At 73.4% G+C, this 57,671-nt stretch carries 43 protein-coding genes and 1 pseudogene (1 of these 44 running past the window's edge); 16 read left to right on the top strand and 28 right to left on the bottom strand.

Translation table 11 applies throughout. From position 1 onward, the window contains the following. Positions 1 to 802 carry the 5' portion of a 4-hydroxy-tetrahydrodipicolinate synthase gene (dapA, locus tag AB0N63_RS33705; RefSeq protein WP_365535311.1) on the bottom strand. It extends 98 nt beyond the left edge of the window, so the window shows 802 of its 900 coding nt (coding positions 1–802); it begins with the start codon at positions 800 to 802; its stop codon lies beyond the left edge, outside the window. A gap of 214 nt (positions 803 to 1,016) precedes the next feature. Continuing rightward, on the bottom strand, positions 1,017 to 1,757 hold the full coding sequence (thyX, locus tag AB0N63_RS33700) for an FAD-dependent thymidylate synthase (protein ID WP_365535308.1): 741 nt from the start codon (positions 1,755 to 1,757) through the stop codon (positions 1,017 to 1,019). Between the two features lie 212 nt (positions 1,758 to 1,969). Between thyX and AB0N63_RS33695 the strand changes: the two genes are divergently transcribed. After that, positions 1,970 to 2,203, top strand: a complete 234-nt coding sequence (locus tag AB0N63_RS33695; protein ID WP_365535305.1) for a hypothetical protein — start codon at positions 1,970 to 1,972, stop codon at positions 2,201 to 2,203. A gap of 118 nt (positions 2,204 to 2,321) precedes the next feature. Next, a complete protein-coding gene (locus AB0N63_RS33690; RefSeq protein ID WP_365535303.1) occupies positions 2,322 to 2,876 on the top strand; it encodes a hypothetical protein in 555 nt (184 codons plus the stop codon). Positions 2,877 to 3,062: 186 nt separating this feature from the next. Here the strand turns inward: AB0N63_RS33690 and AB0N63_RS33685 are convergent, their stop codons facing one another. From AB0N63_RS33685 to rpsO, 5 genes are all read right to left on the bottom strand, one after another. Next, positions 3,063 to 3,518, bottom strand: coding sequence for a hypothetical protein (locus tag AB0N63_RS33685; protein WP_365535300.1), 456 nt, complete (start codon positions 3,516 to 3,518; stop codon positions 3,063 to 3,065). Between the two features lie 13 nt (positions 3,519 to 3,531). Further along, positions 3,532 to 4,284, bottom strand: a complete 753-nt coding sequence (gene dapB / locus AB0N63_RS33680; RefSeq protein WP_365535297.1) for a 4-hydroxy-tetrahydrodipicolinate reductase — start codon at positions 4,282 to 4,284, stop codon at positions 3,532 to 3,534. A gap of 37 nt (positions 4,285 to 4,321) precedes the next feature. Beyond that, entirely contained in the window at positions 4,322 to 5,701 is a 1,380-nt protein-coding gene (locus tag AB0N63_RS33675; protein ID WP_365535294.1) for a pitrilysin family protein, read from the bottom strand. Next, positions 5,698 to 7,917 carry a polyribonucleotide nucleotidyltransferase gene (locus AB0N63_RS33670; RefSeq protein WP_365535291.1) on the bottom strand — a complete coding sequence of 740 codons (2,220 nt, stop codon included), beginning with the start codon at positions 7,915 to 7,917 and terminating at the stop codon, positions 5,698 to 5,700. Before AB0N63_RS33670 ends, AB0N63_RS33675 begins: the two co-directional genes overlap by 4 nt. A gap of 348 nt (positions 7,918 to 8,265) precedes the next feature. Further along, a complete protein-coding gene (rpsO, locus tag AB0N63_RS33665) occupies positions 8,266 to 8,553 on the bottom strand; it encodes a 30S ribosomal protein S15 (RefSeq protein WP_004982702.1) in 288 nt (95 codons plus the stop codon). Positions 8,554 to 8,849: 296 nt separating this feature from the next. Here rpsO and AB0N63_RS33660 point away from each other — a divergent pair, with 296 nt between their 5' ends. Then, positions 8,850 to 9,143 (top strand): DUF397 domain-containing protein, encoded by a 294-nt coding sequence (locus AB0N63_RS33660; protein ID WP_365535289.1) that lies wholly within the window; start codon positions 8,850 to 8,852, stop codon positions 9,141 to 9,143. A gap of 98 nt (positions 9,144 to 9,241) precedes the next feature. On the opposite strand, the gene eccD is transcribed toward AB0N63_RS33660, so the two are convergent. Next, a complete protein-coding gene (gene eccD / locus AB0N63_RS33655) occupies positions 9,242 to 10,750 on the bottom strand; it encodes a type VII secretion integral membrane protein EccD (protein WP_365535315.1) in 1,509 nt (502 codons plus the stop codon). Between the two features lie 409 nt (positions 10,751 to 11,159). Here eccD and eccCa point away from each other — a divergent pair, with 409 nt between their 5' ends. Further along, positions 11,160 to 15,131: a type VII secretion protein EccCa gene (gene eccCa / locus AB0N63_RS33650; protein WP_365535286.1), complete on the top strand. Its 3,972-nt coding sequence runs from the start codon at positions 11,160 to 11,162 to the stop codon at positions 15,129 to 15,131. Between the two features lie 301 nt (positions 15,132 to 15,432). Here the strand turns inward: eccCa and AB0N63_RS33645 are convergent, their stop codons facing one another. The 7 genes from AB0N63_RS33645 to eccB all read right to left on the bottom strand — a co-directional run bounded on the left by AB0N63_RS33645 (position 15,433) and on the right by eccB (position 23,216). Next, on the bottom strand, positions 15,433 to 15,732 hold the full coding sequence (locus AB0N63_RS33645; protein ID WP_365535283.1) for a WXG100 family type VII secretion target: 300 nt from the start codon (positions 15,730 to 15,732) through the stop codon (positions 15,433 to 15,435). A gap of 79 nt (positions 15,733 to 15,811) precedes the next feature. Continuing rightward, on the bottom strand, positions 15,812 to 16,117 hold the full coding sequence (locus AB0N63_RS33640; protein ID WP_365535280.1) for a WXG100 family type VII secretion target: 306 nt from the start codon (positions 16,115 to 16,117) through the stop codon (positions 15,812 to 15,814). Between the two features lie 187 nt (positions 16,118 to 16,304). After that, a complete protein-coding gene (locus tag AB0N63_RS33635; RefSeq protein WP_365535278.1) occupies positions 16,305 to 17,531 on the bottom strand; it encodes a S8 family serine peptidase in 1,227 nt (408 codons plus the stop codon). A 98-nt stretch (positions 17,532 to 17,629) separates the two neighbouring features. Next, a complete protein-coding gene (locus tag AB0N63_RS33630; RefSeq protein ID WP_365535276.1) occupies positions 17,630 to 19,462 on the bottom strand; it encodes a hypothetical protein in 1,833 nt (610 codons plus the stop codon). Next, the gene (locus tag AB0N63_RS33625; RefSeq protein WP_365535275.1) at positions 19,459 to 19,902 is read right to left on the bottom strand and encodes a hypothetical protein; all 444 of its coding nucleotides are present in this window, start codon (positions 19,900 to 19,902) and stop codon (positions 19,459 to 19,461) included. Before AB0N63_RS33625 ends, AB0N63_RS33630 begins: the two co-directional genes overlap by 4 nt. 459 nt (positions 19,903 to 20,361) lie before the next feature. Beyond that, positions 20,362 to 21,651: a type VII secretion-associated serine protease mycosin gene (mycP, locus tag AB0N63_RS33620; protein WP_365535272.1), complete on the bottom strand. Its 1,290-nt coding sequence runs from the start codon at positions 21,649 to 21,651 to the stop codon at positions 20,362 to 20,364. Positions 21,652 to 21,683: 32 nt separating this feature from the next. After that, positions 21,684 to 23,216, bottom strand: a complete 1,533-nt coding sequence (eccB, locus tag AB0N63_RS33615; protein WP_365535270.1) for a type VII secretion protein EccB — start codon at positions 23,214 to 23,216, stop codon at positions 21,684 to 21,686. A 213-nt stretch (positions 23,217 to 23,429) separates the two neighbouring features. Here eccB and eccE point away from each other — a divergent pair, with 213 nt between their 5' ends. The 8 genes from eccE (at position 23,430) to AB0N63_RS33575 (ending at position 35,855) form a co-directional block, all read left to right on the top strand. Next, positions 23,430 to 24,773, top strand: a complete 1,344-nt coding sequence (gene eccE / locus AB0N63_RS33610; protein WP_365535268.1) for a type VII secretion protein EccE — start codon at positions 23,430 to 23,432, stop codon at positions 24,771 to 24,773. Continuing rightward, entirely contained in the window at positions 24,770 to 25,543 is a 774-nt protein-coding gene (locus AB0N63_RS33605; protein WP_365535265.1) for a hypothetical protein, read from the top strand. The genes eccE and AB0N63_RS33605 overlap by 4 nt, the downstream gene beginning before the upstream one ends. A 504-nt stretch (positions 25,544 to 26,047) precedes the next feature. Continuing rightward, complete coding sequence (locus tag AB0N63_RS33600; RefSeq protein ID WP_365535263.1) at positions 26,048 to 29,530, top strand: SCO5717 family growth-regulating ATPase; 3,483 nt, start codon at positions 26,048 to 26,050, stop codon at positions 29,528 to 29,530. A 385-nt stretch (positions 29,531 to 29,915) separates the two neighbouring features. Further along, the gene (locus AB0N63_RS33595) at positions 29,916 to 31,799 is read left to right on the top strand and encodes an ABC transporter substrate-binding protein (RefSeq protein ID WP_365535262.1); all 1,884 of its coding nucleotides are present in this window, start codon (positions 29,916 to 29,918) and stop codon (positions 31,797 to 31,799) included. A gap of 12 nt (positions 31,800 to 31,811) precedes the next feature. After that, positions 31,812 to 32,888 (top strand): ABC transporter permease, encoded by a 1,077-nt coding sequence (locus tag AB0N63_RS33590; RefSeq protein ID WP_365535260.1) that lies wholly within the window; start codon positions 31,812 to 31,814, stop codon positions 32,886 to 32,888. Further along, the gene (locus AB0N63_RS33585; RefSeq protein WP_365535258.1) at positions 32,885 to 33,838 is read left to right on the top strand and encodes an ABC transporter permease; all 954 of its coding nucleotides are present in this window, start codon (positions 32,885 to 32,887) and stop codon (positions 33,836 to 33,838) included. Before AB0N63_RS33590 ends, AB0N63_RS33585 begins: the two co-directional genes overlap by 4 nt. Then, complete coding sequence (locus tag AB0N63_RS33580; RefSeq protein ID WP_365535255.1) at positions 33,835 to 34,836, top strand: ABC transporter ATP-binding protein; 1,002 nt, start codon at positions 33,835 to 33,837, stop codon at positions 34,834 to 34,836. Before AB0N63_RS33585 ends, AB0N63_RS33580 begins: the two co-directional genes overlap by 4 nt. Then, complete coding sequence (locus AB0N63_RS33575) at positions 34,833 to 35,855, top strand: ABC transporter ATP-binding protein (protein ID WP_365535251.1); 1,023 nt, start codon at positions 34,833 to 34,835, stop codon at positions 35,853 to 35,855. Before AB0N63_RS33580 ends, AB0N63_RS33575 begins: the two co-directional genes overlap by 4 nt. Before the next feature lie 166 nt (positions 35,856 to 36,021). Here the strand turns inward: AB0N63_RS33575 and AB0N63_RS33570 are convergent, their stop codons facing one another. From AB0N63_RS33570 to rimP, 9 genes are all read right to left on the bottom strand, one after another. After that, on the bottom strand, positions 36,022 to 36,978 hold the full coding sequence (locus AB0N63_RS33570) for a bifunctional riboflavin kinase/FAD synthetase (protein WP_365535249.1): 957 nt from the start codon (positions 36,976 to 36,978) through the stop codon (positions 36,022 to 36,024). Between the two features lie 206 nt (positions 36,979 to 37,184). After that, positions 37,185 to 41,444, bottom strand: a complete 4,260-nt coding sequence (locus AB0N63_RS33565) for a trypsin-like peptidase domain-containing protein (RefSeq protein WP_365535248.1) — start codon at positions 41,442 to 41,444, stop codon at positions 37,185 to 37,187. A 303-nt stretch (positions 41,445 to 41,747) separates the two neighbouring features. Beyond that, on the bottom strand, positions 41,748 to 42,653 hold the full coding sequence (gene truB, locus AB0N63_RS33560; RefSeq protein ID WP_365535245.1) for a tRNA pseudouridine(55) synthase TruB: 906 nt from the start codon (positions 42,651 to 42,653) through the stop codon (positions 41,748 to 41,750). After that, a complete protein-coding gene (gene rbfA, locus AB0N63_RS33555; protein WP_169439243.1) occupies positions 42,650 to 43,111 on the bottom strand; it encodes a 30S ribosome-binding factor RbfA in 462 nt (153 codons plus the stop codon). Before rbfA ends, truB begins: the two co-directional genes overlap by 4 nt. Before the next feature lie 90 nt (positions 43,112 to 43,201). Continuing rightward, a complete protein-coding gene (locus AB0N63_RS33550) occupies positions 43,202 to 43,498 on the bottom strand; it encodes a DUF503 domain-containing protein (RefSeq protein WP_009190960.1) in 297 nt (98 codons plus the stop codon). A gap of 632 nt (positions 43,499 to 44,130) precedes the next feature. Continuing rightward, positions 44,131 to 47,187: a translation initiation factor IF-2 gene (infB, locus tag AB0N63_RS33545; RefSeq protein WP_365535242.1), complete on the bottom strand. Its 3,057-nt coding sequence runs from the start codon at positions 47,185 to 47,187 to the stop codon at positions 44,131 to 44,133. A gap of 150 nt (positions 47,188 to 47,337) precedes the next feature. Further along, positions 47,338 to 47,634 (bottom strand): YlxR family protein, encoded by a 297-nt coding sequence (locus AB0N63_RS33540; RefSeq protein ID WP_365535240.1) that lies wholly within the window; start codon positions 47,632 to 47,634, stop codon positions 47,338 to 47,340. Positions 47,635 to 47,736: 102 nt separating this feature from the next. Further along, positions 47,737 to 48,723, bottom strand: a complete 987-nt coding sequence (gene nusA, locus AB0N63_RS33535; RefSeq protein ID WP_365535237.1) for a transcription termination factor NusA — start codon at positions 48,721 to 48,723, stop codon at positions 47,737 to 47,739. Positions 48,724 to 48,725: 2 nt separating this feature from the next. Next, the gene (gene rimP, locus AB0N63_RS33530) at positions 48,726 to 49,235 is read right to left on the bottom strand and encodes a ribosome maturation factor RimP (protein WP_365535234.1); all 510 of its coding nucleotides are present in this window, start codon (positions 49,233 to 49,235) and stop codon (positions 48,726 to 48,728) included. 202 nt (positions 49,236 to 49,437) lie between these two features. Here rimP and AB0N63_RS33525 point away from each other — a divergent pair, with 202 nt between their 5' ends. The 3 genes from AB0N63_RS33525 (at position 49,438) to AB0N63_RS33515 (ending at position 51,707) form a co-directional block, all read left to right on the top strand. Beyond that, positions 49,438 to 50,124, top strand: coding sequence for a hypothetical protein (locus tag AB0N63_RS33525; RefSeq protein ID WP_365535232.1), 687 nt, complete (start codon positions 49,438 to 49,440; stop codon positions 50,122 to 50,124). Then, positions 50,121 to 50,597, top strand: coding sequence for a ferritin-like domain-containing protein (locus AB0N63_RS33520; RefSeq protein ID WP_365535229.1), 477 nt, complete (start codon positions 50,121 to 50,123; stop codon positions 50,595 to 50,597). The genes AB0N63_RS33525 and AB0N63_RS33520 overlap by 4 nt, the downstream gene beginning before the upstream one ends. A gap of 207 nt (positions 50,598 to 50,804) precedes the next feature. Continuing rightward, the gene (locus AB0N63_RS33515) at positions 50,805 to 51,707 is read left to right on the top strand and encodes an aminoglycoside phosphotransferase family protein (RefSeq protein WP_365535226.1); all 903 of its coding nucleotides are present in this window, start codon (positions 50,805 to 50,807) and stop codon (positions 51,705 to 51,707) included. A gap of 186 nt (positions 51,708 to 51,893) precedes the next feature. On the opposite strand, the gene AB0N63_RS33510 is transcribed toward AB0N63_RS33515, so the two are convergent. From AB0N63_RS33510 to AB0N63_RS33500, 3 genes are all read right to left on the bottom strand, one after another. Further along, the gene (locus AB0N63_RS33510; RefSeq protein ID WP_365535224.1) at positions 51,894 to 53,597 is read right to left on the bottom strand and encodes a proline--tRNA ligase; all 1,704 of its coding nucleotides are present in this window, start codon (positions 53,595 to 53,597) and stop codon (positions 51,894 to 51,896) included. A gap of 73 nt (positions 53,598 to 53,670) precedes the next feature. After that, entirely contained in the window at positions 53,671 to 54,255 is a 585-nt protein-coding gene (locus AB0N63_RS33505; protein WP_365535222.1) for a GNAT family N-acetyltransferase, read from the bottom strand. A gap of 196 nt (positions 54,256 to 54,451) precedes the next feature. Continuing rightward, positions 54,452 to 55,300 (bottom strand): GNAT family N-acetyltransferase, encoded by an 849-nt coding sequence (locus AB0N63_RS33500; RefSeq protein WP_365535219.1) that lies wholly within the window; start codon positions 55,298 to 55,300, stop codon positions 54,452 to 54,454. 265 nt (positions 55,301 to 55,565) lie between these two features. Between AB0N63_RS33500 and AB0N63_RS33495 the strand changes: the two genes are divergently transcribed. Beyond that, positions 55,566 to 57,449, top strand: a complete 1,884-nt coding sequence (locus AB0N63_RS33495; RefSeq protein ID WP_365535216.1) for a SpoIIE family protein phosphatase — start codon at positions 55,566 to 55,568, stop codon at positions 57,447 to 57,449. A 71-nt stretch (positions 57,450 to 57,520) separates the two neighbouring features. Here AB0N63_RS33495 and AB0N63_RS33490 read toward each other — a convergent pair. Then, positions 57,521 to 57,671, bottom strand: a pseudogene (locus AB0N63_RS33490) (4-hydroxy-3-methylbut-2-en-1-yl diphosphate synthase); the annotation flags it as partial.

The following is a 57,671-nucleotide window of genomic DNA, read 5'->3' as shown; positions in this document are numbered from 1 at the left end:
GGCCGCGCAGGGCCAGGGCGGCCTTGGTGGTCATGACGCCCTGGGTGCGGAACATGCCGGTGTAGACCGGGAGCAGCTTCTGGTGGATCTCGGTGGCCTTCTGGACGTCGCCCGAGATGTGGGCGTCGATGAGGGCGCGCAGGTCGGGGGTGACGACGTGGCCGACGACGGAGACGAAGCCGACAGCGCCCACGGAGAGCAGCGGCAGGTTCAGCATGTCGTCGCCGGAGTACCAGGCGAGGCCGGAGCGGGCGATGGCCCAGCTGGCGCGGCCGAGGTCGCCCTTGGCGTCCTTGTTGGCGACGATCCGCGGGTGCTCGGCGAGGCGGACGAGGGTCTCCGTGTTGATCGGGACGCCGCTGCGGCCGGGGATGTCGTAGAGCATGACGGGCAGGCCGGTGGCGTCCGCGATGGCCTTGAAGTGCCGGTGGAGGCCCTCCTGCGGGGGCTTGTTGTAGTACGGCGTGACGGTGAGCAGGCCGTGCGCGCCGGCCTGCTCGGCGGCGCGGGCCAGCTCGATGCTGTGGTGGGTGTCGTTGGTGCCGACGCCGGCGATGACGTGGGCGCGGTCTCCGACGGCCTCCAGGACCGCGCGTACCAGCTCGGTTTTCTCCGCATCGCTGGTGGTGGGGGACTCGCCGGTGGTGCCGTTGACGACCAGGCCGTCGTTGCCTGCGTCCACCAGATGGGCGGCGAGCCGCTGCGCGCCGTCGAGGTCGAGTGCGCCGTCCGCCGTGAAGGGCGTGACCATGGCGGTGAGGACCCGCCCGAAGGGGGTCTGCGGAGTGGAGGTCGGAGCCATGGGTAACACGCTACTCGTTGCTCAGGGCGGGGTCTGCCCTCGGGGCGGGCGACAAGTGGTGACAAAGAGGGAGCCCGGCACTGCCTGCTCGGGGGTTCAGGCAGTGCCGGGTCCGTTCGCTCAGGCTAGATGAACTTCCACAAAGGCCGCAATACGGACACTTCGCGAGGCTGATGCGTACATCAGTACCTGCGGGATCGGGCGGCCCGCCGGGTCACGGCGCGACACGGCCGTTGGCGTTGAAGGCTGCGTGGGTGAGCGGCATGAGCCTCGCCCACTCGGCCTCCATCTTCTCGCCCACCATCTCGATCTCCCGCTGCGGGAAGGACGGCACCTTGGCCAGCTCGTGCTGGGTGCGCAGGCCGAGGAAGTGCATCAGCGAGCGGGCGTTGCAGGTGGCGTACATCGAGGAGAACAGGCCGACGGGGAGCACCGCGCGGGCGACCTCGCGGGCGACGCCGGCGGCGAGCATCTCCTGGTACGCCTCGTACGCCTGCCGGTAGGAGTCCTCCATGACCCGGCCGACCAGCTCCTGCTGGGCCTGGGTGCCCTCGACGAAGCGGTACTTGCCGGGGCGGCCCTCCTGCACCAGCTTGCGGGCGGCGTCGGGGACGTAGAAGACGGGCTGGAGCTCGCGGTAGCGGCCGGACTCCTCGTTGTACGACCAGCCCACGCGGTGCCGCATGAACTCCCGGAAGACGAAGATGGGGGCGCTGATGAGGAACGTCATCGAGTTGTGCTCGAAGGGGCTGCCGTGGCGGTCCCGCATCAGGTAGTTGATCAGGCCCTTGGAGCGCTCCGGGTCCTTGTCCAGCTCCTCCAGGGACTGCTCGCCGACGGTCGAGACACGGGCCGCGAACAGGACGTCGGCGTCCGACGCGGTGTGCTTGACCAGCTCGACGGTGACGTCGCTGCGGAAGCTGGGTTTGAGGTCGTCGGCGGGGGTGGCGGTCACGGGTCGGAGGGTCCTTCCGTCATCTCTCTCGGGCGGCGCCCACTCTACGGCCCGGCTCCGGCATCAGGGCGTCCGGTGCCGGGGCGCGACATCTTCGGCGAAGATCGATGAATTCGGGGAAAGCGGGCACCTTTCGGGACACTCGCGCGTCTGTATGGGTGAGACACCCCAGTTCGACCGCAGTTCCTACCCCGAAGGGAGCCGTACCTCCGATGTTCCGTCGGCGCGAGCCCGTCCCGTTCGCCTTCGTCGCGGAGGCGGACAGGTTCCGCAGCAATGTCACTCCCCCGCCCCGGCAGCGGGCGTCCGCCGGTGAGATAGCCGGGCGGTGCCTGCTGGCCCTGACCATCGTCGCGGGTCTGGTGGGGTCGCTGGTCCTGGGGCTGCCCGCGTTGTCGACCAGTCACACGCCGCCGCAGACGCAGCAGGCCTCCACGGACCGCTGAGGACCGACCGTCGCTCAGGGCGCCGCCCACCCCCTTGGACCTCCGCGGGTGGTGGGCGCGGACGCGGACGGATAGCCTCACCGGGCACAGCCCCGCGTGGATCGAGTGAGGACCAGCCGTGCCCCTGCCCTTCCTGACGGCCGACCGTGCCTTCGACACCGTGTACGACGTCGCGCTGCCGTTCGACGACCGTGAGCGCTGGCGGCGGCCCTACCGGCCGGGGCCCTGGCGGGTGGGGATGGCGGCGCTGGTGCTGCTGCTGGCCTCGTTCGTCCTGTTCGCGGCGGTGGTGACCGCGCTCACCGGCGGGTTGTCCTCCGCCGCGGTGTGCTTCGCCATCGCTCTGGCCGTCGTCGCCGGCGCACTGCGGCTGCTGCGGATGGGCGTGTGGGTCGGAGCGCGCGGGCTGCGCCATGTGCGGTTCTTCGTCACCCGTACGACGCCCTGGGCGCAGGTCGTGAGCGTTCGGACCGTGCAGCAGCCGGTGCGGTGGCTGGGGCTGCCGCGCACGGTGCAGGGACAGGCGCTGCTGCTGGACCGCCGGGGGCGGGCCGCGGAGGCCGCGCCGCCGCTGCTGACCACGCATGGCGCGGACTTCCTCGGCCGCCTCGCGGCGTTCGACCGTGCGGCGGACGCGGTGGAGGCGTGGGCGGAGGAGTACCGCCTGCGCTGAGCCCGGCGGCGGGTGCGGCGCACCGCTCGGCGCGGGTCCTCTCTCGTGCGGGATGCCGCACAGTTCCAGTCCTCGTCCCGGTGTCGTCCGCCGTCGGCGGACGCCTGGCCGTGCGCCGCCGGTCGTACGCCCGTGGGGCCGGCCGCGCCGTACGCGGCGGTCGGCCCCACAGGGGCGTGTGCGGTGTCAGGCGGCCGGGAGGGGCTTGCCGTCGTGGAGGGCTATCGCCCGCTGCATGGCCTTGCGGGCGCGGGCCGTGTCGCGGGCGTCGTGGTAGGCGACGGCGAGGCGGAACCAGGTGCGCCAGTCGTCGGGGGCGGCCTCCGTCTCGGCCTTGCGCTTGGCGAAGACCTCGTCGGCCGAGTCGCGGTCGATGCGCCCGCTGGGCGTGCGCTTCAGCTCGTCCACGGGCAGGCCGCCCTCGGCGTCCAGTTCGGCGGCGAGCTGGTTGGCCCGGCGCACGAACTGGGTGTTCTTCCACAGGAACCACAGCCCGATCACCGGCAGGATCAGCACGGCGATCCCGAAGGTCACCGTGACGACCGTGCCGGACTGGATGAGCATGATGCCGCGGCTGCCGACCAGGGCGAAGTAGAAGACCAGGACGGCGGCCGTGACGAGGTAGGTGATCTTGGCGCGCATGAGGGGTTCGGACTCAGTTCAGGTCGAGGAAGTTCTCCAGGCCGAAGGTCAGGCCCGGAGTGGTCACCACGCGGCGCGCGCCGAGCAGGATGCCCGGCATGAAGCTGCTGTGGTGGAGCGAGTCGTGCCGGATCGTGAGCGTCTCGCCCTCGGCTCCCAGCAGGACCTCCTGGTGGGCGAGGAGGCCGCGCAGACGCACCGAATGCACCGGGACGCCGTCCACGTCGGCGCCGCGCGCGCCGTCCAGCGCCGTGGCGGTGGCGTCCGGCGCCGGGGCCGTGCCGGCCTTCGCACGGGCCTCGGCGATGAGCTGGGCCGTGCGGGTGGCCGTGCCGCTGGGGGCGTCGACCTTCCTGGGGTGGTGCAGTTCGACGACCTCGACGGACTCGAAGTACGGCGCGGCGATCTGCGCGAACTTCATGGTGAGCACGGCGCCGATGGAGAAGTTCGGGGCGATGAGCACCCCGGTCCCCGGGGACCGGTCGAGCCACCCCGTCAGCTGCGCGAGCCGCTGCTCGGTCCAGCCGGTGGTGCCGACGACCGCGTGGATGCCGTGGGCCACGCAGTAGTCGAGGTTGGCCATGACCGAGTCGGGCGTGGTCAGCTCGACGGCGACCTGGGCGCCGCTGTCGGCCAGGGCCTCCAGCGAGTCGCCGCGGCCGAGGGCGGCCACCAGCTCCATGTCCTCGGCGGCCTCGACGGCCCGTACCGCCTCGGCACCGATCCGGCCCTTGGCGCCGAGGACCGCCACGCGCAGCTTGCTCATCTCTTTGCTTCCTTACGAACCGAAGGGGACCTTGGGGTCAGGCGACCGCGTCGTCAAGGCGGGCGGCCTGCTTGTCCTTGAGCGGGCCGATGACCGACAGCGACGGGCGCTGTCCCAGGATGTCGCGGGCGACGGCACGGACCTCGTCCGGGGTCACCGCCGCTATCCGGGCCAGCATGTCGTCGACGGAGATCTGCTCGCCCCAGCACAGCTCGCTCTTGCCGATACGGTTCATCAGCGCGCCGGTGTCCTCGAGACCGAGGACGGTGGAGCCTTGGAGCTGGCCGATGGCGCGGGCGATCTCGTCGTCGGGCAGGCCGTTGCCGGCGACCTGGTCCAGTTCGTCGCGGCAGATTCGCAGCACGTCGTGGACCTGGCTCGGGCGGCAGCCCGCGTAGACGCCGAACAGACCGCAGTCGGCGAAGCCGGACGTGTAGGAGTACACGCTGTAGGCGAGGCCGCGCTTCTCCCGGACCTCCTGGAAGAGCCGGGAGGACATGCCGCCGCCGAGGGCGGTGTTGAGCACGCCGAGGGCCCAGCGCCGTTCGTCGGTGCGGGCGAGGCCCGGCATGCCGAGGACGACGTGCGCCTGTTCGGTGCGGCGGCCCTGGAGCTCCACGCGGCCGGCGGTGCGCAGACTGCGGCGGCCGTCGCGCGGTGCGATGGGGACGGCCTCGGCGTTCTGGAGCGCCCCCGCCTTCTCGAAGGCGGCGCGCACCCGGCGTACGACCTTGTGGTGGTCGATGTTGCCGGCGCAGGCGACCACGAGGTGGGTCGGGTCGTAGTGCTTCTTGTAGAAGCGGCGGATGCGGTCGGCGGTGAGGGCGTTGACCGTGTCGACGGTGCCGAGGACGGGGCGGCCGAGGGGGCTGTCGCCGAACATGGTGTGCGCGAACAGGTCGTGCACGCAGTCGCCCGGGTCGTCCTCGGTCATGGCGATCTCTTCGAGGATCGCGCCGCGTTCGACGTCGACGTCCTCCTCGCGGATCAGCGAGCCGGTGAGCATGTCGCAGACCACGTCGATGGCGAGCGGCAGGTCGGTGTCGAGCACGCGTGCGTAGTAGCACGTGTACTCCTTGGCGGTGAACGCGTTCATCTCGCCGCCGACGGCGTCGATGGCGGAGGAGATGTCCAGGGCGGAGCGCTCGGAGGTGCCCTTGAAGAGCAGGTGCTCCAGGTAGTGCGTGGCGCCGCCGAGCGCCGGGGTCTCGTCGCGGGAGCCGACGTGCGCCCAGATGCCGAAGGTGGCGGAGCGGACCGAGGGCAGGGTCTCGGTGACGATGCGCAGTCCGCCCGGGAGGGTGGTCTTGCGGACGGTGCCGATGCCGTTCATGCCCTTGACGAGGGTTTGGGTACGGGCGACGGCCCGCGCCTCCGAGGAGGTGCGGGCCGTCGCCTTGAAGCTACGGGACGTCACTTGGCGGCGTCGTCCTTCTGCTCTTCGTCGCCCTCTTCGCCCTCGACCACGGGGATCAGGGAGAGCTTGCCGCGGGAGTCGATCTCGGCGATCTCGACCTGGACCTTGTGGCCCACGCCGAGGACGTCCTCGACGTTCTCCACGCGCTTGCCGCCGGCGAGCTTGCGGATCTGCGAGATGTGCAGCAGACCGTCCTTGCCGGGCAGCAGGGAGACGAACGCGCCGAACGTGGTGGTCTTGACGACCGTGCCCAGGTAGCGCTCGCCGACCTCGGGCATCGTCGGGTTGGCGATGCTGTTGATCGTGGTGCGGGCGGCCTCGGCGGCGGGGCCGTCGGCGGCGCCGATGTAGATGGTGCCGTCGTCCTCGATGGTGATCTCGGCGCCGGTGTCCTCCTGGATCTGGTTGATCATCTTGCCCTTGGGGCCGATGACCTCGCCGATCTTGTCGACCGGGATCTTCACGGTGATGATCCGGGGCGCGTTGGGGGACATCTCGTCCGGCGTGTCGATCGCTTCCATCATCACGTCGAGGATGTGGAGGCGGGCGTCACGGGCCTGCTTGAGGGCGGCGGCCAGGACGGAGGCGGGGATGCCGTCCAGCTTGGTGTCGAGCTGGAGGGCGGTGACGAACTCCTTGGTGCCGGCGACCTTGAAGTCCATGTCGCCGAAGGCGTCCTCCGCACCGAGGATGTCGGTGAGGGTGACGTAGTGCGTCTCGCCCTCGATCTCCTGGGAGATCAGGCCCATGGCGATGCCGGCGACCGGGGCCTTCAGGGGCACACCGGCGTTCAGCAGGGACATGGTGGAGGCGCAGACGGAGCCCATCGACGTGGAGCCGTTGGAGCCGAGGGCCTCGGAGACCTGGCGGATCGCGTAGGGGAACTCCTCGCGCGTGGGCAGGACCGGCACCAGGGCGCGCTCGGCGAGGGCCCCGTGGCCGATCTCGCGGCGCTTGGGGGAGCCGACGCGGCCGGTCTCGCCGGTGGAGTACGGCGGGAAGTTGTAGTTGTGCATGTAGCGCTTGCGGGTCACCGGGGAGAGGGTGTCCAGCTGCTGCTCCATGCGGAGCATGTTGAGGGTGGTGACGCCCAGGATCTGGGTCTCGCCACGCTCGAACAGCGCCGAGCCGTGCACCCGCGGGATGGCCTCGACCTCGGCGGCCAGCGTACGGATGTCCGTGACGCCGCGGCCGTCGATGCGCTTCTTCTCCTTGATCACGCGCTCGCGGACCAGCTGCTTGGTCAGCGCGCGGTACGCGGCGGAGATCTCCTTCTCGCGGCCCTCGAACTCGGGCAGCAGCTTCTCGGCGGCCAGGCCCTTGACGCGGTCCAGCTCGGCCTCGCGCTCCTGCTTGCCGGCGATGGTGAGGGCCTGGGCCAGCTCGGGGCGGACCGCGGCGGTCAGCGCCTCCAGGACGTCGTCCTGGTAGTCGAGGAAGATCGGGAACTCGCCGGTCGGCTTGGCGGCCTTCGCGGCGAGGTCCGACTGGGCCTTGCAGAGCACCTTGATGAAGGGCTTCGCGGCTTCCAGACCGGCGGCGACGACCTCCTCGGTGGGGGCCTCGGCACCGCCCTTGACCAGCTGGATGGTCTTCTCGGTGGCCTCGGCCTCGACCATCATGATCGCGACGTCGCCGTCCTCCAGGACGCGGCCGGCGACGACCATGTCGAAGACGGCGTCCTCCAGCTCGGTGTGGGTCGGGAAGGCGACCCACTGACCGTTGATCAGCGCGACGCGGACGCCGCCGATCGGGCCGGAGAAGGGCAGGCCGGCCAGCTGGGTGGACGCGGACGCGGCGTTGATCGCGACGACGTCGTACAGGTGGTCGGGGTTGAGGGCCATGACCGTGCAGACGACCTGGATCTCGTTGCGCAGGCCCTTCTTGAAGGACGGGCGCAGCGGGCGGTCGATCAGGCGGCAGGTGAGGATGGCGTCCTCGGAGGGGCGGCCCTCACGGCGGAAGAAGCTGCCGGGGATCTTGCCGGCGGCGTACATCCGCTCCTCGACGTCCACCGTGAGGGGGAAGAAGTCGAGCTGGTCCTTGGGGTTCTTGGAAGCGGTGGTGGCCGACAGCACCATGGTGTCGTCGTCCAGGTACGCCACGGCGGAGCCGGCGGCCTGCTTGGCGAGGCGGCCCGTCTCGAAGCGGATGGTGCGGGTGCCGAAGGAGCCGTTGTCGATGACGGCCTCGGCGTAGTGGGTCTCGTTCTCCACTAGCGTTTTCTCCGTTACTTGTCGTCTTTCGTCCCGCCTCGCCCGTGTGGCGGGGGGACGGTGGCGGAGAAGCGCTCCGTCTGGTGCGGGCCGGTCTTCGATCGAAGCACCCGGGGCCTGTTCGCCCGGGGGCCACTACCGAGGACCGGCGGCGGCGAGGTGCGCTTCTCCTCGTGGTCCGTGCGTGATACGCCCTACCCACTACGGGTGGCCCTTATCACGCTGTGTCATGCGTATTGCGTTCTGCTACCACAGTACAAAGCGGTGGTGACACTCCGCACGTTTGTGCGCGTACGGCAAAGGGAGCGGTCCCCTCTCGCTGGTGGGGCCCGCTCCCTTCACGGCGTCTTACTTGGCGCCCGCCGCACCGCGACGGATGCCGAGGCGGTCGACCAGCGCACGGAAGCGCTGGATGTCCTTCTTCGCCAGGTACTGCAGCAGACGGCGGCGCTGACCGACCAGGATCAGCAGGCCACGACGGCTGTGGTGGTCGTGCTTGTGGGTCTTGAGGTGCTCGGTCAGGTCGGAGATCCGACGGGAGAGCAGAGCGACCTGGACCTCGGGGGAGCCGGTGTCGCCCTCCTTGGTACCGAACTCGGAGATGATCTGCTTCTTCGTAGCGGCGTCGAGCGACACGCGTACTCCTCATGGTCTGAAAGTGGCCACCGAGTGCCCCCGGTCTTCATCTCGGGAGAGCTTCCGTAACTCGGGAGGCGGGGATCCGCTGAGCGCGGCCTCCAGGCCTCGCAGGGCTTGCTGCCAGGGCTCCGGGGGCGCGTACACAAACGGCCGTCACTCAGGGTACCAGGCGGTGGCGGTGGGGTTTCCCCCGGTTTCCCGACCGCCTTCTGCGGGCCGTCCCGGCGGCTAGGGTGAGCGCCGGTGCACAGTGCCGGTACACCGTACGGACGTCTGGAAGGGGTCGCTGCGTCATGGCGGAGACGGAAGAGGAGATCAGGGCCCGCAAGGAGCGGGAGCGGGACGAGCTGTACGCCCTCGACATCTCGGGAGTGGAGTGGCACGGCGCGCCCGGCACCTCGCCGGACGAGGAGCGCGTCGAGATCGCCTACCTCCCGGACGGCGCCGTCGCCATGCGCTCCTCCCTGGACCACGACACGGTGCTGCGCTACACCGAGGCCGAGTGGCGGGCCTTCGTGCTGGGCGCGCGCGACGGCGAGTTCGACCTGGAGCCGACGGAGCGCAACAGCGGTCTCGCCGCGCAGTGAGCGGCGTACGGAACTGACGGAGGGGCGGCACGCGTGCGTGCCGCCCCTCCGCTCCGTTCACGGTCGCCGACGGGCGCCGTGAGTGGCTGGTGGTCGTCTCAGCTGGTCATCGCCCGGACCGTTGTGTACACGTCGAACACGGCCAGGGTGAGCGGGACCAGGGTGAGCAGGACGAAGCTCTCCGCGATCTCCAGGAAGCGGCCCCAGAACGGGGTGACGCCGCGGCGCGGGGTGATCAGGCCGATCGCGGTGACCAGGGCCGCCGCCCCGGCGACCGCCGCGACCAGCCAGACGCTGCGGATGTCGAGGGGCGTGGTGTCGCCCTGGAGCGCCTGGCGGACGTAGTCCCACGGCGGGTTCAGCGCCAGCCCGAGCCCGAGGAAGACCAGCGCCGCCAGGCCGGCGGCCAGGGTGGCGGCGACCTGGGCGGTGTACCGGAACAGGCTCGCGCGCATCAGCATCGCCACGCCGGTCGCGAGCGCGAGCAGCTGCGCCCATACGTCGCTGGAGAAGCCGAGGACGATCGAGGCGCCCACCGAGACGAGCGCGCAGCCGCCGACGAGTCCGACGAGCAGTTCGTGGCCGCGGCGGGCGCGGGCCGCGACGCGTTCGGCGTCGACGGGCTCGTAGGCGTTCGGCTCGCCCTCCGCGTAGCCGCCGCGGTTCGGGTTCGGGGCCTCGAAGCCGATGGGCAGCCGGGCGAAGCGCATCGAGAGACCGGGCAGGAAGGCGAGCGCGCCCACCGACACCGGTGCGCAGACGGCGGCCGTCTCGATCGGCCTGAGGTCGGTCAGGATGCCGATGAAGGTGGTGATCAGGCCGATCGCGGAGGCGCAGACGAACGCCACGAAGGGCCCGTCGCCGCGGGGCGAGACCAGGGTGAGCACCAGGGCGGCGACCAGCACGGCCGCGCAGGCCAGCAGGAACTGGAGCCGGCCGATGCCCTCCCCCGCGTCCAGCGGGAGCAGTCCGGAGCCGGCCACGGCGACGTTGGGCAGGGCGCCCAGGCCGAGGGCGATCGCGGAGCCCGCGTCGTCGTACACCCGTGCGCGCACGCACGCGATGGTGACCAGCAGGACGCCGGCGATGGCGGCGAGGACGCCCTGGAGGCTGTGCATGTCGTGGCGGAGCTGGGAGCTCCAGGCCACGAAGGCCAGCAGGACGGGCAGGATGCCGCCGGCGACGAGTCCGGCGGCGCGGGTCAGGTCACCGCTCCACAGGGCGCGGTCGCGGGTGACGGCGGAGGCGACGGCCTCGGAGACGTCGTCGAAGACGGCGGGCGCCAGCGACTCGGCGAACGGCCGCAGCGTGAGCAGTTCGCCGTCGAGGATGCGCTGCGCCGCGAAGGAGCGGGCGCTGTCGAGGACGGTGCCGTCGCGGCGGACGAGGTGGTAGCCGACGGGGGCGCCCTCGTCCGGGCTCTGCTGGGAGAGCCGCAGGATCTCCGGGTAGAGGTCGGCGACCGGTACGTCGTCGGGCAGGGCCACGTCGATGCGGCTGTCGGGCGCCACGATGGTGACCCGGCAGAAGCCGAGTCCGGTGCCCGCTGCCGGGTGACCCTCGCCGCCGGGTCCGGTGGCGGCGCCGCCCGGCGCGGAGGCCGTCATGCTCACCTGCTGTTCCCCCTCGTCGTCGGTGTGCGGCCGGTCGGCCGCCTCGGTGGTGCGGCCGGTCGGCCGGTCGGCCGGTCGGCCGTCGGCGGTGGTGCGCTCGGCCGGTCCGTCCTCCTGCACACCGGCCGCGAAGATCGTGTGCACGTTCCGCCGGGAGTCCGTGTGGCGTCGCCCCGGCCGCCGGCCGCTCGCGCCGCCCGGCCGGGTGCGGGGGCCGCCCGCTGCGAACGTCGCGAATCGCCTGCTTTCGCCGGACCGATTCGCACCTGCTCACACATCCCACCGGCACCCTACCGCCCACCGGCGCCGCCGGTTGTCAGTAGGATCGCGGTTCGCGATCGGCGTCCGCCTGACACGGGGCGGCGGACAGAACACCTCGGTCGGGCAAGGGAATTGGTGCGTAGTGAGCCATATCGTCGTCAAGCGCCCGCCACGGGCACTGCCGAAGGACGTGCCCACGGACGAGATCGTGCTGCAACCCCCGCCGGAACTGCCCCGCGGGCAGCAGGAGGGCGCGCTGATGCAGCTGCTGCCCATGCTGGGCATGGGCGGCTCGGTGGTGTTCTTCTTCAACCCGAGCGCCCAGCCCTTCATGAAGATCATGGGCATGGTGATGATCGCCTCCACGGTCGCCATGGGCGTCTCCATGCTGGTGCGCTACCGCCGCGGCAACCAGGGGCAGATGGCCGACATCCGCCGCGACTACCTGCGCTATCTCTCGCAGACCCGGCGCACGGCCCTGGACACCGCCAGGGCCCAGCGTGACGCCCAGTACTACCTGCACCCTTCGCCCGAGCAACTGTGGGCGCTGGTCGCCGAGGGCAGCCGGGTGTGGGAACGGCGCACCGGCGACGAGGACTTCGGCCAGGTCCGGGTGGGTCTCGGCCCGCAGGCCCTGGCCACCCCGCTGCTCGCGCCGGAGACGGCTCCGGTGGACCAGCTCGAGCCGCTGACCGCGGGCGCCATGCAGCGCTTCCTCGCCACCCACAGCACGCTCGAGGACCTGCCCATGGCGGTCTCGCTGCGCGCCTTCTACCACGTGACGGTCAGCGGCGATCCGGCGACCGTGCGCGGCACGACCCGCGCCCTCGTCGGCTCGCTGGCCTCCCTGCACTCCCCCGAGGACCTGGTCGTCGCCGTGGCCGCGCACCGGGACAGCACGTCCGAGTGGGAGTGGGCCAAGTGGCTGCCGCACAGCCAGGCCCCGGGCGTCACGGACGGCGCGGGCAGCCGGCGGCTGATCGCGACCGACCCACAGGAGCTGGAGGACCTGCTCGGCGCCCGGCTGCAGGGCCGGCCGCGCTTCCACCCGGGCGGGGCGCCGGTCCCCGAGCAGCCGCACCTGGTGGTCGTCCTCGACGGCGTCTCCCTCTCCCCCGCCTCGCTGCTGGCCTCCCCCGAGGGCCTGCAGGGCGTCACGGTCCTGGAGGTCGTGCCCGGCGAACTCACCGCCGGCCGCGGCGACCTGTCCGTCGTCGTACGCCCCCAGGAGCTGCGTCTGGAGTCAGCCCACGGCATGGTCTACGAGGGGACGCCCGACGTCCTGTCGTACGAGGCCGCCGAGGCGCTGGCCCGCCAGCTCGCCCCCCTCCGGGTCGCCTCCGGCGGTGACGACGACGAACCGCTGCTCGCCAACCTGGAGTTCACCGATCTGCTGAACCTCGGCGACGCCGCCTCCGTCGACCCCAAGCGCACCTGGCGGCCGCGCGCGCAGGCCGAGCGGCTGCGCGTGCCGATCGGCCTCGGCGAGGACGGCCGGCCCGTCATGCTGGACCTCAAGGAGGCGGCCCAGGAGGGCATGGGCCCGCACGGCCTGTGCGTGGGCGCCACCGGTTCCGGCAAGTCGGAGTTGCTGCGCACCCTGGTCCTCGGCCTGGCGGTCACCCACTCCTCCGAGACCCTCAACTTCGTCCTCGCCGATTTCAAGGGCGGCGCCACCTTCGCGGGCATGGCCCAACTGCCGCACGTCGCCGCCGTGATCACCAACCTCGCCGACGACCTCACGCTCGTGGACCGGATGGGCGACTCCATCCGCGGCGAACTCAACCGCCGCCAGGAGATGCTCCGCGACGCGGGCAACTACGCCAACATCCACGACTACGAGAAGGCCCGCGCGGCCGGCGCCCCGCTCCAGCCGATCCCCTCGCTGGTCCTCGTCATCGACGAGTTCAGCGAACTGCTCACCGCCAAGCCCGACTTCATCGACATGTTCGTCCAGATCGGCCGTATCGGCCGCTCGCTCGGCGTGCATCTGCTGCTGGCCTCGCAGCGGCTGGAGGAGGGCCGGCTGCGCGGCCTGGAGACGTACCTGTCCTACCGCGTCGGCCTGCGCACCTTCTCCGCGGCCGAGTCGCGCGCCGCGCTCGGTGTGCCCGACGCCTACGAACTGCCGAACATCCCCGGCTCCGGCTTCCTGAAGTTCGGCACCGACGAGATGGTCCGCTTCAAGGCGGCCTACGTCTCCGGCGTGTACCGCACCGGCTCGCAGCAGGCCGCGGCGCTCGGCGGGCCGCTGCCCGTGGACCGCAGACCGGTCCTGTTCACGGCGGCCGAGGTCCCGGTGCGCTACGCCCCGGTGCCGCATCAGCGCCGGGAGCCGCGCCCCGACGAGAAGGACGACGCGCTGGCCGACACCGTCCTCGACGTGATCGTGCGGCGCCTCGAGGCGCAGGGTCCGGCCGCCCACCAGGTGTGGCTGCCGCCGCTGGACAGCCCGCCGTCGCTGGACTCGCTGCTGCCCGGACTCGCCCCGGTGCCCGGCCGCGGTCTGACCCAGCCCGGCTACGAGGGCGCGGGCCGGCTGATCGTGCCCGTGGGCATCGTCGACAAGCCGTACGAGCAGCGGCGCGACCCGCTGTGGGTCGACTTCGGCGGGGCCGCCGGCCATATGCAGATCATCGGCGGTCCGCAGTCCGGCAAGTCGACGCTGGTGCGTTCCCTGGTCGCCTCCTTCGCGCTCACCCACACACCGCACGAAGTGCAGTTCTACGGGCTGGACTTCGGCGGTGGCGGCCTGTCCTCGCTGGCCGGTCTGCCGCACGTCGGCGGGGTCGCCTCCCGGCTCGACCCGGAGAAGGTACGGCGCACCGCGGCCGAGGTGTACGGCGTGCTGACCCGGCGCGAGGAGTACTTCCGCGCCTCGGGCGTCTCCTCCATCGCCGAGTTCCGCAGCCGCCGCGCCAAGGGCGACATCTCGGTCACCGACCAGCCGTGGGGCGACGTCTTCCTGGTCATCGACGGCTGGGGCAACTTCCGCACCGAGTACGAGGCGTTGGAGCCGCTGGTGCTGGACATCGCGTCCCGCGGCCTCGGTTACGGCATCCACCTCGTCCTGACCGCGTCGCGTTCGATGGAGGTCCGCTCCAACCTGAAGGACCACCTGATGAACCGCCTGGAGCTGCGGCTCGGCGACCCGATGGACTCCGAGTTCGACCGCAAGGTGGCGGCCAACGTGCCCACGGGCGTGCCCGGGCGCGGCCAGACGCCGCTCAAGCAGCACTTCATGGCGGCGGTCCCGAGGATCGACGGCCTGTCCTCCGACACCGACCTGGCGGACGCGGCGACGGCGCTGGCCGCCGAGGTCAGCCGACACTGGCAGCAGCCCGGCGCACCGGAAGTCCGGCTTCTGCCACGGGAGTTCGCCGCGGCCCAGCTGCCGCCGGGCGACCGCTTCCCGCACCGGGGCGTCGCCTTCGCCCTGGACGAGGACAACCTCGAACCGGTCTTCGTGGACTTCGACCAGGACCCGTTCTTCCTCGTCTTCGGCGAGAGCGAGTCCGGCAAGTCGAACCTGCTGAAGCTCCTCATCCGGCGCCTGACCGAGCGCTACGACGGCGACAGCTGCAAGCTGTTCGTGGTCGACAACCGCCGCTCGCTGCTGGGGGTGACCCCGACCAGCCATCTGGCGGAGTACATCCCCATGTCGAACCAGATGCAGCACCACATGGACGCGCTGGCCGACCTGATGCAGCGCCGCACGCCGACCTCGGACGTCACTCCCGAGCAGCTGCGCGACCGCAGCTGGTGGCGTGGGCCGACGGTCTACGTCGTCATCGACGACTACGACCTGGTGTCGACGTCCAGCGGCAACCCGCTGGCCGGCCTCACCGAACTCCTGCCGTTCGCCCGCGACGTGGGCGTCCGCTTCATCATCGCCCGCTCCACGGCGGGCGCGGGCCGCGCGGGCTACGAGGCGTTCATGCAGCGCATCAGGGAACTCGGCGCGCAGGGCGTCGTCCTCGCGGGCGACCCGACCGAGGGCGAACTCCTCGCCAACGTCCGCCCGCGTCCGATGCCGCCCGGCCGAGGCGTGTTCGTCTCGCGACGGCAGGGACGGCCGTTGGTGCAGGTCGGGTTGGTGCGCGAGGGGAACTGAGCGGACCACACGCCGAACGCCCGTCCCCGGTCTTCGGGGGGCGGGCGTTCGGCATGTGGTGACGGGGGCCGTCGGACGGCGACGGGAGAGGGGGTGCGGGTCCCAGGTCGAGCGGACTCCGATTCGAGCGCACTCCGGGTGGGGCGGGCTCCGGGTGGGGCGGGCTCCGGTGAGACGCGGGTGGGACGCGCGGCGGGGTCCGTACGCTTGGGGCCCACGATCCGTACGTGTCCGGGCATGCGAACGGGGTGGGCGCCTCCCGCGCGCGCCCACCCCGGGTACTGCTTCGTGCGGCCGCTTCCTAGCGGAAGTAGCTGGCCGCCTTCTTGTCGCCTTCCATGTAGGTACCGCCGGCCTGGGCCACGACGTGGCCGATGCCGGTCAGCGCCTGGTGGATGTCCGACGCCTCCTTGTCCCAGCGGGTCAGCTTCTCGTGGAAGGTGCCCTGGGCCTCGCCCTCCCAGTACTGGAGGCTGTCCGTCACCAGCTTCCTCAGCTCGACCAGGTCGTGCTCGAGCTGGGACGCCTGGTTGCCGATGTCGGTGGAGGCCCTGTCGAGCCCGTCATAAGTGACGGACAGGCCCTCGGCGTTGTTGGCCATGTGTGTCTACCTCGTCTCGCTGGTGTGTCTGTCGGAATGCGTCAGCGCCGGCTGACGTGACCCGGTGTCGCGGTCCGGCTCAGTAGGAGCTGAGAGCGGACGTCGGCACGGTGGGCGCACCGTCCCTGACGTCGATCTTGTTGACGGACGCGCGGACCTCGTCCTCCTTGCTGTCCTTGATGTTGCGCGTGGAGGTCATGGCCTCGATGACCTCGCTGAGGATGTTGCCGATGTTCTGCAGCGAGGTGTTGATCTCGTACTGCTTCTTGTCGAAGGCGGCGCGGCCGATACCCTGCCACTGGCCTTCGAGGCTGTCGATCACACCCTGCAGGGTGTGCACGCGCTTGCGGATGTTGTCGTACTTCTCGACCATCCGCTGCTGCATCCTGACTACTGCGTCATCTTCAAGCTTCTGCTTGCCGCCGGCCATGTGAGACCGCCCCTCTCTCTGTCTGTCTCCGGTCCAACTGTGCGCCCCTCGCCGCGCGGTGCCGCGCGACGGCGGGCCGTGTACTGCGTGCCCCGCGCCTGTGGTGCAGGTACGGGACGCGCAGACGGTTCATGACGGGCCGTCACCTGGCGCGCCGGGCACGCGCGACGGCCAGGCCGCCACCGCCGAGCACGACGACTGCGGCTGCCGTGCCGAGCACGACCCACAACGTGGTGCTGTCACTGGTCGATTCCGCACTCGATCCTGCCGCAGATGTGCCGCCGGCCGTAGTCTTTTGCGGGGCTTGTGACGCGGCTGATGCGGAGGCGGAACCGGCTGCGGACGGCTTCGGTGACGCCTGAGCGGCTCCGGACTTGGCGAGCAGGTCGCCGCCGTTCTCCTTCGCGAGCGGGTCGACGTTCGGCGGTCCCGGATCGTAGTGCGGGTTCTCCAGGACGTTCTTCGGCCGGATCGCCCCGTAGCCCAGGTACTGGCTCGGGTCGTCCTTGGGCCAGCTGCGACCGGCCGTGTCGATCAGGGCACGGGTGACCTGGTTCACCGTCCAGTCGGGGTGGGCGGACCAGATCAGTGCGGCGGAGGCCGAGGCGATGGCGGCGGCCGGGCTCGTTCCGTTGTAGTCGTCGCAGTAGGAACGGAAGGAGGTGTCACACCAGCCGGGGATTCCTTCGCCGGGTGCCGTCAGGTCTACCCAGTCGCCGTGGGAGGAGAACTTGGACACGGTGCCGGAGGAGTCCATCGAGGAGACACCGATCACGTAGTCCTCGGCTGCCGGGTAGTCGATCTCTCCCTTGCCGTCCCCCGCGTTACCCACCGCGGCAATCATCAACTTGCCCTTGGAAGCGGCGTATTTGATCGCTTCCCTCTCCTCCGGGAAGTAGTATCCTCCGATCGACATGCTGATGATCTTGACGTCAGTGTCGGCCGCCGCCCTGATCGCCTCCCAGGGCTCAGGAGTCCTTTTCCTCTCCGCCTTCGGCAGTTCCGTAAGGACGACACGGTACGGAACGATCTTCGCCCCAGGGGCCAGCCCCTTGAGACCGCCTCCGGCACCCGTTCCGGCGATCAGCTCGGCCATGGTCGTGCCGTGGCCTTTGTAGTCCTGGGTGGAGTGGTAAGCGACGGATTTCGGAGTCTCGTTCACCAGCACCTGTCCCTTGAGGGAAGGCGTGTCGGAGTTCACGCCGCTGTCGATGACCGCGACCTTCACCCCTTTCCCGGTGCTGGTCTTCCACATCTTCTCGGCCTGCATCGGACCCAGGTACCACTGCTTCGACTGCGCGTCGTACGCGGCGGCGTTCGGGGCGAATCCCACGCTCAGGGCCGCCAGCGCGCCGACGACCGCGCCCACCGCGCGTACTCGCCGTCCGCGGCGTCCCCCGAGGAACACCGCTCGCCCGGTTCGTCGGCTGCTCGCTGACTTCATGCCTCGTACATCCTCGCTCGCACTCAGTGGCCGACCGGCGGCACATCACGCCGCGGTGCGGTGGGGTGGGGGGTCTCGTTCTCCCCGACCGTGTGGTCAGGGCGCGATGCGTCCGGCGCGTCACGCTCGTCCTCGCGCTTCTTCCGGTCGCCGGACCCGCGGACGAGACCGGCGCCCCCACGCGTCAGGCCGTTGCGCTCCGCCCGGACGGCGGACGTGCGCGTGGTCGGCCTGCCGCTGACGCCCTCGGCTGGTGCGGTACCGCCACGAGCTGCCGGTGCGGCCCTTCCCGTGCCCGGACGCTGAGCGGACTCGGGTGCGCCGAAGACACCGCGTGCGACCGGCCTGCCCGTCTGTGAACGCGACCCGGCCTCCCCCTCGGCGCCGATGACGGTGCCTCGCGGAAGCCGCGGACCGCTCCCCTTCGCCGACCCGCCGGTCGTCGTGGGACGGCCACCGACTACGCCGTTGCCCCGGCCCGCACCCGTGATCGGGCCGCCCACGGCACGCTGAGCCGGGTTGCCCGCTGCTCGCGGAGTGCCTCCTGTGACGCCTCGCCCCATGGGAGTCGACGAAGACCTGGCCCCCGCCTGCGCGGCCTTGCCCAAGGACTGGCCGGTGGACGTGGCGCGTCCCATCTGGTTCGTGGGTCCTTGGCCCGGGAAACGCCCCGAGCCGGACGCGCTCGGGCCGGACGCGCCGATCCGTCCCTGGGACGACACGGGGGTGCGGAACCCGCCCGCTCGGCGGGAGCCTCCTCCTGCGGTGCTGCTGCTCGGCAGCGGCAGGCCGGGGCCTCCTTCGAACATGCCGGTGTGGCCGCCGTTCGGAGCGGGGGTGCCGGTGACCGGGGTGGTGACCGTCTGCGGTGTCGTCGTCGGAGGTGGCAGTGTGCTGACGCTGTCGATGCCGGTACCGACGTCGGGGGTGTCGACGGACACATGACCGACCGGAGTCGGGGGGTGCCCTCCGTGTTCCGTGACGTGTCGCACGGGTGGCGGGCTGTCGACCGTGTCATGAACACGGGAGTGTGCCGGGGCAACCATCGGGTGATGACCGGGCACTGCCGCCGCTCCGGTCCTCGAGGCACCACCGGAATCGGATCCCACCGGGCGATGGCGGTCTGAAGCATCAGGCTTCGGCACCCCCACGTCCGGCATGGCGTCGAACGTCGGGGCCTTGCTCCGCACCGCCGTCAACTGCTCGTTCGACACGGCGTAGTAGGAGGCCAGCCGATTCATCTGGTTGATGGCTTCCTGGCGGTTCTTCTCCACCTTCACGGCGGCCGCGTAGTCCTCCTTGTTCGCGGCCTTCTCGGCCGCGGAGAACTCATGGGGCCGCTTCCGGTCGGCCTCGCTGTCACGAGGCGGCATCGCGCCGCGGACCGACGCCAGGCCGTCGGCGGCCGCGGCGAGCTGGTCACCGGCACCGCCGGCGAAATCGCTCAGCTGGAGCGTCTTGCCGACCAGGTTTCCGCCCCAGGAGCGGAAGGCCTCACCCGCCTCGCCCACCCAGTGGACGTTGTCGATGTGCCCCGCGAGTTCCTCGGCCGCCGACTTGATGGCGTCGCGTGCGTCCCACAGCGCCTGCCCGGAGGAAGCCAGGTCCTGGGGGTCGGTCTTCTCGACCAGATCGAGCAGCTGGTTGAGGCCGAGGGTGGTGTCGCCGAAGTCGGTGCTGTGCTGCACCGTCTTCGCGTACGGGCTCTGGTGGGCGACCGCCCGCAGGGTGCCGTTCACCAGCCGGGTGAACAGACCACCGCCCTGCGGCAGGTCGTCGGCGGTGCGGGTGATGTCCGTCAGGGAGTTCTGCGCCGTGACCCGCTGCTCGTCGGCTTTGTGGTCGTCGTGGCTCATTGGAGGGTCGCACCGCCCTTCGCGTCATTGGAGCGCGGCTTCGACCTCTGGATCTTGTCGATCTCCGTCTGGATCTCCCAGAACCGTCGGCGCTGCTCCTCTTCGAGGTTCTCGAAGCCGTGGTACGCCCCCTGCACGGCGATGCCGATTCCCTCGATCTGGAGATGGAGGGTCTTGGACAGGGAGGTCAGCTCCTCGTGCACCGCGTGGTAGTTGGTGTAAAGGTCGTGCGCCTCCGGGAAGACGCCCTCACCGGCAGCGGTCAGGGACGACAGCTTGATCGTCTGCGCGCCGACCTTCGTCGGGTTACCCGCGGAGGACTCCAGGTCGCGCAGCACCGCGTCGACCCGCTTCACGAACGTGCTCAGCGCCTCGCCGCTGGCCTCCAGGTCCGCTGCCCTGGCCTGGGACGCTCCTCCCACCATGTCAGCCGGAAGCACGACACTCCTCCCCGTTCCCCGTGTACGCATCGTCGCGGGCCGGCCGGTGCGCTTCACGCAATCGCAAAGCACGGACCCATGGCTCACAACGCGCTCACCACTCTAGTCAGGCCCCGTAACCGGTCCAACCCAGATGTGCCCCGGCCTCGTTACGACACGCCTGAGGCATGTCGGTTCGCCTGATGTGCCGTTGCCACCGGGGAGGCCGTGCGGGCCCTGGTGCGGGAGGGGCTGGTCCCGTTCGCCGATCGTGAGGGCGGGGACCGGGAGCGGGGGCCGGTCCGGTACGGATTTCCACCCAACCTCCACACGCCCGGGTGACGCGGTGGGTGAGTCGGGGTGTAGCGGGTCCGGTACTCCGAGCCGGGTCGCTCTCGCTGAGCGGCGTCCCACCGCTGAGCCCGGCGCCCCGGTGTGCCCGCGGGCAGTGAGGCAGCGGGCACACCGGCTCCAGAAGGGCTACGCCCTCCCCGTCACCCTCGCCCGCCGTCTGCGGGCGTCCCGTACCGCCACCGCTGTGCCGCTCAGGGCTGCCACCAGGACCAGGACGGCGATCGCCACGTAGGTGCCGAGGCGGTGGTTGCGCTGGGTGGTGGTCTCCCCGAAGTGGAGGGGGGTGATGGCCGGGGGTTCGGCGCGGGTGACGCCGCCCTCGGGGCGGGGGGACTCGACCGGGCGGGCCGGGTCCACGTCGGTGAGGGCGCGGACCGGGTCCACCACGCCCCAGCCGACCAGGCGGTCGTGGCCGGGGATGGAGCGTTCCGCGGTCTGCTCGATCTGGGCGACGATCTCGTGGGCGGTCCACCCGGGGTACTTGGACTTCAGCAGGGCGGCCACACCGGCCACGTAGGGCGCGGAGAAGCTGGTGCCGTTGTCGGAGCAGTGGCCGCCGCCGGGAACCGTCGAGATCATGTCCACGCCGGGAGCGGCCACGCCCACGAACTCGCCGGACTGGGAGAAGGACGCCCGCTCGTTGTTGCGGTCGGAGGCGGCGACCGCGAGGACGCCGTCGTAGGAGGCCGGGTAGGTGATCTGGACGTTTCCGCCGAGACCGTCGTTGCCGGCCGAGGCGACGACCACGACCTGGTGGGCGAGGGCGTAGTCCACGGCCTGTTCCAGCTCGGAGTCGGGGCGTACGGCGTTGGCCGTGTCCTGGGAGATGTTGATGACGCCGGCCCCGGCGCCGACCGCGTACTTGATGGCGGCCGCGAGGGTCTTGGCGGTGCCGTCGCCCTCCGCGTCGTTCTGTTTGACGGGGATGATCGTGGCGTCGGGCGCCAGGCCCACGAAGCCGGTGCCCTTGGCGGGGCGGGCCGCGATGATGCCGGCGACGCGGGTGCCGTGGCCCACGGTGTCCGTGGTGCCGTGGGCGTCACCACGGTCGATCTTCTCGCCCCTGGAGTTCTTCTCGGGCAGGTTGTTCATGCCCTTCGACGCGTCGACCGCCGGCTTGAGCTGGGGGTTCTTCACGTCGACGCCGGTGTCGATCACGGCGACCTTGACGTCCTTGCCGGTGGACCGCGCCCACAGCTCGTCGAGGTTGACGCGTTGCAGGGCCCACGGCCGGCCGGTGTACGGCTTGGCCGGGAACGTGCACTGGCCGTCGTCGGCGTGTGCGGGGACGGCGGGCAGCGCGAACACCGAGGTCGCCGCGGTGAGCGCGGTGGCGGCCGCGAGGACCGCGGCGCGGGTGAGGGCCGTGGTCCTGCTGAGCGTTCCGGCGCGGCGGCGGGCGGATGCCTTCGGCATGAGGGCCAGCATGAGTGCGTCTCCTCCGGCGGCTACGAGCCCTGCGGCTGGCGGGCCGCGGCTTCCGAGAGGCGCGGCCCGGTCGGCAGGAACGTCGACCACTCCATGGGCACGGGCGCGGGGTCGACCCTGGCGTACCCGAGCCGGGTCTGGGCGATCTTCGCCTCGGTCAGCGCCTGCTTGCGCTGCTCGGCGGTGGTGCCGATGCCCTTGTCGTCGGTGGCGCTGTCGCTGTTGGACTGAAGGGCGTAGCGCAGCCCGGTGTCGGTGACCAGGAAGACGCCGCCCGCCTGGGTCGCGGTGCCCTGGAACTGGCGGAAGAGCAGGCCCGATCCGGCGGTGACGTACGCGCTGGAGGAGCCGGTGGGCAGATCGGCGGGGAAGTCGGTGCCCACCCAGGTGGACAGGGTGGTGGCGCCGTGTCCATCGACCGAGCGCAGCACGTTGCAGACGGTGTTGCGGCCGCTGGTGGCGGCGGCGCCGTCGTTGACGGTCCTCGGCTTGTACAGCGGCCAGGTCATGTCGTCCTTGAACGCGGTGCTGTCGGTGACCGCACCGGGGCTGACCTGCTGCGCCTCGCCCGCCTGTCCGACGCCGACCAGGTCGCGGCTGTTGAGCAGGAGCGTGGCGGTGAACTCCGAGATCCGGGCCACCTGGCCGCGCTGCACCACGTAGTACTGCATGCGCCGGCCGTCGTACGCCTTGATGACCATGCCGATCTTGTCGTACCGGTCGTACTGCTGGAGTCCGCTGAACGCGCCGGCCCTGGCACCCGGTTCGCCGTCGATGTGCGGGACGGCGATGTCGTCGCCCTTGTGGAAGGTCGCGAGCCACTCCTGCGAGACGCGCTGCGGTGCGCGGCCCTGGGTGTCGAGGGCTTTGAGGAGTTCCTTGTCGGAGGGGTCGGCCAGCCGGTAGCGGTAGCCGCGCGCGTCGATGACGTACTGGGTCTTGCCGTCGGGTCCGACGACGTACATGAGGTCGCCGCCGGTCGTCCGGTCGCGGCCCTCGACCTTGGACCACTCCTTCTCGGCGAGGACGAACGCCGCCTTCTGGATGGCCCGGCCGCCGGCGCCGGGGCGTTCGCACACCGCCCACCGCTTGGCGGTCTCGGCCTCCTCCGGGGCGGGCAGCCGGTCGGGGGCGTACGGAATGCCGATGGTGGCGCCGTGCGGGGGCTTGCCGCTGTCGAGGACCTTCTCGTCCACGGTGATGACGCTGTCCTTGCCGGGGTCCAGCAGGAGCCTGGCGGACGCCATGTTCAGCACCGGGTGCAGCTGCACCTGCCTGCCCGTCTTCAGCACCACGTACCGGGTGGTCGACTTGCTGGCGACGATGACGTGTTCTCCGGGCGTGTCCCAGCCCTTGGGCGCGGTCGGGCTGAACAGGCCGATGCCGCCGAACACCGCGAGGACGACCGCGCCGACGACGACGCCGGGCACCACCGCGCCGAACGGCTTGGGCGCGCCCTCCTCCGAACCCGACGCGGAGGGCCGCAGGAAGGACGCGAGCATGCGGCGCTTCGCGAAGGTGTAGGCGTTGAGTTCGTCCCGCCGTGATGCCATCTGTTCCGCTCTCTCCCCGTGCAGAGCTGTGAAGGGGGTGTGGAGCATGCGCGCTCTCCGCGCCCGTCCCCCGAACTGCCTCTGGTGCCTCGGCTGTCAGCACCGGCCCCTACTATGCCTGTTGCGGCGCACCGCCCGCGGCACGGGTAGGGTGCTGGGGCCCGGAAGGGGCCGTGCACGAGGGATTCGGGAGAGTTCGGGGGTTTTGCAGTGATGGCTTCCGCAGCACGGGCCCGGTCGCGATCGCAATCGGGGTCACGGTCGGGCGACGGAAGGCGGCCGGACTCCCGCGCGCCCCGCGGCACCGCGTCGGCCTGGCGGCGTTCCGCGGGCCCCCTCACCGCTCCCCGGCTGACCTCGCGTCCGGGCAGCGGCGGCACCTCGGCCCGGCAGCGGCTGGTGCTGCTGGAGCTGGCCGTGGCGCTGGTGCTGTGCGGCTGGGCGGTCGGCACGGTCGCGCTCGTCGCGGCCTCGGTGGTCGCCGCCGGGCTGGTGGCGCTGGCCTTCGTCCGCCGCCGCGGCCGCACCCTGCCGGAGTGGCTGGGCACCCTGCTCGCACTGCGCGCCCGCAGACGGCAGGCCGCGAGCACCCCGCCCCCGCAGGACGTCGAGCCGGGCCTGGCGCCCGTCGTCGAGTGCGATCCCACGCTGCGCACCCACTCCTACGGCGGCCGGGACCGGCGCCCGGTCGGGATGATCGGCGACGGCACCTTCGTGAGCGCCCTGGTGCAGGTGGAGGCCGACGTGGCCGCGCTGCGCGCCGACCGGGGCCGGCAGCCGCTGCCGGTGGCCCTGGTGCGCGACGCGCTGGAGGTGGACGGCATCCGGCTGGAGTCGGCGCAGATCGTCCTGCACACCCAGCCCGCGCCCGCGCTGCACCTGCCGCAGCACTCGGTCGCCGTGACCAACTACGCGCCGCTGCAGGCGCAGACCGGCGCCCCGGCCGTCCGGATCACCTGGATCGCGCTGAAGCTGGACCCGGAACTGTGCCGGGACGCGGTGGCGGCGCGCGGCGGCGGTCTGGAGGGCGCGCAGAAGTGCCTGGCGCGGGTGACCGACCACCTCGCCAGCCGGCTGACCGGCGCCGGGTTCCGCGCCACCGTGCTCAACGAGGAGGAGCTGACCGCCGCCCTCGCCACCTCCGCGTGCGCCAACCCGCTGGTGACGGCCGAGGCCGGACGCACCGAGGCCCGGGAGCGGCGCACCGAGGAGTTGGGCCGCAGCTGGCGCTGCGACAACCGCCGCCACACCACCTACTGGATCCGCCGCTGGCCCCAACTGGGCGGCGGGGGAGCTTCGCTGGCGCAGATCGTGGCGGGGATGACCAGCGTGCCCGCGCTGGCCACCACCTTCAGTCTGACGCTGTCGCGGGCGGAGCGGCAGGAGACGGCGCTGTGCGGGCACCTACGGGTGACCGGTCGCAGCGACGACGAACTGGTCGCCGCGCGGCGGGCGTTGGAAGACGCCGCCCGGCAGGCGGGCGCGCAGCTCGCCCGGCTCGACCGGGAACAGACGCCCGGCATGCTCGCCACGCTGCCCCTGGGAGGCGCCCGATGACCGTCACGACCGCACAGCCGGCCGGCTCCCCGGCCGCTGGACCGTCCGCGGCCGCACGGGTGCGCGACCGGCTGCGCAGCGGCCTCGGCCTGATCGGCCCCCGGCACGCGCGGCACGCGCTCTCCGCCGAGCAGGTGGACTCGCTCGCGCTGCCCATCGGCGACGACGGCGTCGTCGTGGGCGTGGACGCCGAGGGGCAGCCCGCCGTCCTCGGGGTCAACCGCCCGACGCCATACGACGTGGTCCTGATAGGCAGTCTGTGGACGGCTCAGGTGCTGGCGCTGCGCGCGGCGGCCACCGGGGCGCGGGTCGCCGTGGAGACGGGCCGCGCGCAGGCGTGGATGCAGATGGTGCACGCCATGGGCGGCGGGCAGAACGGTCTGGCGGTGTACGAGGTGGGCCGGGTGCCCCCGCAGGGCGCGTCGGCGGGCACCCCGGTGCTGGTGGTGCGCGACTGCGGCATGCGGCCGCCGCGCGGGCGGGTGGTCTCCGGGCCCTGGCAGTCGGTGATGACCCTGCTGCCGTACCTGAGTCCGGTGGCGCCCCGGTTGATCCGGCAGGCGCGGCTCGTCGGCGTGCAGCGGATCTCGCCGGACGAGGCCGCCGAACTGGGCCGCACGATGGCGCTGCCGCGCCCCGACGTCGAGTCGCTGCCCACGCTTCCCGACGGCGTCACCCTGTGGTGCGCCGACAGGGACCGGCAGTACGTGATGACGCAGCCGACCGACGCGGAGATCGGATTGCTGGGGACGCCCCGGCGGATGGACTGAGCGGCCGGGGTGTTGACGGCCCGGGTGTGACGGTGGCGACGGCCGGGACGACGGCGGCGACCGGGGCGTGTCGTCGCGCCGCACGGCGCCGCACCGGGACTGCCGGCGAACGGGATGGGGCGGATCTGACCGGTTCGTCCCTCCGCGGACGCCGAGTTCACGCCCCGTCGGCCGCTGCTTCGCTGCGGTGGGCGGCCGGCCGCGTCGTGATGTCTCGTCCGCCTTCGACCGGTTGGCGCGTGTGCGGGTGCGGTCGGCGGGGCTCGCCGTGACGCCGTCGACGGGCGCGGAGGGCTGGACGGGCCTGCCATGAGCGCGCCCGTGGTGATTAGGCTGGGACCGGGCGCCACATCGGAACCCGCGGCTGAGCCGTCGGCGCCCCGGGGGAGGCCGGGCGGGCCGGATCGGTTCCGTTCCGCCGGCGACCGCTTCCGACCGACCCCATTGGACGCCAACGGTCGCCCCAGCACGGCATGAGGGTGCTCGACCACACCAGGAGGAACTGTGAACAGCGATCGGGACGGGAACCGCGGGGGCTGGGCCACGCCTGGCGACGACCAGTCCGACGCGGCGTCCGCCGTCGAGGCGACGGGCGAGTTCACCATCGACTACGCCCCGCCGGCCTGGTACACGCAGAACTCGCCGTCCTCGGGCGGCGACTCCGCGCAGGGCGCCCCGGCCGCGCCGGCGACTCCGCCGCCGCCCCCGCCGGTCGGTCCGCCGGTCCAGCTGCCCGACCCGCCGCCGGGCAGCGGCTTCCAGCCCGCCTGGACGCCGCCGCCCGCCGCGCCTCCGGCACCGCCCACCGCCGCGCCCCTGGCTCCGGAGGCGGAGCCCGCCGGGAACGGCGACCTCGTCAGCGGCGCGACGATGCGGATCTCCGCGGCCGCGCTGAAGCGGGAGTTCGCGGAACGGGACGCGGCGAAGGGCATCGGCGAGCCCTCGGGCGAGGGCACGGTGACACCGGACGGCGGCCCGGCTTCCGCCGAGGGCGCGGGCTCGGGCGACTTCGGGCACGCCTCCGCGGGTGATGCGGCCGAAGCGGCCGACGCCGGTGCCGGACGCACTGGGACGGCCGTGGACGACGGTACGGCTCCGGGCGCGGAGGACCGGGTTCCGGCATCCCCGGGCGACGATGCTTCCGAGGCCGCCTCCGAAGGCGGGGGCGCTCGTACGGACGGCGGAGACGACACCGCGCCCGCCGCCGAGGGGACCGGGGCGGCCGAGGCCGAGAGTGGGCCGGACGCCGACGAGGAGGGTGCCGACAGCGCCCGTAGGGACGTGACCGGGGACGCCGGGGAGCAGGCCGACGCCGCTTCCACGCCGGAGGCGAAGGGCACGGGGGACGCGGAGGACTCGCCCGAGGCCGCCCCGTCCGGGCAGGACGAGGCCGCGGGCGCCGCGTCCCGCGACGACGTGCCGGACGCGGTGCGGGACGCCGTGCCCGGGTCGGACTCGGCCGCCGGTGGCGGCGTCGCCGGTGCCGCTCCGTCCGTCCAGGCGGACGACGTGCAGGACGCCGTTCCGGCGGCGGGTGCCGAGGGCGCCGTACCGGAGGCTCCGCGGGAGTGGGGTCCGCCGCCGGCGCCGCAGGACGTGGTGCCGCCGCTTCCGCCGGCCTACCGGCCCGCCGCTCCGGCCACCGCGAACCAGTGGCCCGCGCAGCCCCAGCAGCAGGGGCAGCAGGCTCAGCCGGGGCCGCCCTATCCGCAGCCGCCCTTCCAGCCGCAGGCCCCGCAGCCCGCGCCGACCGCGTGGAACACTCCGGGTGCGCCGGGTGTCCCGGGTGCGCCGCAGGAAGGCGCACCGCAGCCGGGTGCGCCCACTCCCCCGGCGCCGCCCGCCGGTTACGGCTTCCCGCAGCCCCCCGCCACACAGCCCGCGCCACCGAACCCGGCGCAGGGCGGCTACGGCTTCCCGCAGACTCCAGGCGCGCCCAACCCGCCCGCGCAGCCCGGCGGTTACGGCTTCCAGTCGCCCGCCCCGCAGGCCGCCGCCCAGCCGGGACAGCCCGGACAGCCCCAGCCTCGGCCGGACGGAGAGCCGCGCCCCGACACCGTGGCCGACCCCTCGGCCACGGCACAGCCGGGAGCCCCCGAGCAGACCGCCGCCGCCCAGCCGGCCACGCCCCCGCAGGCCCCCGCCCAGCAGGGACAGCCCCAGCCCGGGCACCCCGGCGCCGCCCAGCCGCAGCCCGGTCAGCCCGGCGCCCCGCAGCCCCAGGGTTGGGCGCCGCAGGCCCCGCAGCAGCCCGTCGATCCGCGGACCGGCACCGCCTGGCCACAGCCGATCCAGCACGACCAGCGGCAACCGACCAACCCCGGTGCCGCACCGCTCGGTTACACGGCGGCGGTGGAGCTGTCCTCGGACCGGCTGCTCAACAACAAGAAGCAGAAGGCGCGCAGCACCCGTCCGGCCGCGGCCGGTTCCCGCTTCCGGATCGGCGCCAAGAAGGAGGAGGCCGAGCGGCAGCGCAAGCTGGAGCTGATCCGCACTCCGGTGCTCTCCTGCTACCGGATCGCGGTCATCAGCCTCAAGGGCGGCGTCGGCAAGACGACGACCACCACCGCGCTCGGCTCCACCCTGGCCACCGAGCGGCAGGACAAGATCCTCGCCATCGACGCCAACCCGGACGCCGGCACCCTCGGCCGCCGCGTGCGACGGGAGACCGGGGCGACCATCCGCGACCTGGTGCAGGCGATCCCGTACCTCAACTCGTACATGGACATCCGGCGGTTCACCTCGCAGGCGCCCTCCGGTCTGGAGATCATCGCCAACGACGTCGACCCGGCCGTGTCCACGACGTTCAACGACGAGGACTACCGGCGCGCGATCGACGTGCTGGGCAACCAGTACCCGATCATCCTCACCGACTCCGGCACCGGTCTGCTCTACAGCGCGATGCGCGGGGTGCTGGACCTCGCCGACCAGCTCATCATCATCTCCACACCGTCCGTGGACGGCGCGTCCAGCGCCTCCACGACGCTGGACTGGCTGTCGGCGCACGGGTACGCCGACCTCGTCTCGCGGTCCCTGACCGTGATCTCCGGGGTGCGCGAGACCGGCAAGATGATCAAGGTGGAGGACATCGTCGCCCACTTCGAGACGCGCTGCCGCGGGGTCGTCGTGGTGCCGTTCGACGAGCACCTGGCGGCGGGCGCCGAGGTGAACCTCGACATGATGCGCCCGAAGGTGCGCGAGGCGTACTTCAATCTGGCGGCGCTGGTGGCCGAGGACTTCGTCCGGCACCAGCAGGCGCACGGGCTGTGGACCTCGGACGGCAACCCGCCGCCGGTGGCGGCCCCGCCGATGCCGGGTCAGCAGATGCCGGGTCAGCCGTACCCCGGGCAGCAGCCCTACCCCGGCCAGCCGGGCCAGGCGGCGTACCCGGGCCAGCAGCCGTACCCGGCCCAGCCCGGACAGCCGATGCCGGGGCAGCCCGGCCAGTCCCCCTACCCCGGACAGCCGGGGCACCCCGGTCAGCCCACCGCCCCCGGCCAGTTCGCACCCCAGCCCCCGGCGCAGCCGCAACCCCAGCCCCAGCCCCAGCCGGGCCAGCAGCAGGGCGGGTACGGCTACCCCGGCCAGCAGCCCCAGCAGCTGCCCGGCCAGCCGGGTCAGCCCGCACAGCCGGGTCAGCCCGCACAGCCCGGCCAGCAGGCCTACCCCCACCCCTACGGCCAGCAGCCGATGCCCGAGCCCCCGGGCCAGCCGTACCCCGGACAGCCCTACCCGGGTCAGGCGCCGGCTCCGGGCCAGTTCCCGGCCCAGCCGCTGCCCCCGCAGCAGGCCCAGCCCCAGCCGGGCCAGCAGTACGGCTACGGCTACCCGGGGCAGCCCTACCCGCAGCAGCCGCCCCAGCCACCCCAGCCGGGCCAGCCGGGCCAGCCGCAGGCACAGTCCCCGCAGGGCCGGCCCCCGGAGGCCCAGCAGCCGCAGCCGCCGCAGGGGGGCGAGACCCCGCCGCCCCCTCCCCCGCAGCAGTGACCCGAAAGCACCGAACCGCCGCTGCCCGACCCTGACCGGCCCGCGCCGTCCCCGACGGCGCGGGCCTTCGCGCGTTCGCAGGGCAGAACCGGCGGAAACACGCCGCCACGCCCTCACCAGGAAGGCGTCAGTGGTCTCGACCAATGGGAGCGACATCGTGGTCAACTCGTTGTTTCCGCAGGCCACACGGGGTTTGGCGAACCGTTGACGCGCGCAGACTGCCGCTGATAGACACTCACTTCATTCCGTCGGCGCGCCACCCGATCAAGGTCCTTCCAGCTCGTTCACACCCTTCCACTCCGTTTCGGCCTGTTCACATCTGTTCGAAACCCGCCCGCGCGGGGCGCACCCGCCCCCGCGAGCGACGACGCGAGGTCACCGAGCCATGAACACACAAGACCAGCACGGCAGAGGACGCAGAGGCCGCACCAGGCCCCGCCCCAGGAGGACGCGGCTCCTCGCCGCGGCCGGCGCCGGCGCCCTTCTCCTCGCGTCCGGCCTCGCGGCCCCGGCGGCCTCGGCCGCGCAGCAGTCCGGCGCGGCCGACGACGGGCACGGCGACAAGGTGCTGACCGTGGCCGTCGCGCAGAGCGTCGACTCGCTCAGCCCGTTCCTGGCCGTGCGGCTGCTCAGCACCAGCGTCAGCCGGCTGATGTACGAGTACCTGACGAACTACGACCCCAAGGACGCCCACGCCGTCCCGGGTCTGGCCACCAAGTGGCAGTCGTCGCCGGACAAGCTGACCTGGACGTACACGATCCGGTCGGACTCGAAGTGGTCGGACGGACAGCAGGCCACCGCCGAGGACGCGGCCTGGACGTTCAACAAGATGATGACGGACCCGGGCGCCGCCACCGCCAACGGCAGCTTCGTGACCAACTTCGAGAAGGTCACCGCGCCCAGCCCCACCCAGCTGGTGATCCGGCTGAAGAAGCCGCAGGCCACGATGACCGCGCTCGACGTGCCGATCGTGCCCAAGCACATCTGGGAGAAGGTCCGGGACTTCTCGAAGTTCAACAACGACAAGAGCTTCCCGATCGTCGGCAACGGGCCGTTCGTCCTCACGGACTACAAGCCGGACAGCTACGTCAAGCTGAAGGCCAACAAGGGATTCTGGCGGGGCGCGCCGAAGTTCGACGAACTGGTGTTCCGCTACTACAAGGACCAGGACGCCGCCGTCGCCGCGCTGCGCAAGGGCGAGGTCTCCTTCGTGGCCGGCTCGCCCTCGCTCACCCCGGCCCAGGCGGCCTCCCTCAAGGGCGAGAAGGACATCCACGTCAACGAGGGCCCGGGCCGCCGCTTCTACGCGCTGGCCACCAACCCGGGCGCGCAGGCGAAGGACGGCACGAAGTTCGGTGACGGGGACCCGTCGCTGCTGGACGAGCGGGTGCGGCACGCGCTGTTCATGGCGGTGGACCGCAAGACGATCGTGGACAAGGTGTTCCAGGGCCACGCCGTCGAGGGCCAGGGCTACATCCCGCCGCGCTTCTCGTCGTACTACTGGCAGCCGTCGGCCGGACAGGAACTGGCGTACGACCCGGCGAAGGCCGGGCAGCTGCTCGACCAGGCGGGCTACAAGAAGAACGCCGACGGCAAGCGCGTCGGCAAGGACGGCAAGCCGCTCGACTACCGCGTGCTGTGCCACGCCACCGACCCGAACGACAAGGCGGTCGGCAAGTACCTTCAGGAGTGGTGGGGCAAACTCGGCATCGGGGTGACACTCGACTGCCTGGACAACGTGACCGACCCCTGGCTGGCCGGGAAGTACGACCTCGCCTTCGACGGCTGGTCGGTCAACCCCGACCCCGACTTCGTGCTCTCCATCCACACCTGCGCCGCCCGCCCGCAGACCCCGAAGGACACCGGGGCCACCGACAACTTCATCTGCGACAAGACCTACGACCAGCTCTACGCGCAGCAGCTCGCCGAGTACGACCCCGCCAAACGGGCGGACATCGTCAAGCGGATGGAGTCGCGGCTGTACGACCTGGGGTACATGAACGTCATGGCCTATCCGAACGCGGTCGAGGCCTACCGCACGGACCAGATCAAGTCGATCACCACCATGCCGTCCGCGGCGGGCAACATCTACGGCCAGGACGGCTACTGGAGCTGGTGGTCGGCGGCGCCGGCCGACTCCGGCGACTCCTCCGGCGGCGGCACGTCCACCGGCGTGGTGATCGGGATCGTCGCCGGCGTCGTCGTCCTCGGCGGGCTCGCGGTGCTCTTCGCGGCGCGCCGCCGGGCCACCGCGGAAGACCGCGAGTAGGGACGCGTACCGATGACCGCTGAAGCGACACCCTCGGCCCTGGACGCGACCGTCGCCGGCCCGGACGGTTCCGGGCCGGGCGCGGTGGCGCGGGCCCGGTCGGCGCGGAACGGCGCCGCGTACGCCCGCTATGTGGCCGGCAGGCTGGGCGGTGCGGCCGTCTCGCTGCTGGCCGTGCTCGTCACGAGTTTCTTCCTGTTCCGGCTGATCCCGGGCGACCCGGTGAAGTTCATGACCGGGGGCCGCCCGGTCTCCGCCGAGCAGATCGCCGCCTACCGGCGCGAGTTCGGTCTCGACCTGCCGATGTGGCGGCAGTTCACGCAGTACTGCGGCAAGGCGCTCACCGGGGATCTGGGGACCTCGTACCAGTTCCACGTACCGGTCACCGACAAGATCTCCGAGGCGCTGCCGAACACGCTGCTGCTGACCGGCACGGCCTTCGTCCTCTACACGGCGCTGGGCGTCTTCCTCGGCACCCGCTCCGCGTGGCGGCACGGGCGGCTCGGCGACCGCCTCAACACCGGTCTGGCGCTGACGCTGTACTCCATCCCGTCGTTCTGGCTGGGGCTGCTGCTGATCATCGTGCTGTCGGTGGGCGCGGGCCCGATCCCGGGGCTGTTCCCGACCGGGGGCATGGAGAGCGGCGGCAAGGAGGGCTTCGCGTACGTCGTGGACGTCGTCCACCATCTGGTGCTGCCGGTGCTGACGCTGGTCGCGGTGGAGTACGGGCAGACGCTGCTGGTCACCCGGTCGGCGCTGCTGGACGAGATGGGCGGCGACTATCTGACGACCGCGCGGGCCAAGGGGCTGCGGGACGATCTGGTGCGGCGCCGGCACGCCGTGCCGAACGCGATGCTGCCGACCGTGACCCTGATCTTCGTCAATCTCGGGCGGACCGTGGCGGGCGTCATCCTGGTCGAGACGGTGTTCTCCTGGCCGGGGCTCGGCGGACTGTTCTACCAGGCGCTGAGCGTGCCCGATCTGCCGCTGGTGCAGGGGCTGTTCTTCGTCTTCGCCGCGGCGGTGATCGTGATGAACACCCTCGCCGACCTGCTGTATCCGCTGCTCGATCCGAGGGTGGGCCGATGACGAGTGCCGAGACCACCGAGACCGCGGAGGCCGGCGAGACGGCGGGGACCGTCGCGGCGCCGGGGCCGCGCGCCCTGGCGTGGCAGCGCCGACGGGCCTCCGCCGCCCGCTTCTGGCGCGAGTACCGGGGGCACCGCGCGGGGGTGGTGGGGCTGGCCGCGCTGGTGCTGTTCGCGCTGGTCGCGCTGACCGCGCCGCTGACCGTCGGGCCGGACGTGGCGAGCGTGACGGACGCGCCGGGGCAGCCCCTGCAGAGCCCAAGCGGCCACTTCCCGCTCGGCACCGACCAGTTCGGGCGAAATCTGCTGGGGCTGGTGATCTGGGGGTCGCGGGTCTCGCTGCTGGTGGGGCTGCTGGCGGCGGTGCTGTCGGTGGCGATCGGCGCGGTCATCGGGATCACCGCGGGCCACTTCCGCGGCTGGTACGCCACCGTGCTGATGCGGGTCACCGACTGGTTCCTGGTGATGCCGACGCTGGTGCTCGCCATCGCGCTGGCCACCGTGCTGTCGCGGTCGCTCGGCACGGTCGTCCTCGCCATCGGCGTCACCACCTGGCCGACCACCGCGCGCCTGGTGCGGGCGCAGACGCTGGCGGTGGAGTCGCGGCCGTACATCGAGCGGGCCAGGGCGCTCGGCGGCGGGCACTGGCACATCATGTCCCGGCATGTGCTGCCGAACGTGATGCCGCTGATCCTCGCCCAGACCACGCTGATCATCTCCTCCGCGATCCTCGCCGAGGCGACGCTCGCCTTCCTCGGGCTCGGCGACCCGACGGTCGTGTCCTGGGGCGGGCTGCTCCAGGACGCGCGGGAGGCGGGGGCGGTCAGCTCCGGCGACTGGTGGTACCTGGTGCCGCCGGGCATCGCGATCGCGGTCGTCGCGCTGGCGTTCACGCTGTGCGGGCGCGCGGTCGAGTCCGTTCTCAACCCCAGGCTGGGGGTGTCGCGTTGAGTCTGCTGGACGTACGGGGCCTGGAGGTGACGTATCCGGGCGGGGCCGCCGCCGTGCGCGGGGTCGACCTCGCGCTGGCGGCGGGTGAGAAGCTCGGCATCGCCGGGGAGTCCGGGTGCGGCAAGTCCACGCTGGCGCTGGCGCTGCTGCGGCTGCTGCCGGCCGGGACGCGGGTCGGCGGGGAGATCCTGCTGGACGGCGAGGACGTGCTCGCGATGAAGTGGGGGCGGGTGCGGGCGGTGCGGTGGGCGGGTGCGTCCATCGTGTTCCAGGGCGCGATGCACTCCCTGAACGCCGTGCACCGCGTCGGCGACCAGATCACTGAACCGATCCTGCTGCACCGGAAGGCGACGGCGGCCGGTGCGCGGAAGCGGACCGGTGAGCTGCTGGAGCAGGTGGGTCTGCCGGCGGCGCGGGCGAGCGCGTACCCACACGAGCTGTCCGGCGGCCAGCGGCAGCGCGTGATGATCGCGATGGCGCTGGCCTGCGACCCGCGGCTGATCATCGCGGACGAGCCCACCACCGCGCTGGACGTGATGATCCAGGCCCAGATCCTGCGCCTGATCGAGGAACTGGTGAGCGAGCAGGACGTGGGCCTCATCATGATCAGCCACGATCTGGCGGTCCTCGCCGACACCTGCGACCGGCTCGCGGTGATGTACGCGGGCCGGGTGGTCGAGGAGGGCCCGGCCCGGCAGGTCTACGACGACGCCCGCCACCCCTACGGGCGGGCCCTGTCGGAAGCGTTCCCGCGCATCGGCGACCCGGCGTCCCGGTTCGCGCCGCGCGGGCTGCCCGGCGATCCGCCCGACCCGGCGGCGGTCCCGTCCGGGTGCGCCTTCCATCCGCGCTGCCCGGTCGCGCTGGACCGGTGCGCCACCGAGGACCAGGTGCTGCGCGCGGCGGGCGTTCAGCGGCGGGCGGCGTGCGTGCACGTGGGCGAGGGGGCGCCGCCGGCGGCCGGGCAGGAGGCGGAAGTGAGGAGCGGCACCGTATGACGAGCACGACGACGGGCACGCCGGCGCTGCTGAGCGTGGCGGACCTGCGCATCACCTTCCCCGGGCGCAACGGCGCGCCGCCCGCCCGGGCCGTCGACGGGGTGGACCTCGACATCCGGCCCGGCGAGATCGTGGCACTGGTCGGCGAGTCGGGCTGCGGCAAGACGACGCTGGCCCGCTCGCTGCTCGGCCTGGTCCCGCCGACCGCGGGCCGGGTCCTGTTCGACGGCACGCCGCTCGCCACCTCCTCGCGGGCGCTGAAGGCGTACCGCAAGCGGGTGCAGCTGGTCCTCCAGGACCCGAGCGGCTCGCTGAACCCCCGGCACACGGTGTACGACGCCGTCGCGGAGGGGCTTCGCATCCACGGCCACGGCGGTGACGAGCGGGCGGCGGTCGCCGGGGCCCTGGCGCGGGCCGGGCTGCGCCCGCCGGAACGGTTCTTCCTGCGCTATCCGCACGAGCTGTCCGGTGGGCAGCGGCAGCGGGTGGTGATCGCGGGCGCGCTGGTGCTGGAACCCGAACTGCTCGTCGCCGACGAGCCGGTGGCCTCCCTGGACGCCTCGGTGCGCGGCGAGATCCTGGCGCTGCTGCTGCGGCTGCGCACCGAACTCGGGCTGTCGGCGCTGGTGGTGACGCACGATCTGGGGCTGGCCTGGAACATCGCCGACCGGGTGGCGGTGATGTACCTGGGGCGGATCGTGGAGACGGGCGAGGTGGAGCAGGTGCTGACGGCTCCCCGGCACCCCTACACGCAGGCCCTCCTGTCGGTGCTGCCCGAGGCCCCGGGCGCCCCGGTGGTCCTCACCGGCGAACCGCCGGACCCCTCCCGCGTCCCCGGCGGCTGCCGCTTCCACGCCCGCTGCCAGATCCTGGCGAACGGCGAGGCGGAACGGGCGGGCGTCGCCGCGTCATGCCGGACCGAGGACCCGGGGATCCTGACAGGCGACGGCACGGCTCAGGTGGCGTGCCATTGGGCGCACGCGAGGACGGAAGCGGGGGCGGCGACGCCTTCGCCGTGAGGGAACGGAAGCCGTCTTGGGGCGACGGGGGTGGCGGCGGCTGCGCGGTGCCGGGGTGTGCCCCGGCGGTGGCAGCCCCGACTCGCGTGGTGGCGGGCCGGGGCGGGCGTCCGGGCGGGGCCGTACGCCGGCCGCGCAGGGACGGCGGCCCGGGCGGCCTCGGCCGTTACGCGGGCCGAGTGTCCGCCGCGATGATGTCGCGGCATTTCTTGACGTCCTCGGCCATCGTCTCCAGCAGGGCGTCCAGTGAGTCGAACCTGGCCTGGCCGCGGACGAAGGCAAGGAAGTCGACGGCGACGTGCAGTCCGTACAGGTCGAGGCCGACGCGGTCGATCGCGTACGCCTCCACCGTGCGCTCGGTGCCGTCGAACTGAGGGTTGGTGCCGACGGAGATCGCCGCCGGCATCACCTCGCCCTGCGCGTGCAGATAACCGGCGTAGACGCCGTCGGCGGGGATCGCGGTGTGCGGGAGGGTCTCGACGTTGGCGGTCGGGAAACCCAGCTCACGGCCGCGCTGCGCGCCGCGCACGACGATGCCCTCGACGCGGTGCGGGCGGCCCAGGATCTCGCGGGCGCCGCCGACGTCGCCCTCGGCGACCAGCCGCCGGGTCAGGGTCGAGGAGAACGGCTCGCCGCCGCCCGCCGACCCCGTGACGTACAGGTCCACGATCTCGACCTCGAAGTCGTGCAGCTTGCCCTGCTCGGCGAGGAAGTCGACGTTCCCGGCGGCCTTGTGGCCGAAGCGGAAGTTGGGGCCCTCGACGACCGCCTTGGCGTGCAGCCGGTCGACCAGCACCCTGACGACGAAGTCGGCCGGGGAGAGCCGGGAGAACTCGGTGGTGAACGGCAGCACCAGCACCGCGTCCACACCCAGGTCCGCCATCAGCTCGGCGCGGCGGTGGTGCGGGGCCAGCAGCGGCGGGTGGCTGCCGGGGCGGACGACCTCGCTGGGGTGCGGGTCGAAGGTGACGACCACGGCGGGGACACCCAGCTCGCGGGCGCGGTTCACGGCGTGCTCGATGATGAGCTGGTGGCCGCGGTGCACCCCGTCGTAGGAGCCGATGGTGACGACGCTGCGCCCCCAGTCCTGGGGGATGTCCTCCAAGCCACGCCAGCGCTGCACTGTGACCGCTCCTCGTCGAACCCGTGTCCGTGATGCCTTGGTTGCCTTGCTGTTCTGTCCGCGGCGCTGCTCGTCCGCGTGTCTAAGGGTGCCATGCCCGGTGTCCCCCGCCCGCATCGGCATGGGGGCTGTGACGGGGCGCACGTCACGGGGTGGGCCCGACCCGGGGCGTGCCCGGCCCGGGCGGGCCGCCGGCGCGGCGCCGGTCAGGCGAGGGCGGGGACTCCCGCGAGGTCCAGGAGCGTACGGCGGGCGCTGGGGCCCACCACGGCGGCCCAGTCCTGCGGGGCGTCGGCCAGCCAGGCGGCGACGCGCGCGGCGAACCCGGGCACGTGCCGGCCCAGTTCGGCCAGACCCCGGTCGAAGGCGGCGGCTCCCTCCGGGGTGCGGACGAGCAGCAGGCCGATGCGCCGGACGAGGACGCCCAGGTCCTCCTCGGCGCTGCGGGCGGCGGCGTGCAGCACCGCGTCGAGGACGGCCGGGTCCGTCTCGTGGGCCAGCAGAGCGTCGAGGAGTTCCCGGCGGGGCGCCTGGCGGTCCGGGGCGCCGGGCGTGGCGAGGGCACCGCCGAGGGCGGCCCTGAGCGGTGTGGGGCCGGCTTCCAGCAGACCGGTGACCAGTGAGAACAGCGCCGGCCGCACGGGCGGCCCGCTTTGGAGCCGCCGGTCGACGTACGCCGCCACCTGCCCGGCGCTCTCCGGTCGGCGCGACACCGCCGCGCAGATCAGGGCGGCCACGCGCGGGGCGAGCGCGGACGGGGCCGCGTCGGCCAGGGCCCACAGCACCTCCGTGGCGCCCGGCCCGTAGCGCAGTCGCTCGCCGAACGCGGCGAGGACCGCCTCGGGGTGGGTGGCCAGGGCGGGGGCCAGCGCGTCCGGCGGCAGGTTCGGGTCGCCGGCCGCGAAGTGCCGCAGCGCCTGCGGCAGATGGCGTGCGCGGGTACGCGGGTCGGCGACGAGGAGGGCGAGCGCGCCGCCGTGCAGTGCGGCGTCGGCGGGCCGGGCGAGCAGGCTCAGGGCGGCGTCGCGCAGCGCCTCGAGGTCGGTGTCGGCGCGGGCGTGCGGGACGGTGCGCAGGGCGTGTGCCAGCGCCGCGGCGCGCCGGTCGGGGCGGTCGTCGCGCGCCCACCGGGCGACGGCCCGGCACAGCACGGCCGGTTCCTCCTCGGCGAGCGCGGCGAGCAGTTCGTCGGCCCGCTCGTGCCCGGACTCGACCAGGGTCTCGGTGAGGTCGTCCGGAGCGCGGTGGCGGTGGGTGTGCAGCAGCGCCTGCGCGGCCGTGGCCACGGTGGCGTGCGGTGCGGCGGGCAACGGGCGCTCGTCGGCGAACCAGCGCACCAGGTGCGGTTGCACGGCCGCCGGGTCGGCGGCCAGCAGCCGGGCGGCGGCGTCGAGGTAGCGGGGCGGGCGGGCCGTACGGTGCGTGGGGGCGGCCGGGGCCGCGGTTCCGGGCGACCGGGCCGGGGCCGCGTCCTGCGGGGCGCGCACCGCCCTCCGGAGGCCGTGCGGGTCGTGGGCGTCGGTCGTCCCGTGCGGGCGGTACGGCTCCGGCGTCCCCTGCGGGCCGGGCGAACCGGGGGCTTCCGGCGGGCCGTACTCCGATCCGGTGCGGTGCGGCGGTGCCGTCCGCCCGGCGACGCCCTCGCGCGCCGACGGCGAGCCGCCCGCGTGCGCGGAGCCCGCGCACGCTGTGCCGGTGGGAGCGGGGTCGGCGGGCACGGGGTCGGTGGGTACGGAGTCCGGGCCCCCGGAGTCCGGCTGCGCGGCACCCGAGTACGCGGCACCGGAGCGCACGGCATCCGCCTGCCCGGAACCGGAGCCCACCGCGTCGGAGCGCCCGGCAGCCGAGCAGGCGGTACCCGCGCGCACCGCATCCGAGTCGGCCTGCCCCGGTGGGGCCGGATCGGCGAGGAGGAGGCGGCGGAGGAGGTCGCAGTGGTCGGCGGGCGGCAGGTGCAGGGCGGTCCAGAAGCCCGGGCCGAAACCGTCCGGCACGGGCAGGTCGCACTGCTGCCAGGCCACGATCCGCTCGGCCAGCAGCCGCAGCACTCCGCCGTAGGGCCGCGCGTCCGGCAGCCGCAGCAGTACGCCGGTGAGCAGCCGGGCCGGCCACCAGGCGCCGGGGTCGGCGTCCAGCGCGCACACGAGTTCCTCCAGCCGGACGGAGAGCCGGCGAGGGCCGTGCTGGCGGGCCAGGAGCAGCAGGGCCTGGACGACGGGGCCGATGCGGTGGTGCGGCACGGGCGGCAGCGGGCGGGTCTCGCCGGGGATGTGCCGCCGGTGGACCAGGACGCGCAGGGCCTCGTCCAGGTCGAGGTGGGCGCCCTGGATCCAGTCGGCCAGCTCCTCGTGGGCGAAGCGGTAGCCGTCGCCGGCCGGGACGAGCAGGCCCTCGGTGAGGACGGCGGACGCCCAGCCGGTGCCGCCGCCGAGCCGGGCGGGCGCGGGCCCCCACGGGAACACCGCGTCGAACGTCGCCCGGTCCAGCTCGCCGCCGGGGCCGAGGCTGCGGCGGGCGGCCTCGTGCACCTGCCCGGCGACCCGGGCGGCGAGCCGCCGTACGGCCGTGCCGCGCAGGTCGTTCTCCGCGGCGAGGCGGACCGCGACGCGCAGGCACATCAGGTCGAGGTGGGCCGCGAGGACGTCGGCACGCTCCAGCGGGGGGTGGCCGGTGAGGCCGGGCAGGGCCGCGCGCACCTCGGCGAGGAGCCGGAGGGTGAGCGGGTGCGCGGCGTCGGCGGCGACCAGGGCGTCGTCCGGGACGCCGTGGCGCAGGCGCGCCGCGCGGGCCTCGTCCGGGGTGAGGTCGCCCAGGCGCAGGCAGGGGGGCAGCGGCGCGGGGGCGGTCCGGACGCCGTCCGGCGGGGCCGGGGCGTGCAGCAGGTCGGCCGGGAACCGGACCCCGGCGCTCTCCCAGTACTCCTCCCGGCACGCCACCACCAGGCGCGCGCCGGTCCCCCGCAGCCATCGCGCGGTGCCGTCGGTCCACTCGGCGAGCCGGTGGTCCAGGGCGGCGGGCATCTCCTCGGGGCCGTCGAGCAGGAGCAGCAGCGGGCGGCCGTGGGCGTGCGCGAGGCGGGCGACGCGTTCCGGGGTGAGGTCGGTCAGCTCGGTGGGGAACGGGGCGCGGGCGGCGGCGACGATCCGGGCCGCACGGTCCAGGGCCCGGCCCGCCGCGTCCGCCACGCCGCTGTCGGAGCCGTCCAGGTCGGCTCCGCGCAGCCACAGGGTGGGCAGGGGGGCGTCGCCCCGGGCGCGGCGGCCGGTGAGCGCGGCGAGTTCGGTCGTACGGCCGCTGCCGGGCGCCCCGACCAGCCCGAGTACCCCCGCCGGACCCGCACCGCCGCCGAAGGCGTCCAACGCCCCTGCCGCACCGGGACGTTCGACGCGCACCGCGAAGTGGCCGGTGTGGGGGAAGGCGGGCGCTTCCGGGTCCGGTCCGGTGCCGGTGGGCCGCAGGGGTCGCGGATCGCGCGGCGCCGGGGCGTGTGGTCCGCGGGGGCCGGGGGCCGCGGCGCCCGGACCGGAGGCGAGGGACCGGGCCGTCCGGGCGGCGGTCACTCGGGAAGCCGGGAGCAGTGGCCGGGCGGCCGGGTGCGGGTACGGCCCGGAGGCCAGGGTGTGGGCCGTGGGCGCCGTGGGGCCGTGCCGCGGCAGGACGCCCTGGGGGCCGTCCTGGGCCACCGAGGTGGCCGTGAGTTCCAGGACGGCCGCGAGGTTGAGGTCGGGGCCGTAGGCGGGGACGGTGGCCGCGTTGCGGGCGAGCAGGTCGGCGAGCGGCCCCTCGGTCAGGACGGTGCCGGCCGCCCTCGCGGGGCCGAGCGCCGGTGCGCACAGCGGTACGGCGAACCGGGCGTCGCGGTCGCCGGAGCGCAGCGCCGTGCCGAGGACGGCGACCACGGTGCCGGTCGCGGCGTCCAGCACCGGTCCCCCGGCCGTTCCGCCGCCGCGGCGCAGCGCGTCCCGGCCCGCCGTGCCGATCGCCAGTTCCAGCGCTCCGTCCAGGAGGTGGCGGCCCTGCGTGGCGGTGTACGTGACGGAGGCCGCGCCGAGCACCCGGGCCTCGCGCCAGCCGCCGGCCGCGATCCGGACGTACGCGCCCGTGCCGACCGCGGCCCGCGCGGCGACGGGGAGCGGCTCCACGCCGAGGCCCTCGGTCCTGACGAGGGCGAGGTCCAGTCCGGGCAGCGCGGTGACCGCGTCGGCGCCCACCACACAGGAGCGGCCGCCCGCGCCCGGGGCGTGCAGCACCAGGCGGGCGAGGCCGTCGACGGCCTCGTGACTGGTGAGGACCGTGCCGTGGTGGTCGGCGGCGAAGCCGGTGCCGCGGGGACGGCCGGCGAGGTCGCGGATGCACACCAGGGAGCCGTCCAGGGCGCGGTCCAGGGCCTCGGCGGCGGTCGGCTCGCCGTCCCCGCCGGTCCAGGGTGAGAGCCCGGCCTGGGGCCGCGCGTCCGGTGCCGCCATGGTCGTACCTCCCGCCGTGTCCCGTACCTCTTTTTTGTCCTGCTTCGACGGTAGGCACGGAATGATCAGCGGGAAAGATCGCGCGACGAACGCGCCCCCTCGCACTCCCCCGGTTCACTCCGAGCGCCTGCACGGTCGGGTGAAGAGCGGGGCGGCGCTGGACAACCTGGGGGTGGGGGAACCGGGGGGAACGTGGAGCGGCGGCTGAGAAAGGTCCCTCAGCCGCCGCTCCACGGGCAGGCGGGCGCGCCGGGACGCGCGTCCTGGGCGCACGCCCCCGGTCCGGGGCGCCCCGGACCCGCGTCAGACGAAGACGGCCAGGCTCTTGGCCTTGCCGCGCTGCTCCTCGACGAGGGCCAGGAGGCGGCCCTCGGAGGCGAAGACGGCGACGGGGCCGCGGCCCGCGTACTCGTCGGGCATCTCCAGGCGGACGCCGTTGGTGAGCAGCTTGGCGCGGCGCGCGTCGACGTCCCAGCGCGGGAACGCCGCGGCGGCGGCCTCGGCGACCGGCATGACGGTCAGCTCCTGCTGGAGCTGGTCCAGCGTCCTGGCCGCGTCCAGCTTGTACGGGCCGACGCGGGTGCGGCGCAGCGCCGTGAGGTGGCCACCGACGCCGAGGTCGGCGCCCAGGTCCCGGGCGAGGGCGCGGATGTAGGTGCCGGAGGAGCAGACCACCGAGACGACGAGGTCGAGCACGGGGGTGCCGTCGTCGGCGACGGCGTCCCTCAGGTCGTACACCCGGAAGGAGGAGACGGTCACCGGGCGGGCCGGGATCTCGAACTCCTCGCCCTCACGGGCCCGCTTGTAGGAGCGCACGCCGTTGATCTTGATCGCGCTGACCTTGGACGGCACCTGCATGATGTCGCCGGTCAGCTTGGCCACGGCCGTGTCGATGGCCTCGCGGGTGACCTTGGAGGCGTCGGTGGAGGAGGTGATCTCCCCCTCGGCGTCGTCGGTCAGGGTGTTCTGGCCGAGGCGGACGGTGCCGACGTACTCCTTCTCGGTCAGCGCGAGGTGGCCGAGGAGCTTGGTGGCCCGCTCCACGCCGAGGACGAGGACGCCCGTCGCCATGGGGTCGAGGGTGCCGGCGTGGCCGACGCGGCGGGTCTTGGCGATGCCGCGCATCTTGGCCACGACGTCGTGCGAGGTGAAGCCCGACGGCTTGTCGACGATGACGAGGCCGTCGGGCGGGGTGGGCTTGCTGGTCATTCGGTGGTGTCGTCCGTCTCGTCGGCCCCGTCTTCCGCACCGGGCTTCCGGTACGGGTCCGCCCCGCCGGCGTACGCGGCGCCCGCGGACGCCTCGCGCACCTTGGCGTCGGACTGGCGCGCCTTGTCGAGGAGGTCCTCGATGGTGCGGGCGGTGTCCGGGAGGGCGTCGGCGACGAAGGTGAGGGTGGGGGTGAACTTCACTCCGGCCGCGCGGCCGACCTCGGAACGGAGGATGCCCTTGGCGCTCTCGAGTCCGGCCGCCGCGGCCTGGCGCTCCTCGTCGTCGCCGTAGACCGTGTAGAAGACGGTCGCCTCCCGCAGGTCACCCGTGACCCGGGTGTCCGTGATGGTGACGTGCGAGCCGAGCCGCGGGTCCTTGATCCCGCGCTGCAGCTTCTGGGCCACCACCTCTCGGATGAGGTCCGCCAGCCTTTTCGCCCGCGCGTTGTCGGCCACTGGTCCGTCTCCCGTTCTTTCTTCTTCTACGTTCTGTCGTGTGGTGCGGTGGGGCACGGCGCGGTGGGCGCCGTACGGCCCCGTGGGGGCCTAGTCGTCGTCCTCGCCGTGGAAACGGCGTCGTACGGACAGCAGCTCCACCTCGGGGCGGGCGGCGACGAGCCGTTCGCACCGGTCCAGCACGTCGGTCAGGTGCGTCGCGTCGCCGGAGACCGCGGCGAGGCCGATGACGGCCCGCCGGTGGAGGTTCGTGTGGTCCACCTCGGCCGCGCTCACCGCGTACTTGCGCTGGAGCTCGGCGACGATCGGGCGGACGACGGAGCGCTTCTCCTTCAGCGAGTGGACGTCGCCGAGGAGCAGGTCGAAGGACAGAGTCCCCACATACATGTGTGTGCCGGGTTGCCCGCCGGTGCGGGGTCGATGGTCCTGCCCTCGGTGCGGGCAGGGACATCAAGAACGGTACCGCGATCCCGCGGATGCCTCGACGGGGTTTCCCTGCGGGGGCCGCGCGGGGTACGTCTTCGCCCGCCCACCCGCCGGACCCGGTGGGGAACAGGTCCGTGCCCCGGGGCTGCGCCCCGGACCCCGGCAGGGGCGAAGCCCCTCCACCCCGCCCCGCCGAACCCGGTGGAACAGAGGCACCGTCCGGACCGGACCGCGCCCACCGCTCCGGCGAGGAGGGTGCCGTCTCCCGCTCCGGCGCCGGTCCGGCCCGAGTCAGGTCACGGGAGCCACGCCCGAGGCGTACCCCGGGCGTGGCCGCCGTCCCCGTCAGAACCGACCGCGAAGCCGCGCCCGAGACCGCGCTCCGCCCTCGCCGAGCCCGGCGGGGGCGGGGCGCCGCCCAGGGCGACGGTCCCCGGTCCGGCCGGGGCCGGCTCCCGCAGGGGCCGGGCCGGGCTCCGGGTGCTCCACCGCTCGGATGGAGCGTGCGTCGTCCGGGGGCGCGAGCCCCCTACACGGCCGCACCGGCCGGCGGGAACCAGTCCCGTCGGCCGGTGCCGAGGTGCCGTGGGGTGTTACGCCCGCGGCTTCTCGCGCATCTCGTACGTCGCGATGACGTCGTCGACCTTGATGTCGTTGAAGTTTCCGAGGTTGATACCGCCCTCGAAGCCTTCGCGGATCTCGGTGACGTCGTCCTTGAAGCGACGCAGACCCTCGATCGTGAGGTTCTCCGCGATGACCTTGCCGTCGCGGAGGAGGCGCGCCTTGGTGTTGCGCCGGACCTCGCCGGAGCGGATGAGGACACCCGCGATGTTGCCGAGCTTGGAGGAGCGGAAGACCTCGCGGATCTCCGCCGTGCCCAGCTCGACCTCCTCGTACTCCGGCTTGAGCATGCCCTTGAGGGCCGCCTCGATCTCCTCGATCGCCTGGTAGATGACCGAGTAGTACCGGACGTCCACACCCTCGCGCTCGGCCATCTGCTGCGCACGGCCGGCCGCGCGCACGTTGAAGCCGATCACGATGGCGTCGGAGCCCATCGCCAGGTCGATGTCGGACTCCGTGACCGCACCGACGCCGCGGTGCAGGACGCGGATGTCGACCTCTTCGCCGACGTCCAGCTGGAGCAGGGAGGACTCCAGCGCCTCGACCGATCCGGACGCGTCGCCCTTGATGATCAGGTTCAGCTGCTGGACCTCGCCGGCCTTCAGCACCTTGTCCAGGTCCTCCAGCGACACGCGGCGCGTGCGCTTGGCGAACGCGGCGTTGCGCTCGCGGGCGGCGCGCTTCTCCGCGATCTGGCGGGCCGTACGGTCCTCTTCGACCACGATGAAGTTGTCGCCCGCACCCGGGACGTTGGTCAGGCCGAGGACCTGGACCGGCGTCGAGGGACCGGCCTCGGCGACGTTGTTGCCGTTGTCGTCGAGCATGGCGCGCACGCGGCCGTAGGCGTCGCCCACCACCATCGTGTCGCCGACCCGCAGGGTGCCTCGCTGGACGAGGACCGTCGCCACGGCGCCGCGGCCGCGGTCGAGGCGGGACTCGATCGAGATGCCCTGCGCGTCCTGGTTCGGGTTGGCCCGCAGGTCGAGCGAGGCGTCGGCCGTGAGGATCACGGCCTCCAGCAGCGAGTCGATGTGCAGACCCTGCTTGGCGGAGATGTCGACGAACATGGTGTCGCCGCCGTACTCCTCGGCCACCAGGCCGTACTCGGTCAGCTGACCGCGCACCTTGGTCGGGTCGGCGCCCTCGACGTCGATCTTGTTGACCGCGACCACGATCGGCACGTCGGCCGCCTTGGCGTGGTTCAGCGCCTCGACCGTCTGCGGCATGACGCCGTCGTTGGCCGCGACGACCAGGATCGCGATGTCGGTCGACTTCGCACCGCGGGCACGCATGGCGGTGAACGCCTCGTGACCCGGGGTGTCGATGAAGGTGATCCGACGGTCCTCGTCGTTGACCTCGGTCGTGACCTGGTAGGCACCGATGTGCTGGGTGATGCCGCCGGCCTCGCCCGCGATGACGTTCGTCTTGCGGATGGCGTCGAGGAGTCGGGTCTTGCCGTGGTCGACGTGACCCATGACGGTGACGACCGGCGGGCGGACCACCAGGTCCTCCTCGCTGCCCTCGTCCTCGCCGAACTCCAGGTCGAAGGACTCGAGCAGCTCGCGGTCCTCCTCCTCCGGGCTGACGATCTGAACCGTGTAGTTCATCTCGTCCGCGAGGAGCTGGAGCGTCTCGTCGGAGACGGACTGCGTGGCCGTGACCATCTCGCCGAGGTTCATCATGACCGCGACGAGGGAGGCCGGGTTCGCGTTGATCTTCTCCGCGAAGTCCGTGAGCGACGCGCCGCGGGAGAGACGGATCGCCTCGCCGTTGCCGCGCGGCAGCATCACGCCGCCGACGCTCGGGGCCTGCATGGCCTCGTACTCCTGACGGCGCTGCCGCTTCGACTTGCGACCACGGCGCGCCGGGCCGCCGGGACGGCCGAAGGCGCCCTGCGTGCCACCGCGGCCACCGGGGCCGCCGGGACGGCCGCCGAAGCCGGGACGGCCACCGCCGCCGCCGAAGCCGCCGCCGGGAGCACCGCCGCCGGGACGACCGGCGAAGCCGCCGCCGCCACCGGGACGACCGCCGCCACCGCCGCCACCGGGACGGCCGGCGAAGCCGCCGCCACCGGGACGACCGGCGCCGCCGGGACGGCCCGCACCGCCCGGACCGCGGCCGCCGGGGCCGGGACGCGGGCCGGCAGCGGGACGCTGCGGCATCATGCCGGGGTTCGGACGCGGACCGCCGGGACGGGGACCGCCCGGACCCGCCTGCGGGCGGGGCATCGAGCCCGGAGTCGGACGCGGACCGCCGGGACCGGCCTGCGGACGCGGACCGCCGCCTTGGGCGCCGGGCGCCTGCGGGCGGGGACCGGCGCCGGGAGCGCCGGGACCACCGGGACGCTGGCCCTGCGGCCGGGGTGCCTGCGGGCGCGCCATGCCGGTGGAGCCACCGGAGGTGAAGGGGTTGTTGCCCGGACGCGGACCGGCCGGACGACCGCCCGGACGGGGCGCCTGACCGCCGGGGCGCGGAGCGCCCTGGCCGGGACGGCCCTGGCCCTGACCGGCGCCGGGACGGGCGCCGCCGGGCTTCGGGGCGCCGGGACGGGCGCCGGCCGGACGCTGGCCCTGCGCGGCGGCCGGGGAGGGCGCCGGAGCCGACGGCGGAGCGGTGAACTCCGGCGTGGCGGGCGCGGCCGGGGCCGGACGCGGGGCGGGCTTGGGACCCGGCACCGGACGCGGACCGGAAGCGGCCGGCGCGGGAGCCGAGGGCGCCGCCGGAGCCGCCGACGGCTCGGCCGCGGCGGGCCTGGGGGCGGCCGGCGGCTTCGGGGCAGCCGGACGCGCCGCCTGCGCCGGGGAGGGCGCGGCGGGCCTGGGGGCGGCCTTCTTCGGGGCACCCGGCTTGGCGGACCGGCCGCCGCCGTTGCCCTGCTGGAAGGCGTCTGTCAACTTGCGTACTACGGGCGCCTCGATCGTCGAGGATGCCGATCGGACGAATTCACCGAGTTCCTGGAGCTTGGCCATGACGACCTTGCTCTCCACTCCGAACTCCTTGGCGAGTTCGTATACCCGGACCTTAGCCACTTCGCTCCTTTGAGGTCCGGGTTGCGGCCGGACCGTCGCTAGTTCATGGGCGTACTCATCGCGTACTCATCGAGTGCTCATCGCAATCTCGACCTGCTTTCGACTCGCGAGGTACCAGGCCGCACGGGGTCTTCCGCGCGACTCGTCTTCCTACCGTGTTGCCTGCTCGGCAACTGTTGCCCGCTCGACGTGTCGGCGCAACGCCTTTGTGTCGAGCGCTCCCGGGGCGCGCAGCGCCCGCGTGAACGCCCGGCGACGCACCGCCTGGTCGAGACAGACCAGGGCGGGGTGCACGTACGCACCCCGGCCGGGCAGCGTACCGCGAGGATCGGGGACGCACTCGTCCTCGATCGCCACGATCCGCAGCAGATCCGTCTTGGCCGCTCGTTCCCGGCACCCCACACAGGTGCGCTCAGGGCACACTCGGGCCCGTGTCCGGCCAGACACCGCTAAGTCTACCTCCCCGAACGCACCTCACCCCTTTGGGGCAGGATTCGAACACGTGGCGCGCCCAAACCTGTCGTGATCTGAGCGCCTTTCGGCCAGGATCTATTCCCCGGCCTGCTCGGTGTCCGGGCGGATGTCGATGCGCCACCCGGTCAGCCGGGCCGCGAGGCGGGCGTTCTGGCCCTCCTTGCCGATGGCCAGCGACAGCTGGTAGTCCGGCACGGTGACGCGGGCGGAGCGGGCCGCCAGGTCCACGACCTCGACCTTGTGGACGCGGGCCGGGGACAGGGCGTTCGCCACCATCTCGGCCGGGTCGTCCGACCAGTCGACGATGTCGATCTTCTCACCGTTCAGCTCGCCCATGACGTTGCGCACCCGGCCGCCCATGGGACCGATGCAGGCGCCCTTGGCGTTCAGGCCCGAACGGGTGGACCGTACGGCGATCTTGGTGCGGTGGCCGGCCTCGCGGGCGATCGCGGCGATCTCGACGGAACCGTCGGCGATCTCCGGGACCTCCAGCGCGAAGAGCTTCTTCACGAGGTTCGGGTGGGTGCGCGAAAGGGTGACGGACGGACCGCGCACGCCCTTGGCCACCCGGACGACGTACGACCTCAGGCGCATGCCGTGCGGGTACGTCTCGCCCGGGACCTGCTCCTGCACCGGCAGGATGGCCTCCAGCTTGCCGATGTCCACGAGCACGTTCTTCGGGTCGCGGCCCTGCTGCACCACACCGGTGACGATGTCGCCCTCACGGCCGGCGTACTCGCCGAGCGTCGCGTCGTCCTCGGCGTCGCGCAGCCGCTGCAGGATGACCTGCTTGGCGGTGGTGGCCGCGATACGGCCGAAGCCGGACGGGGTGTCGTCGAACTCGCGGGCCGCCTGGCCCTCCTCGAGGTCCTCCGGGTCCTCCTTCGCCCACACGGTCACATGCCCGGTCTCCCGGTTGAGCTCCACGCGCGCGTGGCGGCGGCTTCCCTCGGTGCGGTGGTAGGCGATGAGGAGGGCCGACTCGATCGCCTCGACCAGCAGGTCGAAGGAGATCTCCTTCTCCCGCACCAAGCCCCGCAGGGCACTCATGTCGATGTCCACGGCTACGCCTCCTCCTCTTTCTTCATGTCCTTGTCGTCCTTGCGGTTGAACTCGACCTGCACGCGCGCCCGGACGACGTCCGGGAAGGCGACTCTGCGGGTCGTGGCCTTGCGGCCCTTCACTCCGGGCACCTCGAGGTCGAGTCCCTCGTCGTCGACCTGGAGGATCCTGGCCACCAGTTCGCCGCCCTCGGCCAGCTGGAACTTCGCCAGCCGGCCCGTGGCGCGCACGTAGTGCCGGTGTTCGGTGAGAAGGCGCTCGGCGCCGGGGGTGCCGACCTCGAGGGTGTACTCCCCCTCGCCCATCGCGTCGCTCTCGTCGAGCTTCGCCGAGAGCGCGCGGCTCACATCGGCGATCTGGTCGAGGTCGGCCCCGGCGTCGGAGTCGACCACGACGCGCAGCACCCGCTTGCGGCCGACGGAGTCCACGGCGATCTCTTCGAGATCCAGGCCCTGGGAGGCGACGAGCGGTTCCAGCAGTTCCCGCAGCCTCTCGCTCTGGGTGGTGCTCATCCGGGTGACTCCTCGGCCGCGTGTGCTGTTGTGGGATGGTCGCGTGTCCGGTCAAAGGGTATCCGGTTCCAGGGGGTGTTGCCGTCCACCTGGCCTGGGACGGTGCCGCTGGGGCGCGTGAGCGGGGTGCGCGGGTACGGTGATCACGGGCGGGGCCGCCCCTCCCCCTTTTTCCGTTCGCACGCACCCGAGGACGACTGCCGTGCCGTTGCCGCCATCCCCGCGCGCCCTGCCCTGGGGTCCGCGCCGAAGGAGCCTGCTCGCCTCGGCGGCCGGGGCCGCCCTGCTCGCGGGCTGCTCCGCCGGACCCGACGACCCCGGCGCCGCGGACCGCGGCCCGACGCCCGCCGAGCGGGCCCGGGCGCGTGCGGCGCACGACAGCGCGGGGCTGGCGCGGCGCTACGACGCGGTGATCGCCGCGCATCCCGCGCTGGCACGGCGGCTGGGTCCGCTGCGGGCGGAGGTGCTGCGGCACGCGGCCGCCTTCGGCGGAGGTGCGTCGGGGACGCCGACGGCCACGGGATCCCCGGCGGCTCCTGCGGGACCCACGGCGACGGACGGGGCGACGGCGACCGGCGGCGCGGGCGAACCCCCGGCGACGGGCCGGGCCGACGCGTCCGGCGGGGCCACGGCTCCGAGCGGGGCCGGGTCCGCGGGGGCCGGAAAGCCGTCCGCCGGGGCGACCGGCTCTCCTTCGGGCGCCGCGTCCGCCGCCGTCCCCGCGACGCCGGCGGACGCGCTCGCCGCGCTCGCCGCCGCCGAACGGTCGCTCGCCGAGGCACGGGCGGCCGTGCTGCTCGACGTCCCGGGCGAGCTGGCCCGGCTGCTGGCCTCCGTGGCGGCGGCCGGGGCGGCGCACGCGTATCTGCTGACGGAGGGTGACAGGTGAGCCAGGCGGTGGATCCGGGAGGCGCGGGAGAGCTGACGGCCGCGCAGGCGGCGCTAGCCGCCGAGCACGCGGCGGTGTACGGCTACGGCGTGGTCGGCGGCCGGATCGGCCGGGAGCGGCGCGCGGAGGTCCGGACGGCGTACGACGCCCACCGGGCGCGGCGGGACGCGCTGACGCGCCGGGTGCGGGATCTCGGCGGCCGGCCGGTGGCGGCGGCGGCGGCCTACGCGCTGCCGTTCGCGGTCCCGGACGCGGCCGCGGCGGTGCGGTTCGCCGCGGTGCTGGAGGACCGGGTGGCCGGGGTCTACTCCGACCTGGTGCGGGCGAGTTCGGGCGCGGCGCGGCGGGACGCGGCCGGGGCGCTGCGCGAGGCCGCGGTCCGGGCGGTGCGCTGGCGCGGGGAGAGCGTAGCCTTCCCTGGTCTCGCCGAACGGGCCGACGCCGCCACGGGCTCGGCGACCCCGACGCCGTGACACGGACGGCACCGGCGGCCCGCGCGCGGGCCGGTACCCGGCGCACAGCAACGGTACGGACCCGGCAGGCGCCGCCCCGGCGCGGCGACCGGCGCGACCGGGCGGAGGGGCGCCACCGGCTCAGTCGGACGTAGCGGCACCACCGGCACGGCCGGCACCACCGACAGGGAACGCGTCGCGACGCGTTCAGGAAGGAACGACTCGCGCATGGCTTTCGAACCCCCGAAGCGGCTGGTGCGGGCGCTCGGCGAGACGTCGCCCGAGGGCGACGACTGGCTTCGGCGGCTGCCCGAGCTGGCCCGGCGGGCCGTCGCGGAGCGCGGGTTGACGGTCGAGCGGGTGCAGGTGCCCGGCGGGCGAAGCAGCCTGGTGGTGCTGGTGCGGACGGCGGAGGGCACGCCGGCCGTGCTGAAGCTGGCGCCGCCGCGGGCCCGGCCGGCCGCGGAGCTGGCCGCGCTGGCGCACTGGGGCGGGCTCGGCGCCGTACGGCTCCTGGAGGACGGTGCGGCGGACGAGGGCGTCCTGCTGCTGGAGCGGCTGCATCCGGATGTGTCGGTGCGGTCGCTGCCGGAGGCGCGGGCGCTGCTGGAGGCGGCGGACACGCTGCGGCGGCTGTGGGTGGCGCCCCCGGAGGACTCCGGCGGGCTGTTCGAGACGGTGGCGGAGCGGACGGGCCGGCAGGCCGGGGCGATGCGGGCGGGTACGCCGCCGGAGGCCGGGGCACTGGTGGCGGCGGCGCTCGCGGCCCGGGAGGAGTTGTTGGCCGCGCCGCCGGAACAACTGCTGCTGCACGGCACGTTCCGGCAGAGCAAGGTGCTGGCGGGCGACCGGATGCCGTGGCTGGCGGTGGGGCCCGATCCGGTGGTCGGCGAGAGCGCGTTCGACCTGGCGCGGCTGGTGCGGGACCGGGTGGAGGACCTGATCGCCTCGCCGTCCGGCGCGGCGATCACCCGGCGCCGTATCAAGCGGCTGGCGGAGTCGCTGGAGGTGGACCGGGACCGGCTGCGCGGCTGGACCCTGTTCCGCGCGGTGGAGTCCGGCGTACGGGCCCGTCGGGTGGGCCGCCCGAAGGACGCGGAACTCCTCCTGGAATTCGCCACCTGGCTCTGACGCCACCGGCCCCGGACCGCGCCGGCGCCGGCCGGCATCCGGCCCCCGGCCGGCGGCGAGGGCACCGGGACGACGGCCCCCGCGACCGACCGCGCACGACCCCGGCCCGCACGACCCTGGCCCCGCCTCTCGTCCGGGGGACGGGGGCGGGGCCGGGGTCGGAGGTGTGCCGTGGGGTGAGGGCGGTTACGCCGTGAGGCGGGTGAGGGCCTCCTCGATGGTCAGTTCCTCGCGCTCGCCCGTGCGGCGGTTCTTCAGTTCCAGGACGCCTTCGCCCGCGCGGCGGCCGGCGACCAGGATCTGCGGGACGCCGATGAGTTCGGCGTCGGTGAACTTCACGCCCGGGGAGACGCCGGCGCGGTCGTCGACGAGGACGCGCACGCCGGCCGCGGCCAGCTTCTGCGACACGTCGAGGGCCACCTCGGTCTGGAGCGCCTTGCCCGCGGCGACCACGTGCACATCGGCCGGGGCGACCTCGGCGGGCCAGACCAGGCCGTGCTCGTCGGCGTGCTGCTCGGCGAGGGCGGCCACCGCGCGGGAGACGCCGATGCCGTAGGAGCCCATGGTGACGCGGACCGGCTTGCCGTTCTGGCCGAGCACGTCGAGCTTGAGGGCGTCGGTGTACTTGCGGCCGAGCTGGAAGATGTGGCCGATCTCGATGGCGCGGTCCAGCTTGAGGCCGGTTCCGCACTTCGGGCAGGGGTCGCCCTCCTGGACCACGACGACGTCGACGTACTCGTCCACCTCGAAGTCCCGGCCGGCGACCACGTTCTTCGCGTGCGTGTGCTCCTTGTTGGCGCCGGTGATCCAGGCGGTGCCGGGGGCGATCCGCGGGTCGGCGACGTACCGGACCTTCTCGCCCAGGCCCTGCGGGCCGACGTAGCCGCGCACCAGGTCGGGGCGGCCGGTGAAGTCCTCGGCGGTGACCAGTTCGACGGCGGCCGGGGCGAAGTGCGCCTCGACCTTGCCCAGGTCCACCTCGCGGTCGCCGGGCACGCCCACCGCGACGATCTCGCCGTCCACCTTGACCAGCAGGTTCTTCAGGGTGGCGGAGGCCGGGACGCCGAGGGAGGCGGCCAGGGTCTCGATGGTGGGGGTGTCCGGGGTGGGGATCTCCTCCAGCGCCGGCACACCGGAGCCGTCGACCGGCTTCAGTTCGTAGGTGATCGCCTCGGTGTTGGCGGCGAAGTCGCAGTTCGGGCAGTCGGCGAAGGTGTCCTCGCCGGCCTCGGCCGGGGCGAGGAACTCCTCGGACTTGGAGCCGCCCATCGCGCCGGCGGTGGCCGCGCAGATGCGGTAGTCCAGGCCGAGGCGCTCGAAGATCCGCTGGTAGGCCTGGCGGTGCAGGGCGTAGGACTCGGCGAGGCCCTCGTCGGCGGTGTCGAAGGAGTAGGAGTCCTTCATCAGGAACTCGCGGCCGCGCAGGATGCCCGCGCGCGGACGGGCCTCGTCGCGGTACTTGCTCTGGATCTGGTAGAGGATGACCGGCAGGTCCTTGTAGGAGGACGCCTGGTCCTTCACCAGCAGGGTGAAGATCTCCTCGTGGGTGGGGCCGAGGAGGTAGTCGCCGCCCTTGCGGTCCTTCAGGCGGAACAGCTCGCCGCCGTACTCGTCCCAGCGGCCGGTCGCCTCGTACGGCTCCTTGGGCAGCAGCGCGGGGAGCAGCACCTCCTGGGCGCCGATGGCGTCCATCTCCTCGCGCACGATCCGCTCGACGTTCGCGAGGACCCTCCTGCCGAGCGGCAGCCAGCTCCAGACGCCCGCGGCGGTGCGGCGGACGTAACCGGCGCGGACCAGCAGCTTGTGGCTGAGGACCTCGGCGTCTGCCGGGTCGTCGCGCAGCGTCTTCGCCATCAACTGGGACATGCGCTGGACCGGTGCGTTCGCCATGGTTCTCGTACTCCTGCCGGGTATGTGTGATGGCTAGGAGGTTAGCCGGGCGACGTGTGCCGGTGGTAATCGGTCACCGGCGGCGCAACGGCAGCGGGGCGCCCATGACGGCGTACGGCTTGGGGGCGCTGGGGAAGACGACCTGGCGGGCGAGGTCGACGTAGCCGAGGGAGTGGTAGAGGCCGCGGGCCGGGCTGTCGGTGTCGATCGCGGAGAGGATCGAGCGGGTCTCGTCGGCGGCGTCGGTGATGGCGGTGATCAGGGCGCGGCCGACGCCGCGGTTCTGGTGGCGGGGGTGGACGTGCAGTTCTGTGATGACGAAGGAGCCGTCGAGCCAGTCGTCGTGGCCGCGGGCGCGCAGGTACGGCTCGACGACGGTGGACCACCAGTGGGCGCGGTCGTTGGGCATGCCGTAGACGAAGCCGGCGAGCCGGCCGTCGGAGGTGGTGGCGCCGAGGGCGCGGGCGCCGGGGCTGGCCATGTGCCGCAGGACGATCTGGCGGCGTACGGCGACCTCCTCGGCGCCGAGTCCGAAGGCGACGGCCTGTACGGCGAGCGCCTCGTCCACGCGGGCCGACAGGTCGAGGGGGCCGATCACGATGTCGTCCGCGATCGCGTCGGGGCGGTGGCCGGAGCCGTGACCGGGAATGTGCGCCATGCGGGGAGACTACCCGGCCTGCGGCGTCGCAAGAGCGGGACGGCGGCCGGGCTGTCCCGGGCTCCGCTGTCCGGCCGCGGACCGGCGGCGGGCGGAGCGCCGTGCGGGCGGTGACGCGGGGGCTCGGGGGCTCGGGCGGGCCGGACGGCACGCCGGAGTCCGGCTGGCGAGCCCGGCAGGATCAGAACGACAGGCCCTAGAACAGCACGCTCGTGAACGCGCCCGTCTCGCGGAAGCCCACCCGGTGGTAGGTGCGGCGGGCCGGGGTGTTGAAGTCGTTGACGTACAGGCTGACGACGGGGGCCACGTCGGCCAGCGCGTACCGCAGGACCGCGGCCATGCCGGGGGCGGCGAGGCCCCGGCCGCGGTACTCGGGGGCGACCCAGACGCCCTGAATCTGGCAGACCCGGTCGGTGGCCGCGCCGATCTCGGCCTTGAACATGACCTTGCCGTGCTCGTCGAGGCGGGCGAAGGAGCGGCCGGAGCCGACGAGTTCGGCGACCCGGGCCTGGTAGAGCAGGCCGCCGTCACCGGCGAGCGGGGAGACGCCGACCTCCTCGGTGAACATCGCCACGCACGCCGGCATGATCGTCTCCATCTCGTCCTTGCGGACGCGGCGGACGTAGGGGTCGGGCGCGATGTCGGCGGGCATGCGGTCGGTGACCATCAGGGGCTGGCGGGCGCGGACTTCGCGGGCCGGGCCCCAGCTGGGTTCGAGCAGCCGCCACAGCTGGGTGGTGGGTCCGGCGGGGCCGACGATGGAGGAGCAGCGGCGGCCGGCCCGGCGGGCGCGGTCCGCGAAGGCGCGTACGGCGCGCGGGGTGGCGCATATGGGGACGAGGTTGGCGCCCGCGTAGCACAGCGAGGTGAGCGTGCCGTCCTCGTACCAGCCCCACATCTCGCCGCCGAGCCGCCAGGGGTCGAGCCCGGCGATCTGGACGCGGGACGTCACGAAGGCGTTCACGACCGGCTCGCGGTCGAGGACGGCGAGCGCGGCGTCCAGGTCGCTCGGTTCGAGCACCCGTGAGGTGGTCTGGGTCAACACGTACGGGGCCTCACGCTGGGGGTTTCGCTGATCTCCGCACTGTACCCGCCGAATCCGGGCCGCGCCGCCCCCCTGGGAGCGATGCCCGAAGGGGCGGCGAAAGGGGCGGCCGGGCGGTCCGGTGACACACACCGCCCGAACGGCGACGGGCTCCTCGAAACGGTAAGAATGGTACAAGGAGCTACAGACAGCACGCCCTCGGGAGGGCGGTGATCGGGGTGGCAGCACACCGGAGGACCGTCCGGGACGAGGAGGGAGGCCGGTCATGAGCGGGGCGGGCACGGGGGACCCGACCCTGGACCCGGACTTCCCGCTCCAAGTTCTGCGCGATCTGGGCACCGGCGTCTTCACCCTGGACGCCGAGGGGCGGATCACCTACGTCAACCCGTGGGCGCAGCGGCTGCTGGGCCGCACCCTGGACGGGATGCTCGGCCAGGACGCGCACGACCTGCTGCACCGCCGCCCCGACGGCTCCCCGGTGCCGCGCGAGCAGTGCGCCATGCGGACTCCCCTGCGCGGCAGCGGGAGTGCCGAGGAGGGCAGCGAGGAGTACTTCCTGCGCGCGGACGGCTCCACCGTGCCGATCATCTGGTCCGCCACCCCGCTGCGGCTGACGGGCCGCACGGCCGGGCTGGTGGTCGTCTTCAGCGACTTCAGCCTGCACCGCGCGGCCGAGGAGCGGATGGCCGCGCACACCGCCGCCCTGGAGGCGCTGACCGCGCGGCTGAACCTGCTGGCGGACGTGTCCGCGGTGCTGATGACCGCCCTGGAGTCGCACGGCCGGATACGCCGGCTGCTGCGGCTGCTGGTGCCCGAGTTGGGCGACTGGGCCGCCGTGGCCCTGTACTCGGAGCGCACCGGGGCGCTGGAGCACGTCGCCGTGCGCTGCCCCGCCCATCCGCGCCGGGCCAAGCGGCTCCAGGGACCTCTGCCGCCGCTGCCGGCCGGCGTCCGGGACGCGCTGGCCCGGGTGCTGAGCGCCGACGAGCCGGTGCTGCCGACCAGCGAGGAACTGCGGGACCCGGACGCCCCGCTCGCGGTGACCCACGGGAAGTTGTTCGAACGGCTCGGGGGCCACTCGGCGGTGGTCGTGCCGCTGACCACGCGCCGCAACCACTACGGGATGCTCACCGTCGGCCGGACCGGCGACTCCCCCGCGCCCACCGGCACCGAGGTCAGGCTGCTCGCCGACATCGGCCGTCGGCTGGCGCTGGTGCTGGACAACTCCCGGCTCTACCAGGAGCAGCGCAACGTCTCCGAGACCATGCAGCGCCAACTGCTCGCCCCGCTGCCGCAGGTGGACCATCTGCGGATGGCCGCGCGCTATCTGCCGGCGCAGAGCGCCATGGAGATCGGCGGCGACTGGTACGACGCGTTCCTGCTCGCCGACGGGGTGATGGCCCTGGTGATCGGGGACGTGGTCGGGCACGATCTGAAGGCCGCCGCGCACATGGCGGAGGTCCGCAACATGCTGCGCGCCCTGGCCTGGGACCAGCAGCATCCGCCGAGCCTGATCGTGTGCCGGCTGGACGAGGCGGTGACCAACACCAGCGACGCGCCGATGGCCACCCTGGTCTTCGCCCGGATCGAGGGCCCGGAGGGCGGGCCGTGGCGGGTCAACTGGGTCAACGCCGGGCATCCGCCGCCGTTGTTGATCACCCGGGAGGGCGATGCGCGTTATCTGACCGGCGGGCACGGCCCGCTGATCGGCATGAGCGCGACCCTGCACCTGGGACTGAGCTGGCCCGACGCGTACGAGGATCTGCCGCCCGGGTCGACTCTGCTGCTGTACACCGACGGGCTGGTGGAGAGCCGGGGCCGGCCGATCGACCTGGGGCTGGCCAAGCTGCGTCATCACGCCTCGGTGCTGGTGCGGCGGCTGGCCGGCAGGACGGTGGACGAGTTCTGCGACGAACTGCTGCGGCGTATCGCGCCCAGCGGCGACGACGTGGCGCTGCTGGCCCTGCGGCTGCCGCCGGCGGGTGCGGGCGCGCCCGGCGACGTGAGTCCGCCGCCGCCCCCGCAGTCGCCGTACAGCCCGGCCGCGCCGGACCGGTCCGCCCCCGGCTCGCTCCAGGAGGACGCCCCGGTGCGGGACCCCACACGGGGGCTGCGGGGGCAGTTCCCGGGGGACCCGCACGAGGAGTGAGGGCGGCCACGTCTGCGGTGCTTCCGGGCCCCGTCCGGCGGAGCCCAGGGACTGCGGGGGCTGCGGGGGGGTCAGCCCGCGACCGAGATCTCCGGCTCGCCGGAGGCGACGCCCTCGGCCTCCATCTGCTCGGCCAGCTTCATGGCCTCCTCGATCAGGGTCTCCACGATCTTCGACTCCGGCACGGTCTTGATGACCTCGCCCTTCACGAAGATCTGCCCC

Origin of the sequence: Streptomyces sp. NPDC093260 (genome assembly GCF_040683715.1) — a bacterium.
Classification (GTDB): Bacteria; Actinomycetota; Actinomycetes; order Streptomycetales; family Streptomycetaceae; genus Streptomyces; species Streptomyces sennicomposti.
The sequence above is the reverse complement of the archived record's forward strand: the minus strand, read 5'-3'. Positions and strand labels throughout refer to the sequence as shown.

Bases quoted from the DNA above. Each gene is read 5' to 3' on its own strand.
- AB0N63_RS33495 (WP_365535216.1), top strand. From the start codon at position 55,566: ATGAGCGGGGCGGGCACGGGGGACCCGACCCTGGACCCGGACTTCCCG.
- AB0N63_RS33590 (WP_365535260.1), top strand. From the start codon at position 31,812: ATGACCGCTGAAGCGACACCCTCGGCCCTGGACGCGACCGTCGCCGGC.
- AB0N63_RS33550 (WP_009190960.1), bottom strand. From the start codon at position 43,498: ATGTATGTGGGGACTCTGTCCTTCGACCTGCTCCTCGGCGACGTCCAC.
- rimP (WP_365535234.1), bottom strand. From the start codon at position 49,235: ATGAGCACCACCCAGAGCGAGAGGCTGCGGGAACTGCTGGAACCGCTC.
- eccB (WP_365535270.1), bottom strand. From the start codon at position 23,216: ATGGCATCACGGCGGGACGAACTCAACGCCTACACCTTCGCGAAGCGC.
- AB0N63_RS33510 (WP_365535224.1), bottom strand. From the start codon at position 53,597: ATGGCGAACGCACCGGTCCAGCGCATGTCCCAGTTGATGGCGAAGACG.
- AB0N63_RS33585 (WP_365535258.1), top strand. From the start codon at position 32,885: ATGACGAGTGCCGAGACCACCGAGACCGCGGAGGCCGGCGAGACGGCG.
- mycP (WP_365535272.1), bottom strand. From the start codon at position 21,651: ATGCCGAAGGCATCCGCCCGCCGCCGCGCCGGAACGCTCAGCAGGACC.
- eccD (WP_365535315.1), bottom strand. From the start codon at position 10,750: ATGACGGCCTCCGCGCCGGGCGGCGCCGCCACCGGACCCGGCGGCGAG.
- AB0N63_RS33595 (WP_365535262.1), top strand. From the start codon at position 29,916: ATGAACACACAAGACCAGCACGGCAGAGGACGCAGAGGCCGCACCAGG.
- AB0N63_RS33575 (WP_365535251.1), top strand. From the start codon at position 34,833: ATGACGAGCACGACGACGGGCACGCCGGCGCTGCTGAGCGTGGCGGAC.
- truB (WP_365535245.1), bottom strand. From the start codon at position 42,653: ATGACCAGCAAGCCCACCCCGCCCGACGGCCTCGTCATCGTCGACAAG.
- AB0N63_RS33630 (WP_365535276.1), bottom strand. From the start codon at position 19,462: ATGAGCCACGACGACCACAAAGCCGACGAGCAGCGGGTCACGGCGCAG.
- eccE (WP_365535268.1), top strand. From the start codon at position 23,430: ATGGCTTCCGCAGCACGGGCCCGGTCGCGATCGCAATCGGGGTCACGG.
- AB0N63_RS33695 (WP_365535305.1), top strand. From the start codon at position 1,970: ATGTTCCGTCGGCGCGAGCCCGTCCCGTTCGCCTTCGTCGCGGAGGCG.
- dapB (WP_365535297.1), bottom strand. From the start codon at position 4,284: ATGAGCAAGCTGCGCGTGGCGGTCCTCGGCGCCAAGGGCCGGATCGGT.
- AB0N63_RS33515 (WP_365535226.1), top strand. From the start codon at position 50,805: ATGGCTTTCGAACCCCCGAAGCGGCTGGTGCGGGCGCTCGGCGAGACG.
- AB0N63_RS33505 (WP_365535222.1), bottom strand. From the start codon at position 54,255: ATGGCGCACATTCCCGGTCACGGCTCCGGCCACCGCCCCGACGCGATC.
- AB0N63_RS33565 (WP_365535248.1), bottom strand. From the start codon at position 41,444: ATGGCGGCACCGGACGCGCGGCCCCAGGCCGGGCTCTCACCCTGGACC.
- AB0N63_RS33640 (WP_365535280.1), bottom strand. From the start codon at position 16,117: ATGCAGCAGCGGATGGTCGAGAAGTACGACAACATCCGCAAGCGCGTG.
- AB0N63_RS33660 (WP_365535289.1), top strand. From the start codon at position 8,850: ATGGCGGAGACGGAAGAGGAGATCAGGGCCCGCAAGGAGCGGGAGCGG.
- AB0N63_RS33685 (WP_365535300.1), bottom strand. From the start codon at position 3,518: ATGCGCGCCAAGATCACCTACCTCGTCACGGCCGCCGTCCTGGTCTTC.
- AB0N63_RS33605 (WP_365535265.1), top strand. From the start codon at position 24,770: ATGACCGTCACGACCGCACAGCCGGCCGGCTCCCCGGCCGCTGGACCG.
- AB0N63_RS33645 (WP_365535283.1), bottom strand. From the start codon at position 15,732: ATGGCCAACAACGCCGAGGGCCTGTCCGTCACTTATGACGGGCTCGAC.